The sequence below is a fragment of the Aeromonas sp. 603079 genome, assembly GCF_049172135.1.
Lineage (GTDB): Bacteria > Pseudomonadota > Gammaproteobacteria > Enterobacterales > Aeromonadaceae > Aeromonas > Aeromonas veronii.
Genome location: NZ_JAAKPX010000006.1, coordinates 115,344 through 173,014, shown reverse-complemented (window position 1 = coordinate 173,014; position 57,671 = coordinate 115,344). Strand labels below are relative to the sequence as shown.

Below are 57,671 nucleotides of genomic sequence, written 5' to 3'. Positions count from 1 at the left end.
CAAATCCAACCTGCATGAAAAAGATTTTCTGCTGACCTGGGAGCAAACGCCTCAGGAGCTGGAGCTGGTATTGAAACTGGCCGAATCCCTCAAGACCCTGCGCGCCGAAAATATCTGCACCAAACTGTTTAACAGCGGGCTCGGTATCTCGGTTTTCCGCGATAACTCCACCCGAACCCGCTTCTCTTACGCCTCTGCCCTGAACCTGCTCGGCCTGGCCCAGCAGGATCTGGATGAGGGCAAATCCCAGATCGCCCATGGCGAAACCGTCCGTGAAACCGCCAACATGATCTCGTTTTGCGCCGATGCCATCGGGATCCGTGACGACATGTTCCTCGGTGCCGGTAACGCCTATATGCGCGAAGTGGGCGCCGCACTGGATGAAGGGTTCGAGAAGGGAGTGCTGCCCCAGCGTCCGGCGCTGGTCAACCTGCAGTGCGACATTGATCACCCGACCCAGTCCATGGCTGATCTCGCCTGGTTGCAGGAGCACTTCGGCAGCCTGGAGAGCCTCAAGGGCAAGAAGATTGCGATGACCTGGGCCTACTCCCCCAGCTACGGCAAGCCGCTCTCCGTGCCCCAGGGCATCATTGGTCTGATGACCCGTTTCGGTATGGACGTGACCCTGGCCCACCCGGAAGGGTATGACCTGATCCCGGATGTGATCGAAGTGGCCAAAGAGAACGCCAAGGCCTCCGGCGGCAGCTTCCGTCAGGTCACCTCCATGGAAGAGGCTTTCAAGGATGCCGATATCGTCTATCCCAAGTCCTGGGCCCCCTACAAGGTGATGGAGCAGCGCACCGAGTTGCTGCGCGCCAATGATCACGCCGGCCTCAAAGAGCTGGAGAAACACTGCCTTGAGCAGAACGCCAAGCACAAGGATTGGCACTGCACTGAGGAGATGATGAAGCTCACCAAGGGGGGCGAGGCGCTCTATATGCACTGCCTACCGGCCGATATTTCCGGCGTCTCCTGCAAAGAGGGCGAAGTGACCGAAGGGGTATTCGAGAAATACCGTATCGACACTTACAAAGAGGCGAGCTGGAAGCCCTATATTATCGCCGCCATGATCATGGCCCGTAAATTTTCCGCCCCGGCAGAAACTCTGGAAAATCTGATTAAAGAGGCGCAAAAGCGGGTGAAATAAATAACGGCAGGGCAGGGTGAATATTCATCCTGCCCATACTGTCGAATTCATTATTTCGAGTTTTCTCCCCGTGGTATCTGAATAACGGATCTCCCGGCGAGGCAGCTCTTTGTCAGGTAACGCCTAGTGAGGTAAGCATGTCCCAATTTTCGCTGAAGATGGATATTGCCGATAACCGCTTTTTTACCGCCGAGCCATCTCCGCTGTTTTCTCGCGCCGAAGCACAAAAGGCTCGCGTTTTTCATAAAAAACTGGCCGGTTATGAACCGACCCCATTGTGCGACCTGAAAGATCTGGCCGCCTATATCGGGGTGAAAAATATATTGGTCAAGGACGAGTCAAAGCGCTTTGGCCTCAACGCCTTCAAGATGCTGGGTGGCGTTTATGCCATCGCCAACTTGCTCTGTGAAAAGTACGGGGTGGCCATCGAGGATTTCTCCTTCGATCTCATCAAACGCACCATCAAGGAGCCGATGACATTCGCCACCACCACAGATGGCAACCACGGTCGTGGCGTTGCCTGGGCCGCCAAACAGGTGGGTCAGCATGCGGTGGTCTACATGCCCAAGGGCTCGGCCCAGGAGCGGGTGGATCACATTCTCAATCTCGGTGCTGAGTGCATCGTCACCGACATGAACTATGACGACACCGTGCGCCTGACCATGAAGATGGCCGAAGAGCGCGGCTGGCACATAGTGCAGGACACCGCCTGGGAGGGCTACACCAAGATCCCGACCTGGATCATGCAGGGTTACTCCACCCTGGCCGACGAAGCGGTCGAGCAGATGCAGGCCATGGGCATCAAGCAGCCGACCCACGTGTTGCTGCAGGCTGGCGTTGGTGCGCTGGCGGGCGGTGTGCTCGGTTATCTGGTGGACTGCTTCGGGGCGAAAAACCTGCACAGTATCGTGGTCGAACCGGATCAGGCCGACTGCATCTACCGCTCCGGTGTGGCGGGGGAGATGGTCAACGTGGGGGGCGACATGCGCACCATCATGGCCGGTCTCGCCTGCGGTGAACCCAATCCGCTCGGCTGGCCGCTGCTCAGAAGCTGCACCACCCAGTTCATCTCCTGTCACGACAAGGTGTCGGCATTGGGCATGAGAGTGCTCGGCAACCCCCTTGGCAATGATCCGCGCATCATCTCCGGTGAGTCCGGCTCGGTCGGTACCGGCGTGCTGGCGGCAGTACGTCACCACCCGGATCGCGCGGCGCTGATGGCGCGCCTCGGGCTAAGTCGCGACTCCGTGGTGCTGATCATCAACACCGAAGGGGACACCGATGTGACCCACTACCGGGAAGTGGTGTGGGAAGGCAAACACCCTGCCAGCGAGTAAGCCACCACGAATTAAAGAACTGATCGCGCCTCGCCAACGGGGCGCGGTAACGGGCACAGGGCGCTGCCGACGAACAGGCCGCGCACTCTCAGTTGTTATGGAGAATCACAATGAGCAAGCAAATTCCGTTTGAAATGGTGTTGGAGAAGGCCTACCAGTACAAGGCCGAGATGAGTCAGTTCCTGCGCGACATGATCGCCATCCCGAGCGAGAGCTGCGATGAAGAGCGCGTTGTGCTGCGCATCAAGCAGGAGATGGAGAAGGTCGGTTTTGACAAGGTCGAGATCGATCCCATGGGCAACGTGCTGGGCTATATCGGCCACGGTCCGCACCTGATTGCCATGGATGCCCACATCGATACCGTCGGTATCGGCAACCGTGCCAACTGGACTTTCGACCCCTATGAGGGGATGGAAGATCACGAGATCATCGGTGGCCGCGGTGCGTCCGATCAGGAAGGGGGCATGGCCTCCATGGTTTATGCAGGCAAGATCATCAAGGATCTGGGTCTGGAAGACGAGTACACCCTGCTGGTGACCGGTACCGTACAGGAAGAGGACTGCGACGGTCTGTGCTGGCAGTACATCATCGAGCAGAGCAAGATCCGCCCCGAGTTCGTGGTCAGTACCGAGCCGACCGACTGCCAGATCTACCGTGGCCAGCGTGGTCGCATGGAGATCCGCGTTGAAGTTCAGGGTGTCAGCTGCCACGGCTCTGCGCCGGAGCGCGGTGACAACGCCATCTTCAAGATGGGCCCGATCCTCGGCGAATTGCAGGAACTCAGCCACAACCTCGGCAACGACGACTTCCTCGGCAAGGGCACCCTGACCGTCTCCGAGATCTTCTTCACTTCGCCAAGCCGCTGCGCCGTGGCGGACAGCTGCGCCGTCTCCATCGACCGTCGCCTCACCTGGGGCGAGACCTGGCAAGGTGCGCTCGACGAGATCCGCGCGCTGCCTGCGGTAAAAGCCGCCGGTGCCGAGGTCTCCATGTACCAGTACGATCGTCCGGCCTATACCGGTCTGGTCTACCCGACCGAGTGCTACTTCCCGACCTGGAAGGTGGAAGAGGATCACATCACCGTCAAAACCCTCTCCAAGGCTTATCGCGAGCTGTTCAACAAGGAGCCGGTGGTAGACAAATGGACCTTCTCTACCAACGGGGTCTCCATCATGGGCCGCCACGGTATTCCGGTCATCGGTTTTGGCCCGGGTAAAGAGCCGGAGGCCCACGCCCCGAACGAGAAGACTTGGAAAGAGCATCTGGTCAAGTGCGCCGCCATGTACGCCGTGATCCCCATGCTCTATCTGGCCGAGCTGGACAAGTAAGGGGTCTGCCGGGTGGTAACTCTCATCACCGCCCGGCTGTTGCAAGTGCCCCGTCTCCATTGAGGCGGGGCTTTGCTGTTTGAAGTGATGTTCGAGGTGGTGGGGATGAAACGGCTGATCAAAAACGGTGTGCTGGTCGATGCACAGGGTGAATATCGTCAGGATCTGCTGATCGATAACGGGGTGATCCGAGCGCGGGCCGCCGCTATCCAGCCCGATGGCGAGACCGACGTGATCGATGCCAGCGGCTGCTACGTGATGCCTGGCGGTATCGATGTCCACACCCACTTCAACATCGATGTTGGCATTGCTCGCAGTTGCGATGATTTTTTTAGCGGTACCCGTGCTGCCGCCTGTGGTGGCACCACCACCATCGTCGATCACATGGGATTTGGCCCGGCGGGGTGTAACCTGCATCACCAGCTGGCCCGCTATCACGACTATGCCGCCGATCAGGCGGTGGTCGATTACAGCTTTCACGGCGTTGTCCAGCATGTGGATGACGCTATCCTCCACGAAATGGCCGCCATGGTTCAGGAGGAGGGGATCAGCAGCTTCAAGCTCTATCTCACCTACCAGTACAAGTTGGGGGATCACGACGTGCTGCGCGCGCTGGCCCGCCTCAAGGAGGTGGGGGCGCTCGCCACCGTCCATCCCGAGAACGATGCCGCCATCGCGGCGCGCCGTGCGGCCCTGCTCGCCGCCGGTCACCATGAACCCTGGTATCACCCGCAAAGCCGCCCACTGGAGTGCGAGGCGGAGGCGATCGCCCGGATGATCAATCTGGCGGGGCTCGCGGGCAATGCGCCACTCTATATCGTCCATCTCTCCAATGGCTTGGGGCTGGAGTATCTGAAACTGGCGCGCCGTCAGGGCCAGCCGGTCTGGGTCGAGACCTGCCCGCAATATCTGCTGCTCGATGAGCAGTGTTATTACAAGGAGAACGGGGTCGACTATCTGCTGAGCCCGCCGCTGCGCTCGCGCCGCGAGCAGGACAAGCTGTGGGTCGGTATCGCTGCGGGTGACATCGACACGGTGGCGACCGATCACTGCAACTTCTCTCACGCCCAGCGCATGACCCTCTCAGGGGGCGATTTCAGCCGCTGCCCCAATGGTTTGCCTGGGGTCGAAAACCGGATGCTGCTGCTGTTTTCCCACGGGGTACTAGGCGGGCGCATCTCGCCGTCGCGCTTCGTGGCACTCACCAGCGCCAACCCGGCGCGCCTGTTTGGCCTCTGGCCGCGCAAGGGCAACCTGCAAGCGGGGTCTGATGCCGATCTGGTGATCATGGATCCCCGCGGTGACACCCTGATTTCTCACCCACTGCTGCATGACAACGGCGACTACAGCCCCTACGAGGGGATGCATTGCCCCGGCCGGATCAGGATGACCCTCAGTCGTGGCGAGATAGTCGCTCGCGACGGCGAGTTTCTGGGGCGGCGTGGTCATGGTCGGTTTTTGGCCAGAGCGCCCTTTGATCCGGCGTTGGCTCCGGATCTGCACTCGCCTTGCCCCGCGGTGTCAGGCTGACAATCCGTTCGAAATACGCAAATCAGCAAGCTTATGTGAACAACGAAAGGTGAGCCGGTATCGCGCCGGCTTGTCCCATCACTGGAGATAACAAGATGAAACAGAGAATCGTACTGGCCCTTGGTGGCAATGCGCTGGGCAACAACCTGCCCGAGCAGATGAAGGCGGTGCAGAGCACGGCGGGCACCATTGCCGACCTGATCGCCCAGGGGCACGAGGTGGTGGTGACCCACGGCAACGGCCCGCAGGTAGGGATGATCCAGCAGGCGTTCGAAGTGGCGGCCCGCCACGAGCCAAAATCCCCCCATCTGCCGATGTCGGTCTGCGTGGCCCTGAGTCAGGGTTATATCGGCTATGACCTGCAAAATGCCCTGCGCGAGGCCCTGCTTGAACGCGGCATCCACAAGCCGGTCGCCACTCTGGTGACCCAGGTTGAGGTAGATAAAAACGATCCCGCCTTCCTTGACCCGAGCAAACCCATCGGCGGTTTCTTCAGCAAGGAAGAGGCCGAGGCGCTGATGGCCAAGGGCGAGCGGCTCAAAGAGGATGCCGGTCGCGGCTATCGCCGGGTAGTGGCATCCCCCAAACCCGTCGATATCATCGAGAAAGAGACCGTCTCAGCGATGCTGGCCGCCGGTCAGGTGGTGATCACCGTCGGTGGCGGCGGCATTCCGGTGCTGCGGGAGGGCAATCACCTGCGCGGTGCCAGTGCGGTGATCGACAAGGATTGGGCCAGTGCCAAGCTGGCGGAGCTTATCGACGCCGACATGCTGATCATCCTTACCGCGGTAGAGAAGGTCGCCATCAACTTTGGCAAGCCGGATGTGCAGTGGCTCGATCAGCTGAGCGTGGCCGATGCCAACAGCTTTATTGCACAGGGGCAGTTTGCCAAGGGTTCCATGCTGCCCAAGGTGGAGGCGGCGCTCTCGTTCGCGACCTCCATGCCGGGGCGCAAGTCCCTGATCACCTTGCTGGAGAAGGCCGCCGACGGCATTGCCGGCAAGACGGGAACCCTTATCTGCCGCTAGGCGTTCCAGCTCGGGTTGAGTGTGATTGCGGGGGCCGTCGGCCCCCTTGTTCATTTCGGGGGCGACCATGGTCAGCGGAGGATGAGCGGCGTAAGATGGCCGCCTTCAAGCGCGGGCAAGACGTCGAGAGTTGAACCGGCGCAATGAGTGACAAGAGGTGAGTAACAAGCAAATGAGCGGAAAGATCAATATGGCGGCGTTGGTGGGATTGATCCTGCTCACCGCTATCTGGAGTTACAGCTGGATCGTGATGAAGCAGGTGATGCTCTACGCGGGGGCCTTCGAGTTCACCGCCCTGCGCTGTCTGTGCGGTTCATTGGTGTTGTTGCTGGTGCTGGCACTGCGCGGGCGCCGTTATCTCAAGCCCACCCCGTTTCGCTATACCCTGGCCATCGCCCTGTTCCAGACCTGCGGCATGGTGGGGTTGGCCCAGTGGGCGCTGATCAGCGGCGGGGCGGGCAAGGTGGCTATTCTGAGCTACACCATGCCGTTCTGGGTGGTGATCTTCGCGGCGCTCTTTCTCGGCGAGCGGATGCGCAAGCTGCACTATCTGGCGGTCGGGGTGGCGGCCTGCGGGTTGCTGTTGGTGATCCAGCCTTGGCTGCTGCATCTTGAGTCCCTCAAGAGTGCGCTCTTGGCAATCCTCTCCGGCATCTGCTGGGGGATCAGCGCCATCATCGCCAAGCGGATGTATGCCCGCCACCCTTCGGTGGATCTGATGTCCCTCACCACCTGGCAGATGATCTACGCCACCCTGGTGATGACGCTGGTGGCGGCGCTGGTGCCGGAGCGCCCCATCGACTGGCAACCCTACGTGATGGGGGCGCTGGCCTATAGCGCCATCTTCGCCACCGCCATCGCCTGGAGTCTCTGGCTGTTTGTGCTGAAAAAGCTGCCGGCGGGGATTGCCAGCCTCAGCACCCTGGCGGTGCCGGTGACCGGTGTGCTGCTCTCCTGGTGGCTGCTCGGCGAAAATCCGGGGCCGGTGGAGGGGAGCGGTATCGCCCTTATTGTGCTGGCATTGTTGGTGATTAGCCGCAAGGGCAAGCGCTCCGTGGTATCGGTGGCGGGGGAGACCCGCATCAAGCACGGTTGAGGGGGGACTGGGCTGCCAGTGGCACAATAAACAGCACTCAAAAGAGCCCGCGACAGGGGACCAGCCCCTAGTTACAATGGCGTGGTCTGACTGTGCTTGGAGCACAGGCATCTGATTTATTGTGATTATTTCAACGAACCTAACGGCAAGGATGAGACCGTATGATGACGCTGGTGTGGTTGGCTGTAGGCCTGGTGTGTCTGGTGGTGGGGGCCGAGTCTCTTGTGCGGGGCGCATCTCGCCTCGCCACCATGATGGGGATATCGCCACTGGTGGTGGGATTGACCATAGTGGCCTTTGGGACCAGTGCTCCCGAGCTGGCGGTGAGCATCCAGTCTGGCCTCGAGGGGCAGGCAGGGATAGCGGTGGGGAACGTGGTCGGCAGCAATATTTTCAACGTGCTGTTTATTTTAGGTATTTCGGCACTGATCGTACCGTTGACCGTCTCCCAGCAACTGGTACGTCTCGACGTTCCCTTGATGATAGTGGTCTCTTTTCTGGTGTTGTTGCTGGGCTACGATGGCCGTATTGCGCCACTGGAAGGGGTGCTGCTGTTTGCCGGCATCATCGCCTACACCGGGTTTCTCTTTGTCCAGAGTCGACGGGAAAACAAAGCGGTGCAGGCGGAGTACGAGCAGGAGTTTGGTACCCGTGAAGCGAGTACGGCGGGCAACTGGTTGCGCAATCTGCTCTTTATTGCCGCAGGTCTGGGTCTGCTGATCCTCGGCTCCCGCCTGCTGGTTGGCAGTGCAGTGGAGATTGCCCACTACTTCGGGGTGAGCGATCTGATCATCGGCTTGACCATAGTGGCTGCCGGTACCTCCTTGCCCGAAGTGGTGACCTCCATCGTCGCAGCCCTGCGCGGGGAGCGGGATATCGCGGTGGGCAACGTGGTCGGCAGCAATATCTTCAATATCCTCTGCGTGCTGGGACTCACCTCCATGGTGACGCCGGGAGGGCTTGAAGTGTCGGCCACCGCCCTTCAGTTCGATATTCCGGTAATGATTGCGGTGGCGCTTGCCTGCCTGCCCATCTTCTTTACCGGTTACACCATCGCCCGCTGGGAAGGGGCGCTGTTTCTGGCCTACTACATCGGCTACACCTGCTGGCTGATCCTCCACGCCACATCCAGTCCGCTGCAAGGTCAGTTCAGTGCAGCGCTAACCGGTTTTGTATTGCCGCTCACCGCCATCACTCTGGTTGTGCTGGCGGTGCGAGCCTGGCGATTGCAACGAACCCGGTCGTGATGCAGGTTCTCCTGATGTAAAGGAGCTGCATCAACCGACAGGCCGAAAAAAGCCCCACCATCATGGTGGGGCTTTTGCTTGGTGAGGGGGACGCGAAGAGCCGTTATCGGCGCTGGGCCAGATGCATCATGGCTTCCAATACGGCGCCGCCGATGGCGCGTGCCTTGTCAGAGACGGTGGTGGCATCGGCGCGCTCACCACGCGGGTCTATATCACCAATCTTGAAGCCGACCGGCACTTCGATGCCATCGCTGAGCAGCCCCCGCACCATGCCGGAGAGCGGCGCGATAATGGGGGCATCCCCCACATGGGCAATCACATCTCCCTCCTGCACCAGATCGCCGAGCTTGAGCAGGCTCTTCATCACCCCGGGGGCGGGGGCGCGCACCACTCGGCGGGCAGAGTATCCCTCGATCACCCCGGGAATACCGGTATTGGGCTGGGCGGGGCCCTGATAGATAACCCGCCCCAGATGGTGGCCACGGTTGGTCTCGATCACCGCATCGCAGTCGCGCCCCGCCTCAAAGCCCGGGCCGAGGGCTACCGTAATGGGGGCCATCTCCTTGTGGGTGCCGAGGTTCTGCTTGGCGAGGATGGCATCCACCAGATAGCGGGGCTTGAGCTCGGCGAGGGTGGCACAGTCGGGGTCAACCAGCAGCGGAATGATGCCCCGATCCAGCTGCTCGAACGCTTGCTCAACGCTCTCGACCCGCTTGGCGCGCACACCCTCGACGCTGGTTTCACCATCAAACATCCCTTGCGCGAAGGCGACGGTGCGGCGGATCACCGTGGGTTTGTCGAGATCCAGCATCACCACCTTGAAGCCGGCATTGTGCAGGCGCAGCGCCACCCCGGTAGCGATATCGCCGGAGCCGCGCATCACCACCAGTTGATCCCGCTTGAGGCGCACGTCATCCTGCATTAGCCCACCCGATTTGCCGTTTTTCACTTGAAGCAGCTCGGCGAGGATGCTGATGGCGATCTCCTCGGGGGTCTCGGCACCTATGTTGTAGCCGATGGGGGCGTGCAGCCGCTGCAACTGCTCCTGACTCACCCCTTGTTGGCGCAGCGCCTGGGTGAAGGTCTGTACCTTGCGCTTGCTGGCGAGCAGCCCCAGATAGGCGAGGGGGCGATTGATGAGCCGCTCCAGCGCCTCCTTGTCCTGATGGTTGGTGGCGATGATGACGAAGTTGGCGGGCTCGATGGCCAGCGCCTCGATCACCGCGCTGATGGTATCGGCCTGTTTGAGATGGGTGCCGGCCGGGAAGAGGTCAGGGTTGAGGCTTCCTTCAAAACAGTCGCCCACATGGATATCAAAACCCAGTGGCGCGGCGGCATGGGCCAGCGCCCGGTTGACGTGACCGGCGCCGATCAGTACCAGACGGGGGCGCAGGCCATAGACATCGATATAGACCGACATGGCGCCACCACAGTCCGACCCGACCGCATGTTCGCCGTTGCGCGCCATCCGGCCGTGGAAGATGCGCGGCTTGCGCTCGGCAATGGCGGCCATCGCTTCCTCGATCACCAGCCGCTCGATCATGCCGCCGCCTATGGTGCCGAGGATCCGGCCATCGGCCATCACCAGCATCTGGGCCTGATGGCGCGGGGTGGAGCCCCGGCTCTCGATGATCTGGGCCATGGCAAAGGGAGTGTTCTCCTGTTCCAGTCGGGCTGCGTGTGAAAACAGATTCATAAGGTACCTCTTCTTATCCTTAAACCATCATGGGCGAGGCGGCTGTGCCTCATCCTGAGCGAAGTAACCGAGTGCGAGGCGAATGGGCTGTGGTTCGTGAACCGCCCCCTGCCAGATGGCATGGAGCTCGGGGTGGCGGCTATGCAGCTTTATCAATTCAGCCAGCCACGACGCCTCATTTTGATAATCCCCATTGATAAACCAGATCCGGCGCGCCTTGGCCGGGGTGCCCTTGAACAGCCCCTCGGGGTGGGAGAGCAGTTGGTGAAACAGGGCCCAGTCGAGGGGGTCACCGGCCTCTATCCCGCACAGGGCCTGAAGCTCTGCCCAGCGGTGGATCTGCTGCGGGTCGGCCTTGGCCCCCACCATGGCGCCGCCCGTCAGGGCGATCACCCAATCACTGCTCTGGGGAATGCAAGGTTCGTGCAAAGCGGGCACTTTCAATAACTTGTGATGGGCGCCATCCGCTTCGACCAGGATGAGATCGAAGCGCCGCTGCCCCTTGATGAGATCAATCTGCTGGGGCGTGGGGCCCGCCACCTTTCCGGTGCGCTCGTCGAGATGGCTGAACAGGGCAACCAGCGCCGGGCCATCCGGTAGCGCCTGACAGCGGGTAAGTTGACGAACGGGATCCGTCTCGATAATCAATTCCCGATAGTGTGACGGGGCAGGCAGAAACATCCGGGTGGTGGTGGTAATTAGCACCCTTTTACCCTGTTGATAAAAATATTCCGCCAGCCAGAACAGGGTGCTGGTTTTTCCACCGGCGCCGCAGAGGCTAATTAAGGTGGTATGGCTATCAATATTTTTAGTGAGCGGGTTTAATAGCGGATCTATATCTGGAAATGCGACAGCAACAACGTGCGGGTGCGACATAATGACGACCAAAATAAATATCGAAGGGATTGGAAAACAACGTTGCCAGGAACAAGTGCAGTGTGACTGTATAATAACGGCGGCGGGTTTATCTTCCCGAATGGGTACCTGGAAAATGATGCTACCTTATTGCCAGGGGACAATGCTTGATGCAAGTCTCAAAAATGCCCTGGCCTTTTGTCAGCGGGTTATTCTGGTGGTGGGCCATCGTGGCGAGGAGCTTGAAGCGCGCTACGGATCACGGCCGGATATTGTTGTCGTCCACAATCCCGACTATCGGCAGGGACTGGGCAGCTCCATCCGCTGCGCCCTGGCGGCCAGCGATGCTGATTACCTCTTTATCAGCCACGGGGATCTCCCCTGTATCCCGCGCGAGGTCTATCAACAGCTCTGGCAGGCACGGGGTTGTGAGGCTCTTTTCCCCACCTGGCAGGGGGAGGCGGGCCATCCGGTGTTGCTGCCAAAATCCCTTGCCCGCGAGCTGGCTACCGCGCCGGCACAGCAGTCGGTGCGCCGCTGGTTGCAAGAGCATCCGCACCGTATGGTGCCGGTCGACAGCCCCGCCATCCTGTTTGATGTGGATACCCCGGAGCGCTATCAGGCGCTGCTGGGTGGCATTCTTGAAAATGAGAGTTAGCCCACGAAATAACCCAGTTTAAAAAGATAACGGGGAGATAAATGGCGTATCAAAGTGATATTTCTCGCACTTAATCTGATAGGGCGAGTTCTTTTTAATCAGCTTATTAAGTAAATTTCAGAGTGATTGATAACTACTCGCAATACCCATAATGGTGACATCGTAAATTCTCATCATTAATTGGAGCTGCCTCACGCTTTTACCCTAAAAAATAGTTTTGCCGATGGAGTGGCCTGATAGTTGCTCCTCTCCTTGCCAAGGGGTAATGCCCGTGCGGGATACCCCATTTATTCATGCTGCCAATGCGCAGAACAGCTGCAAGGAGATAGCCATGGGCGATATTATGCGACCCGTTCCCTTCAAGAACCTGCTGACCCGTATTTTTGCGGAATATAAAGAGAGTCAGAGCATTTTCGGTATTCCCGCCGCACAATTTTATCGCAAGCAGGACGAGCGCAAGATCAAGGTGTTCGGTGAAACCTGCGAGACCCCCATCGGCCCGGCAGCCGGCCCCCATACCCAGTTGGCCCAGAACATCGTCACCTCCTGGCTGACCGGCGGGCGCTTTATCGAGCTCAAGACGGTGCAGATCCTGGACCGTCTCGAACTGGAAAAGCCCTGCATCGATGCCGAAGACGAGTGCTTTAACACCGAGTGGTCTACCGAGTTCACCCTGCCCAAGGCGTTTGACGAGTATCTGAAGGCCTGGTTTGCCCTCTACCTGTTAGAAGAGGTGTTCGACCCGCGTCTTGAAGGGGAGGCCAAGTCCTTCATTTTCAACATGAGCGTGGGTTACAACCTCGATGGCATCAAACAGCCGCCGATGCAGCAGTTCATCCACAGTCTGATGGATGCAAGCCAAAGTCCGAAGTTTGCCGAGTACCAGCAGGTGCTGCGCGAGCTGGTGGTCGACGAGCAGTTTATCGCCGAGCTGGGACTGGGGGCGCGGCGCGATCGCCTGCAACAGCTGGTGGAGCGTATCCCGGCTGAGCTGGTGCACGGCGTTACCCTCTCCACCATGCATGGCTGCCCGCCCAACGAAATTGAGGCCATCTGCCGCTATATGCTGGAAGAGAAGGGGCTCAACACCTTCGTCAAACTCAACCCGACCCTGCTGGGTTACCCGCGGGTGCGCGAGATCCTCGATACCTGTGGCTTTGATTACATTGGTCTGAGCGAAGAGTCGTTCGATCACGACCTCAAGCTGGATCAGGCCAAGGCGATGCTGACCCGCTTGATGGCGCTGGGGGCCGAGAAGGGGCTCACCTTCGGGGTGAAACTCACCAATACCCTTGGCACCATCAACCGCAAAGGGGCACTGCCCGGCGATGAGATGTATATGTCCGGCCGTGCGCTGTTCCCGCTCTCCATCAACGTGGCCGCCGTGCTGTCCCGTGCCTTCGATGGCAAGCTGCCCATCTCCTACTCGGGCGGTGCCAGCAAGTTCAACATCGCCGAAATCTTCGAGACCGGTATCCGTCCCATCACCATGGCCACCGACCTGCTGAAACCGGGCGGCTACCTGCGCCAGATCGAGTGCCTCAAAGAGATCGACGCTTCTGACAGCTGGGGCATGAGTCAGGTGGACGTGGCCAAGCTGGAGGCGCTTGCCGCCAAGGCGCTCACCATGGATTACACCCAGAAGGAGTGGAAGTCCGAGGATCGGATCGAAGTGGGTGGTGGCCTGCCGCTGACCGACTGCTACGTGGCGCCCTGCGTCACCGCCTGCGCCGTGCATCAGGATATCCCCGAGTACATTCGTCTGATGGGCGAGGGAGAGTATGTGGCAGCCCTTGAACTGATTTATCAGCGCAACGCCTTGCCTGCCATCACCAGCCACATCTGCGATCACCAGTGCCAGTACAACTGCACCCGTCTCGACTACGACAGCGCGCTCAATATCCGCGAGCTGAAAAAAGTGGCGCTGGAGCGCGGCTGGGAAGGGTACAAGGCGCGCTGGCACAAACCGGCTGGCAGTGGTGACAAGCATCCGGTGGCGGTCATTGGCGCCGGCCCGGCCGGTCTCTCCGCCGGTTATTTCCTGGCCCGTGCCGGCCATCCGGTCACCGTGTTCGAGCGCGAAGCGGATGCCGGTGGTGTGGTCAAGCACATCATCCCCGAATTCCGCATTCCGGCCGAACTTATCCAGCATGACATCGACTTTGTTGCCGCCCACGGGGTCAAGTTCGAGTTTGGCTGCGATCCGGCGCTCACCGTCGATAAGCTGCACGCCCAGGGCTTTACCTATGTCTTCGTCGGCATCGGCGCCGACAAGAATGGCGGCATGCGTCTCGAAGGGGGACACGAGCGGATTTACAAATCCTTCCACTTCCTGCGCAGCTTCAATCAGGGCAAACCGCTGCCGCTCGGCCGCCATGTGGCGGTGATCGGCGCCGGTAACACCGCCATGGACTGCGCCCGCGCTGCCCTCAAGGTGCCGGGTGTCAGCGATGTGACCGTTATCTACCGTCGCAGCGAGAAAGAGATGCCCGCCTATCGCGAGGAGTATCTGGAAGCGGTGGAGGATGGGGTGCGTTTCTGCTTCCTCACCAATCCGGAGCGCTTTGACAAAGATGGCAAGCTCACCGTGCGGATGATGGCGTTGGGGGAACCTGACGAGCAGGGCCGCCGCCGTCCGGTGCCCACCGAGCAGACCGAAGTGATGCAGATGGATGCGCTGATCACCGCCATCGGCGAGCAGCCTGACGGCGAGGTGCTCAAAGCGATGGGCATTCCCTTGGGCAGCGATGGCTGGCCCGAGGTGGACAGCCAGACCGGCGAAACCAGCCGTCGCAACGTCTTCCTTATCGGTGACGTGCAGAGCGGCCCGTCCTCCATCGTCGGTGCCATCGGTGGTGCCCGCCGCGCCGCGGATCTGGTGCTCTCTCGCGAGCATATCGCCAGCCAGCAGAGTGAAGTGACCATCCAGCCGTCGGGCAAGGATGAGATCTACCGTCGCAAGGGGAGCATCGCCGTCACTATGGTCGACAAGAATGAGCGGGATGCCTTCGTGGCGCAAGAGGCGCACCGTTGCCTCGAGTGCAACTACCTCTGCAGCAAGTGCGTGGATGTCTGCCCCAACCGGGCCAACGTCGCCATTGCGGTGCCGGGCTTCAAGGATCAGTTCCAGACCCTGCACCTGGATGCCTACTGCAACGAATGTGGCAACTGCGCCCAGTTCTGCCCGTGGCAGGGCAAGCCCTATCAGGACAAGGTCACCATCTTCAGCCTGCCCGAGGACTTCGACAACAGCCGCAACCCCGGTTTCTATCTGGCGGATGGTGGCGAACTGCGGGTGCGTCAGGGTGGCGAGACCTATCGCCTGACCATAGACGCCCAGAGCCGGATCAAGGATGCGCCAGCGGCCCTTGGCGATATGTGCCGGATCATCAGCCATGTCCATGCTCATCACCACTACCTGCTGGGGGCCGTCGAGGCCTGAGCGAACCACGAATAAGCGAAGGAGCACACCATGTTTATTCTGAAAAACGTCACCGCTGTCCAGCTGGAGCCGACCCGGGTGCTGGAAGGGGTGGATATCGCCATCGAAGGCACCCTTATCAAAGCGGTGGGGCCCAATCTGCGGGCCCTCTACCCGGAGGCCAACTATCGGGAGATGGGCGGCAAGCTGGTGATGCCGGGCATCGTCTGTGCCCACAACCACTTCTACTCAGGCCTGTCGCGGGGGATCATGGCCAACATTGCCCCCTGCCCGGACTTTATCTCCACCCTGAAAAACCTCTGGTGGCGGCTCGATCGGGCGCTCGATGAGGAGTCCCTCTACTACAGCGGTCTCATCTGCTCGCTGGAGGCGATCAAGAGCGGTTGCAGCGCGGTGATCGACCACCACGCTTCGCCCAACTTCATCAAGGGCTCCCTGAATGTGCTGCGCAAAGGGTTTATGGAGGCGGGCCTGCGCGGCATGACCTGCTTCGAGACCACGGATCGCAACGGCGGCCTCGCCGAGCTGCAGGCTGGGGTGGAGGAGAACATCCTATTTGCGCAGGCCATTGATGCCGCCAAGGCCAAGGGGAACGAACCCTATCTGGTTGAAGCCCATATCGGCGCCCACGCCCCCTTCACCGTACCAGACGAAGGGCTAGCCATGTTGCGCGAAGCGGTGCAGGTTACCGGTCGCGGGCTGCATATCCATGTGGCGGAAGACCGCTACGACATGGCCCACGGCCACCACCACTATGGCAAGGAGCCCATCGCCCGGCTGGACGAGTTTGGCCTTATCGACAGCAAGTCACTTGTCGCCCACGGCATCTACCTGAGCCCGGCTGACATTGAGCTGCTCAACAGCCGCGATGCCTTTCTGGTGCACAACGCCCGCTCCAACATGAACAACCACGTGGGCTACAACATGCACCTGCCGGAGTATCGCAATCTGGCGCTCGGTACCGATGGCATCGGCTCCGACATGCTCGAAGAACTCAAGTTCGCCTACTTCAAGCACAAGGATGCCGGTGGCGCCCTGTGGCCCGACAGCTTTGCCCGCTTCCTCTGGAACGGCAACACCCTGCTGGAGCGCAACTTCGGTGCCAAATTTGGCAACCTGGAGCCGGGCTACAAGGCCGACCTCACCATTTGCGACTACGACGCACCGACCCCGCTGGCGCCGCGCAACCTCGGCGGCCATCTCGCCTTTGGTATGGGATCGAACAGCGTCAACAGCGTGATGGTGGAGGGGCGCATGGTCTATCAGGATCGCGAGTTCCCGTTCGATGTCGCGCCCATTTACGAGCAGGCCAGCAAGGTGGCGAGCCGCCTGTGGCAACGGATGGATCAGCTGGCCTAAGGCCACCTTCCACAGTTTTGGACCGGATTGCCCGCCCTGTTGATTTTCCCGGCGGCGGGCAGCAAGAGTAAGGACGACACATGATTGAGCAATTCTTCCGACCCGAGCAACTGGGTCAGGCTTTGGAACTCAAGGCCAGTTTCGGCAACGACGCCGTCTACATGGGAGGCGGCAGCAAGCTTAACGCCGCTCCGACTCGCACCGACAAGAAGGTCGCTATCTCGCTGGACAAGCTGGGACTGAACCAGATTGAGCAGCAGCACGGCCAGCTCCATATCGGCGCCACCGTCACCCTGCAGACCCTGAAAGAGGATCCCCGTACCCCGGCCGCCCTGTGCGATGCGCTGGGGTTTGTCTACTCCCGCCATCTGCGCAATCAGGCCACCATCGGCGGCGAACTTGCCTGCCAACAGCAGGACTCCCCCTTGCTGCCGGTGCTGCTGGTGCTCGAAGCGGTGGTGGTGCTGGAGAACAACCTGCTGCAACCCATCGACGCCTATCTGGCGGGTCAGCGCAATGCCCTGGTGCTGGGGGTTGTGCTGCCGGAGCCTGAACTGCGCTGCGCCACTCGCCGCATCAGCCGCAACGCCGATGGCTTGGCGGTGATGACCGCCGCCGTGGCCCTCGACAGCATTGGCGAAATGCGGGTGGCTGTCGCTGGCGTCACCCCGCAGCCGATGCGCCTGCGGGATCTGGAGCGCCGCGAACTGCACGATGCCGCGCTGGAGGCCGCCGTAAGCGAGCTGATTGCGCCCCGTGAAGATCTGGCGGGCAGCATAAGTTACAAGCGGTATATCACCGGCGTGGTAGTGGCGGATCTGCTGGTGGATTGCCAGCAGCAGGAGGTGCAAGCATGATGGAACTCAACTTTACCCTGAACGGTGCCCTGCGCACCGTCATCTGCAAGGCCGGTGACAATGCCCAGCGGGTGCTGTTCAACCAGTGCCGGATGCACTCGGTGCGCAACAGTGACGACGGCTTCGGCTTTGCCGGTTCTGACGCCATTCTCTTCAACGGCAAGGTGATCAACGCCTCTCTGCTGATCGCCGCCCAGCTGGATGGATCAGAGGTGCGCACCGCCGAGTCGCTCGGCAGCTGGAACCAGCTCAGCCTGGTACAGCAGGCGATGGTAGATGTGGGCGTGGTGCAGTCCGGCTACAACGATCCGGCTGCGGCACTCATCGTCACCGACCTGCTTGATCGCCACCCCGAGCCTACCCGTGATCAAATCGACGATGCCCTCTCGGGCCTCTTTCACCGGGACGGCGGTTATCAGCAGTTTTATCAGGCCATCGAGCTTGCCTGTTCACGGATGAAGGATCCCGATTACCTGTGCCAGATTGCTCCCGAGTTTCGTGACGACCTGCGCCATATCGGCAAGAGCTGTCCGAAAGTGGACGCCGCCAAGATGGTGCAGGCCAAGCCCTGTTATGTGGAGGATCGGGTTACTGAAGATGCGTTGATCATCAAGATGCTGCGCAGCCCCCATCCCCATGCGGTGATCACCAAACTCGATGTGAGCCGCGCCGAGGCGCTGCCGGGCGTCGTGCATGTCATTACCCACCTCAACTGCCCGGATGTGTTTTACACTCCGGGTGGTCAGAGTGCTCCCGAGCCGTCACCGCTTGATCGCCGTATGTTCAGCCGCAAGCTGCGCCACGTAGGTGACAGGGTCGCCGCCGTGGTGGCCGAGAGCGAAGCCATCGCATTGGCAGCCCTGAAACTCATCGAGGTCGAGTATCAGGTGCTGCCAGCGGTCATGAATATCGATGAGGCGATGGCCCCCAATGCACCCCTGGTACACGACGAGCCCATTGTCTACATGGCCGGTGCGCCTGCGGATCTCGAGCAGCAGAACGCCTGCTCGGTACGTCGCGGCGACGAGCACATGATCATCAACTTCCCCATCGGCTCCCGCCCGCACGAGAACCTGGCCGCAAGCGTCCATGGCCAGATCGGCGATGTGGCCAAGGGCTTTGCCGAGGCGGACGAGATAGTCGAACGTACTTACGAATCGACCCAGGCCCAGCAGTGCCCGACCGAGCCGCACATCTGCTTCACCTATATGGATGGGGAGCGTCTGGTCATTCACGCCTCTACTCAGGTGCCGTGGCACGTGCGCCGTCAGGTGGCGCGTATCGTCGGCCTCAAGCAACATCAGGTGCACGTGATCAAGGAGCGGGTAGGGGGCGGTTTTGGCTCCAAGCAGGACATCCTGCTGGAAGAGGTGTGCGCCTGGGCGACCAAGGTCACCGGCCGTCCGGTCACCTTCCGCTACACCCGTGAAGAGGAGTTCATCAGCAATACCTCGCGCCATGTGGCCAAGGTGAAGGTGAAAGTGGGGGCCAAGAAAGATGGCACCATCACCGCCATCGAGATGGATTTTCGCGCCAACACCGGCCCTTACGGCAACCACTCGTTGACGGTGCCGAGTAACGGCCCGGCGCTCTCCCTGCCGCTCTATCCGTGCGACAACGTGCGCTTTACCGTCAACACCTACTACAGCAACATCTGCCCGACCGGCGCCTATCAGGGCTACGGCGCGCCCAAGGGCAACTTCGCGCTGACCATGGCCATTGCCGAACTGGCCGAGAAACTGGGTATCGATCAGCTCGACATGGTGGAGCACAACCGGGTGCATGAAGGGGACATCCTCAAGGTGCTGGGGGCCATCGGCGAGGGCAAGATGCCGACTTCTGTGCCCCACGCGGCCAGTTGCGCCCTCGAGCCCATCCTCAAACAGGGTCGCGAACTGATTGCCTGGGATAGCCCCAAACCCGCCGATGGAGATTGGCGCATCGGTCGTGGCGTCGCCATCATCATGCAAAAATCGGGGATCCCGGATATCGATCAGGCCAACTGCATGGTCAAGCTGGAATCGGACGGCACCTTTATCGTCCACTCCGGTGGCGCCGATATCGGTACCGGCCTCGATACCGTGGTCGCCAAGCTGACCGCCGAGGTGCTCGGTTGCCCGCTCAGCGATGTGCATGTGATCTCTGGCGACACCGACCACGCCCTGTTCGACAAGGGGGCTTACGCTTCGTCAGGCACCTGCTTCTCCGGCAATGCGGCCAAGATGGCGGCCGAGAACCTCAAGGCGAAGATCCTGTTCCACGGCGCCGCCATGCTGGGCGAGCCGGTGGAGGATGTGGAGCTGGTTCATCCGGGTATAGTGCGCGGCAAGCAGGGGGAGGTGACCCTTGCCAAGCTGGCCCACAAGGCGGAGACCGGTACCGGCTTCGGTATCCTCGTGGGCACCGCCAGCTACATCACCTCTGAGCTTGCCTTCCCGTACGGGGCCAACTTCGCCGAGGTGGCGGTCAACGTCAGAACCGGCGAGATCCGGCTCGACAAGTTCTACGCCCTGCTCGACTGCGGCACCCCCATCAACCCGGAACTGGCGCTCGGTCAGATCTACGGGGCGACCATGCGGGCCATCGGCCACACCATGACCGAGGAGATCTGCTACGACAGCAAGGGCATCCCGCTGACCCGGGATCTGAAGAGCTATGGCGCGCCCAAGATTGGCGACATTCCCCGCGACTTCCGGGCCTTCCTGGTGCCGAGTGACGACAAGGTTGGCCCCTACGGCGCCAAGTCCATCTCGGAGATCGGGGTCAACGGCGCGGCGCCTGCCATCGCCACCGCCATCCACGACGCCTGTGGTGTCTGGTTGCGCAAGTGGCACTTCACGCCGGAGCAGATCCTGCGCGAACTGGGCAAGCTGGAGCAAAAAGTGTCGGCATAACAAAAGAAAAGGTGAGGGGCGGGCACCAGCTCGCCCCCAGCGCCTGACGGCGGAATGAGTACTCCGCCTACATTCTGTGTGATGGGACAAACACGATGTCTAAAACAACACGCAAGCACTCGGATCTCATTTACGAGCTGGAAGACAACCCCCCGTTTTATCAAACCCTGATGGGCGCAGTGACCCATCTGCTGGCGATTTTTGTCCCCATGGTGACCCCGGCGCTGATCGTCGGCGGCGCCCTGGGCCTCTCCACCGAGATCACCGCCTATCTGGTCTCCATGGCGATGATCGCTTCCGGTATCGGCACCTGGCTGCAGGTAAACCGTTATGGCCCCATCGGTTCGGGGCTGCTCTCCATCCAGTCGGTCAACTTCTCCTTCGTCACCGTGATGATCGCGCTCGGCGGCGCCATGAAAAAAGATGGCATCCATGAGGAGCTGATCGTCTCGACCCTGCTCGGGGTCTCCTTTGTCGGCGCCTTTCTGGTGATGGGCTCCTCCTTTGTGCTGCCCTACCTCAAGCGGGTGATCACCCCGACCGTGAGCGGTGTGGTGGTACTGATGATTGGCCTGAGCCTTATCAAGGTGGGGATCATCGATTTTGGCGGCGGCTTCTCCGCCATGAGCAGCGGCACCTTTGGCAAATACGAGCACATCGGGCTGGGGCTCTTGGTGCTCTGCGTCATCGTCGCCTTCAACTGCAGTCGAAGCCCGCTGCTGCGGATGAGCGGGATCGCCATCGGCCTGCTGGTGGGTTACGCAGTGGCTTTGATGCTCGGCATGGTGGATTTCTCCGCCCTTGAGAACCTGCCGCTTATCACTGTGCCGATCCCGTTCAAGTACGGTTTCTCCTTCGATTTTCACGCCTTTATGTTAGCGGGCACCATCTATCTGTTGAGCGTGCTGGAGGCGGTGGGGGACATCACCGCCACCGCCATGGTCTCCCACCGGGATATTCAGGGCCCCGAGTTTCAAAAACGGCTCTCCGGCGGTGTGCTGGCGGACGGGTTGGTCTCGGTCATTGCCTCGGCCCTCGGCTCTTTGCCACTCACCACCTTTGCCCAGAACAACGGAGTGATCCAGATGACCGGGGTGGCCTCACGCCATGTGGGCAAGTTTATTGCCGTCATTCTGGTGCTGCTGGGGCTCTTCCCGGTGGTGGGGCGCTTCTTTACCACCATACCGTCACCTGTGATGGGGGGAGCCATGGTCATCATGTTCTCCATGATCGCCATCGCTGGTGGTCGCATCATCATCAGCCACGGTTTCGATCGGCGGGAGACTCTGATTGTCGCCACCTCCCTGGGTCTTGGGCTCGGGGTTTCCTATGACCCGAACGTCTTCAAGGTGCTGCCGGCGGGTATTTACATGCTGGTGGAGAACCCCATCTGCGCCGGTGGTATCACCGCCATCATCATGAATCTGGTGCTGCCGCAAAGCCGCAAACGCAAGGCGGCCGTCAGGGATGCCGAGGCGGTGGAGGTGATCCAGTTGAGCGACAAGCCGGATGTGATCTTTACCGCCCGCAGCGCGGGCCTGTCATCGGCCAGCAAGGGGGAGGGGTCACCAGAGCCAGTGCCCGGGCAGGCGGTGGCGCCACAAGTGGAACGGATCTGACGGTTAAACCGGCAAAAAACGTCAACAGAACAAGAAAAACAGGGAAACGGTTATGAAAAACGACAACTCTGTCAAAGCGGTACGCGGCAGCTTCTTCGATATCACCCGGGTGGTGGATCAGCCCGAGGAGATTGAGTCCAACGCGCGCCTTATCGAGGATGGTCTGCTGATCATTCGCAACGGTTGCATCGACTGGTTCGGTGAGTGGGAGGAGGGCAAGGATCGCATTCCGGCCGAGGTGCGGGTGCGGGATTATCGCGGCAAGATGATAGTGCCTGGCTTTGTCGATACCCACATTCACTATCCCCAGAGCGAGATGGTGGGGGCCTATGGCGAGCAACTGCTGGAGTGGCTCAACCGCCACACCTTCCCGGCCGAACGGCGTTACAACGATCTCGAATATGCCCGCGAGATGTCCACCTTCTTTATCAAGCAGCTGCTGCGCAACGGCACCACCACGGCGCTGGTGTTCGGCACCGTTCACCCCGAGTCGGTGGATGCCCTGTTCGAGGCGGCCAGCCGCATCAACATGCGAATGATCGCGGGCAAGGTAATGATGGATCGCAATGCGCCCGATTATTTGCTCGATACCGCCGAGAGCAGCTATGTGCAGAGCAAGCAGCTCATTGAGCGCTGGCATGGTAACGGTCGGCTTCTATATGCCATCACACCAAGATTTGCACCCACTTCGACATGCGAGCAGCTGACGATGGCGCGGCGGCTGCGCGAAGAGTTTCCCACCACCTATCTACACACCCATTTATGCGAGAACAAGGATGAGATCGCCTGGGTAAAATCTCTCTTCCCGGCACACAAGGGTTATCTCGACGTCTATCACCAGCATGGGCTGACCGGCCACAACTGTGTGTTTGCCCACTGCGTCCATCTGGAAGAGCAGGAGTGGGATTGTCTGAATGAGACCAATTCCACCATCGCGTTTTGTCCCACCTCGAACCTTTATCTCGGCAGCGGTCTCTTCAAGCTGCACAAGGCGTGGCGCAAGCAGGTGAAAGTGGGGATGGGTACCGACATCGGCGCCGGTACCACCTTCAACATGCTGCAGACCCTCAACGAGGCCTACAAGGTGATGCAATTGCAGGGAGAGCGCCTTTCGGCCTATCAGGCCTTCTATCTGGCGACTCTGGGCGGTGCCCATTCGCTCGGGCTTGATGAGAAGATCGGCAGCTTTGCGGTGGGCAAGGAGGCGGATTTCGTGGTACTCGACCCCGTCGCCACCCCGCTGCAACAGCTGCGGTATGACAACTCCACCACCTTGCGCGACAAGCTCTTTGTGCTGCTGACGTTGGGTGATGACAGATCCATCTACCGCACCTATGTGGATGGCCAACTGGTGCATGAACGGGGGTAGGGGCTGGAGTGGGCTGCCGCGGCGCAGCCCCAACGAATACGGCGGCTGGCGTGCTCCACAGGGGCGCCAGTCTTGCCGCACGACAGGGGATCTCCCCGCATAGAACGTGAAATGGCCCGGTTTTTTTGACCAGCAAGGCAAACGTTTGAGTCAAGGCTGCCTGCCCTGGTCTGTCTGTCGCATCCTCTGCCACCATCGCCTGTTTCTCATCAGACTGGCGTTCGGCAGACCCGCAGATCCTGTCGCCATTTCGTCATGGAACATTCAGGCGCGTGTGAAGGAGTTGGGTATGACCCAAGCAAACAGCAGGACAAACAGCGTGGAACAGCTGGCCAATGATGACGCCAGCCAGAGCGCAGCAAAGCAACAGCCGCTCACGGCTCTTGATCGCTACTTTATGATCAGCGAGCGGGGCAGCAACGTCAGACAGGAGGTGCTGGCGGGCCTCACCACCTTCCTTGCCATGGTCTACTCGGTGATCGTGGTGCCGAGCATGCTCGGCAAGGCGGGCTTTCCTCCCGGCGCTGTGTTTGTCGCCACCTGCCTGGTGGCGGGGTTCGGTTCGCTCTTGATGGGGCTCTGGGCCAAGTTGCCGATGGCCATCGGCTGCGCTATTTCCCTCACGGCGTTTACCGCCTTCAGTCTGGTGCTGGGGCAGCAGATCCCCATTCCGGTGGCGCTGGGGGCCGTATTCCTGATGGGGGTGCTGTTTACCGCCATCTCGGTGACCGGGGTGCGTAGCTGGATCCTCGACAACCTGCCCATGGGGATTGCCCACGGTACCGGCATCGGTATCGGTCTCTTCCTGCTGCTTATTGCCGCCAACGGGGTGGGGCTGGTGATCAAGAACCCGCTGGAGGGGCTGCCGGTGGCGCTGGGGGCTTTTACCTCCATGCCGGTCATCATGTCCCTGATCGGCCTTGCGGTGATCTTCGGGCTGGAGAAGCTTCGAGTACCGGGGGGGATCTTGCTGGTGATTATCGCCATCTCAATCTTCGGCCTGATTTTCGATCCGGCGGTGAAGTATCAGGGGCTGTTCGCCCTGCCGAGCCTCTCGGACGATCAGGGCAAGTCCCTCATCTTCAGCCTGGATATCATGGGGGCCCTCTCGCCGCTGGTGCTGCCCAGCGTGCTGGCGCTGGTGATGACAGCGGTATTCGATGCCACCGGCACCATCCGCGCCGTGGCGGGGCAGGCCAACCTGCTCGATAAGGATGGTCACATCATCAACAGCGGCAAGGCACTCAGTGCCGACTCGGTCAGCAGCATCTTCTCCAGTCTGGTGGGGGCGGCCCCGGCTGCCGTCTATATCGAATCGGCCGCGGGCACGGCGGCGGGGGGCAAAACCGGCCTCACCGCGACCGTGGTCGGTGGCCTCTTCCTGCTGATGCTGTTCCTCTCGCCGCTCTCCTATCTGGTGCCCGCCTATGCCACCGCGCCAGCCCTGATGTATGTGGGGCTCTTGATGCTGAGCAACGTCACCAAACTCGATTTCGATGACTTTGTCGGGGCCATGTCCGGGCTGGTGTGCGCGGTATTTATTGTGCTCACCTGCAATATCGTCACCGGCATCATGCTCGGCTTCAGTGCGCTGGTGATCGGCCGCATCTGCTCGAAGGAGTGGCACCAGCTCAACGTCGGCACCGTGGTCATCGCCCTAGCGCTGGTGCTCTTTTATGCTGGGGGGTGGGCTATTTAGGGATAACCCGCCCGTTTGGGGTCGCACTGGCGGCCCCATTTTTATATCTGCGGCGCTCTGACCGTCAACGCTGGTTACCATGCCTCAGCCGCTGGTGCCATCGCGATACCATTTTGATAAATCCTCCTACCAGATTGATAGGCTCCCACCCTTGCTCTCCTCGCTCTGCCGCTTTTTTCACCGCTGATGTGCCCCGTTTGCTCAGGGGCTGCCCTTGGCTTGTCGCTTCGGGCCAACAAAAGCGGGCTAGATGGGATCCCCTTCACACTTCTTCCCATCGCCGGGGAGAGAGGGGGAAACAGGCGCATATCTTGCTGTTTTTTATCCCGGTTCTGGATTTTTCTTCCCTGAAAAAGGACTTGATCATGTCCATAGGATTACCGCTCAAGCGGGTGGATGCCGAGGCCAAGGTGACCGGCAGTGCCCGTTATACCGATGACAACATCATGCTCGGCATGCGCCACGCCAAGTACGTGCGCAGTAATATCGCTCATGGCAAGGTGCTTGCTATCGACGCCAGCGAGGCCCTGGCGCTGCACGGGGTCGAAGCCGTGTTCACCCATGAAGATGTGCCCACTACCTGTTTTCGCACTGCCGGCCACGCCTGGTCCCTCGATGAGGCCAAGCGGGATGTGAAAGACCGCCGTCTGCTCACCGACCATGTGCGCCACTTTGGCGATGGGGTCGCCATCGTGGTGGCCCGCGATCCGCTGGTGGCCGAGAAGGCTGCCGCCCTGGTCAAGGTGACCTACGAACCGCTGCCGGTGATGACGGATGCCCACAGTGCGCTGGCCGAGGATGCTTATCCCATCCATCCGAATGGCAACCTGCTGCGGCAAAGCCAGATCCGGGCGGGTGAGCCGGAACAGGCAATCGCAACAGCGGATCTGCAGTTCAAGGCGCACTATCAGACGCCGGTGGTACAGCATTGCCATCTGGAGACGGTGACCTGCTACGCCTATATGGATCAGCCGGACCACATCATCGTGGTCAGCAGCACCCAGATCCCGCAAATTGTGCGCAGCCGGGTGGCCAAATCCCTCGGTCTGCCCTGGTCGAGCGTGCGGGTGATCAAGCCCTATATGGGCGGCGGCTTTGGCAACAAGCAGGATGTGCTGGAAGAGCCGATGGCGGCGTTTCTGAGCTACAAGCTTGGCGGCGTGCCGGTCAAGGTGACCTTGAGCCGGGAGGAGTGCTTCTTTGCTTCCCGCACCCGCCACGGCTTTGCCATCGACGGCACCCTCGGTATCAACCGGGATGGCACCCTTAAGGGGTATCAGCTTGACGTGCTCTCCAACACCGGCGGCTATGCCTCCCACGGCCACTCCATCGCCAGCGCTGGGGCCAACAAGATCAGCTACCTCTATCCGCGTAGCGCCTTTGGCTACGACGCCCAAACCTTCTACAGCAACCTGCCCACCGCCGGTGCCATGCGCGGTTACGGCGCGCCGCAGGTGATTTTTGCCCTCGAATGCATGCTGGATGATGCCTGCGCCGAACTGGGGCTGGATCCGCTTGATGTGCGTATCGCCAACGTGGCGCGCGAAGGGGACGTCAATCAGGTCAACCAGAAGACCATCTACAGCGCCGGGTTGCCGGACTGCCTGCTGCGTGGCCGCGAGATGTTCGAGTGGGATCGACTCAAGGCCGAGTGCTTGGGGCAGGATCCTGCGAGTCGGGTGCGGCGTGGCATCGGGGTGGCCTGTTTCAGCTACGGCTCCAACACCTATCCGGTGGGGGTGGAGATCGCCGGTGCCCGCATGCTGCTCAATCAGGATGGCACCGTCAATCTGCAGATCGGCGCCACCGAGATAGGGCAGGGGTCGGATACCGTCTTTGCCCAGATGGCGGCCCAGACGTTGGGCATTCCGTTTGAGCAGATCCGGGTCATCTCGACTCAGGATACCGACATTACCGCCTACGATCCTGGCTCGTTCGCCTCGCGTCAGAGCTATGTGGCGGCCCCCGCCATCCATCAGGCGGCGCTGCAACTGCGGGCCCGCATCCTCTCGCTGGCAGCCCAGCTCTGCCATCAGGATGTGGGGTCCCTCACCCTGATCGACGGTTACGTGGTATTGGCCGGTGCGCCGGAGAAGGTGCTGATCAGCGTCGCCGAGGTGTCGGTCAACGCCTATTACCACCTCACCATCGGCGGCCAGATCGCCTCGGAAGTCTCCCACAAGACCACCACCAACCCGCCGAGCTTTGGTTGCACCTTTGTCGATCTCAGCGTCGATATCGATCTCTGCAAGGTAACCATCAATCGCATCATCAATCTGCACGATGCAGGCAAGATCCTCAATCCGCAGCTGGCGGAGGGACAGGTGCACGGCGGCATGGGGATGGGGATCGGCTGGTCCCTGTTCGAGGAGATGATCATCGACGCCAAGACTGGCGTGGTACGCAACCCCAACCTGCTCGACTACAAGTTCCCCACCATGCTGGATTTGCCCGAGCTGGAATGCGACTTCGTGCAGACCTACGAGCCTCAGTCGGTCTATGGCCACAAATCCCTGGGGGAACCGCCCATCATCTCGCCGGGCCCGGCGATCCGTAACGCCATTCGCATGGCGACCGGGGTGGCCATCAACGAGCTGCCCATCACCCCCAAGACCCTGTTCCGGGAGTTTGTCGCGGCGGGTTTGATTGGCGAGGGATCAGGGGAGGAGCAACACCATGTTTGATATTGTCCGTTACTACAAGGCGCACTGCGTGGCCGAGGCGGTTGCCCTGCGTCAGGCTGACCCCGAGGCGCGTCTCTTGGCTGGTGGCACCGATGTGATGATCCAGCTTCATCACCTCAACGCCGCCTATCGCCATATCGTTGATATTCACGACTTGCCCGAACTCAAAGGGGTGTGCGAGTTGCCTGATGGGTCGATCCGCATCGGCTCCGGCACCACCTTTACCGAGATCATCGAAAACGAGCTGGTGCAGCGTCGCCTGCCGATGCTGGCCGAGGCGGCCGCTACCATCGCCGGCCCGCAGATCCGCAACGTCGCCACCTATGGCGGCAATATCTGCAATGGCGCCACCAGTGCAGACTCGGCGGCGCCGACTGTCGCGCTGGAAGCAGAGCTGGAAATCGCCGGCCCCGATGGTACGCGCCGCATACCCATCGCCGGTTTTCACACCGGTCCCGGCAAGGTGGCGCTGCAACCGGCGGAAATTCTGGTGGCATTCCACTTTGCGCCGGATTCTCACCCCCATGTGGGCTCCCACTACTTCAAATACGCCATGCGCGATGCCATGGATATCGCCACCATCGGCTGCGCCGCCTACTGTCAGATTGAGAATGGTCACTTCAAGAGTCTGCGGCTGGCCTATGGGGTAGCGGCCCCGACACCGGTGCGCACCCCTCACGCGGAAGCTGCGGCCGAAGGGCAACCGCTGACTCGCGCCACACTGGCAGCGATTGCCGAGGCGGTGGTGGCCGATGTGGCGCCACGATCCTCCTGGCGGGCAGAGAAGGAGTTTCGCCTGCACCTTATCAAAACCCTGGCGCAGCGGGTGGTCGCCTGCGCAGTCGAACGTGCCGGAGGCAAGATCCTATGATGCAACCGCAAAGCTGTCCCGCAGTGGAGATCCAGTGCGAGATCAACGGCAAGCCTTACTCCTATGCAGTGCCGCCCACCATGTCGCTGCTCCACTTTCTGCGCGGGCAGGGGCTTATCAGCGTGAAAGAGGGGTGCAGTGTCGGTGAGTGCGGCGCCTGTACCGTGCGGGTGGATGGCACCGCTATCGACAGCTGCCTCTATCTGGCGGTCTGGGCCGATGGCAAATCCATTCGTACCGTGGAGGGGGAACGCAAAGGTAACGAGCTCTCTGATGTGCAGCAGGCCTTTATCGACGAGGGGGCGGTGCAGTGCGGTTTTTGCACCCCAGGCCTCGTGATGGCGAGCGCCGCCCTGCTCGACAAGACCGAGCGCCGTCCGCTGACCGATGCGGAGATCCGCCGCGGGCTATCGGGCAACCTCTGCCGCTGTACCGGTTATCAGAACGTGGTACGGGCGGTGAAGAAGTGCTGCAAAGGGTGATAGTTCGGGTGCCGTGAGTGGTGCGTGCTGTTGTGTGAGAAAGGAAATCAAGCCGCCCAAAAACACAGGCCCGCCTCGAAAGAGGCGGGCCTGCTGCTGAGTGGGGTCAGGATAAATCACACTTTTGGCTGGTCGATCACCAATTTGCCATCTTTGACCGGAATGGTGGCGCCCGGGGCTTGCTTCATGCGGATCACCCCCTCCTGACCGGCGAGGCGATAGGTCACGTCATAACCAATGGTGTTGACGCTCGTATCCTGTACGGTTTTGCAGCGCTGCTCGGTGGTGGTGTAGGTATCGCCCGCCTGCATATTGCCCTGCACCTGATTACCGGCATAACCCCCCGCGACGGCCCCGGCTGCGGTGGCCACCTTCTTGCCGCTGCCGCCGCCAAACTGGTGGCCAACCACGCCACCCAGCGCCGCACCCACCACTGTGCCGAGGATCTTGTGCTCATCCTGTACCGGCTTGCGGTGGGTCACGGTGACGTTGCGACACTCCTGGCGGGGGGTCTTGATGGTCTCGGTGATCGGCTTGCTGGCGATCACCTCGGCAAAGGTGGGCTGGGGTGTAAAGAGGGAGCCGCTGGCCGCCGCCGAGAGTGCCAGGGCCGAGGCGATGCCAATACCGATACCTGCCATCATGGATCTGTTCATCTTATGGTTCTCCTGCATACCCATCCGGGCTGTTCCAATCTGGCGCCATCTTGTCATAACCGGTTGGCCGGACAAGGCGCGGGGGATGGGCCTGCGACAGGCGCTGGCAAGGTCAAAAAACAGCCACCATGAAAAACTGTCTGGCTTTGGCGACAACGGACTAAAAGTGACCAGTTTCCGGCGCATGGCGGGCTTTGCCAGTGTGATAAGGAGCAATTCGAGTCGCAATTTGCAAGGCGGGCGGTGAGCAGAATGCCAGAGTGCTGACGGGTGCAGGTCAAGGGAGGTCTTGAACAAGGGCTCTGTTCGTTGAGATGGCCACGCAAGTGGTTGATAAATGGCTCCAGCCCCATCGGATGTTGGCCGATAAGAGATCACGGCAAGCATTTTGCCTTGATTGGGTGAAGCAGAGGGTGAACGGGTCGGCAGACAACTGCGTAAGACCTGATATGAAGATGTTCACCCGAGATCACCGGATCAACGAGGTGGAGATATGTCAATGTTACCCAGCTGGATCACCCCGGCCATCCAGGCCAACATCATTACGGTGCAGCAGGCCGAACGTCTGCTCTCATCCCTCTACCGGCCCTTGGCCGAGCAGGGAGAGGAGCTTCCCGCCGATATCGCCGACATCAGCCTAAAGCTCTACTGCTTCCGCCAGCAGGGGCGGGTGCGCCACTAAGGCTGACAAAAGAACACCCCGCGCCAGGCACGGGGTGTTGTCACTCATGTATCACAGGCCCATCAGGCCAACATCACTTGCGTCACCAGCATCAGGGCGCCAAATCCCAGCACAAAGCCCACCATGGGCAGCACGAACTTGACCCACTTGTTGAACTGGATGCCGAGCATCTGCAGAGTGACCAGCACCAGTCCGGTGGGGGCCAGGAACAGCATGGCGTATTGGCCCCAGTTGTAGGCCGACACCACGATATAGCGGGGGATCATCACAGTATCCGCCAGCGGCGCCATGATGGGCATGGAGAGCACCGCGAGCCCCGAGGAGGAGGGCACCACCAGCCCCAGCAGGGTGAACACCAGCATCTGCGCCACTGCGAACACGGCGCCGTGCATGCCGGAGACCAGATCGGAGGCGTAGGCCAGAATAGTGTCCGAGATCATCCCCTGATCCAGCACCAGATTGACCCCCCGTGCCAGCCCGATGATGAGCGAAACGGCCACCAGCTCCGACGCCCCCTGAGTAAAGGCCTCGACAGCCTCTTTCTCTTTGAGACCCGAGATAAAAATGATGATGATGGCGATGGTCAGGAAGGAGGCCGCCATCTGCGGGAACCACCAACCGGCCATGGAGACGCCCCACACCATCAGCGGGAAGGCGAGGATAAACAGGGTCAGAATAATCTTGCGGCGCAGGGTGAAGGGCACCCCTTCGTCCATAGAGCCCTCTTTGAGAAAACGGGCGCGAAAACTCTCTCTGTCCTCATAGGTGTAGGAGAAGGCTGGATTGGCCTTGATCTTCTTGCAGTACCAGTAGAGATAACCGATCACCACCAAGGTGCCCACCAGACAGCCAATGGCGCGAAAGATCAGCCCCTCGGTAAAGGGAATGCCGGCGGCATTGGAGGCGATCACCACCGAGAAGGGATTGATGGTGGAGAAGGTGGTTCCCATGGAGGCGGCGAGGAAGATGGCCCCTACGCAGACGATGGAGTCATAGCCGAGCGCCAGAAAGATGGGTACCAGTATGGGGTAGAAGGCGACCGCTTCTTCCTCCAGTCCGCAGGTGGTGCCTCCCAGCGCCATCACGAAGCAGACCAGCGCCACAAACAGGAACTCGTTGCCCCGGGTCTTGTGTGAGAGGGCGACCAGCCCCGCACTGAATGCGCCTGTCTTGTTGATGACGCCGATCAGCCCCCCGAGCACCAGAATAAAGACGATGATATCCGCCCCCTCGATGGTGCCCTTGACCATGCTGACTGCCACGTCACTGAGCCCCTTGGGTGCTTGCTCCAGCCGTGCATAGGTGCCGGGAATGGCGATGGGCTTGCGGATGGTGCCGTTGGTAAATTGCTCCACCGCAATATTGATATTGAGTTTTGCCAAGGCATCCTGGGTTGCGGGAAGTCGGCTTATTTCCCCCTGTGGGCTATTGACCATCAGGCTTTCACTGGCTGTATTATAAGAGAGCTTGGCATAGGCGCCCGCCGGAATTATCCAGGTCAGTGCAATGGCCAGTAACATAATAAGAAACAGAATGGTAAATGCAGTAGGGAATTGTCTGCGTGGTGTGGTATTCGGCACGGCACACATAAAATGCTCCTTGATAAAGCAGGTTTGGGCTCGGCGGAATATCGGGTCGATAGGGTTTCTGCGTCATACATCCAAGGTACGCAAAATCACTGTAGATTGCGTAGTGATTGGCGAGAAATCTGGCCTGATATTGAACATCCGGTGGATTGTTTCACGTTGTAACCGTAACCCGTGTGCGGCTGGATGAACATGGTGCCATGCTCGCTTTATGGGATGGCTCACAGAATTTATTTGTCATGGATTTAATGACTGGGGTGAAATAAATGGCGTTATGCAATAACTATTTCAGCTTTCATTTAACGTGCTTTGCCTTAAATAAACGGCATGAAAATAGTGCGTGCCGAGATGAATGAAATGACACATAAAGCAGCTTTGACGGAATAATATTCCACTATCGTCATTTTTTGTTTTTCGCCAAAAACAGCCTGTGAAAAAAATGGCACGCTTTCCAGTAACGAAATATTTTTTGCAACGAAAACAGGGGTCCCCTATTGGCAGCAGGCTGCCCCTGTCTAAGACGTTTTGCTAATACCTGCCGCCACAGGCTCACTGTTAGGCTGTCATCCCCATAAGAGACCAGTGACGGGCAGGATGCCCATGTCGCTTGCTGATCTCTGAATCATCCCGAAACTGCCCGTTTTGTGCCACTTGTGAGGAAGGAATCCGATGACAGTGCAGAACATCTATGAGCGCAACCTTGCCAAAACCGCCGCCAATTTTGAGGCCCTGACCCCCATCAGCTTTTTGGGGCGGGCGGAGCGGGTCTATCCCGACTATCCGGCGCTGATCCACGGCTCGCTACGCCAGAGCTGGGGCGATACCGCCCGCCGTTGCCGCCAGCTGGCCTCGGCCCTGCGGCTTAGCGGTATCGGGGAGGGGGATACCGTCTCCATCGTTGCGCCCAATATCCCGGCGATGTTTGAAGCGCACTTCGGGGTGCCCATGAGCGGCGCTGTGCTCAACACCATCAATACCCGGCTCGATGCCGAGTCGATGGCTTTTATCTTTCAGCATGCCCAGAGCAAGGTGGTGCTGGTGGACAGGGAGTTTGGCGCCGTGGTGCGCAAGGCGCTGGATCTGCTGGAGCGCCAACCGCTGGTCATCGCCATCGACGATCCCCTCTACCGGGAAGGGGCGCTTGTCAGTGACCTCGACTATGAGACCTTTATTGCCACTGGTAACGGCGATGAACCCGGCTGGTTGCCAGAGGATGAGTGGCAGGCCATCTCCCTTAACTACACCTCCGGCACTACCGGCAACCCCAAGGGGGTGGTCTATCACCATCGCGGCGCCCACCTCAACGCCATCAATAACGTACTCTCCTGGGAGCTACCCAAACATCCCGTCTACCTCTGGACCTTGCCGATGTTTCACTGTAACGGCTGGTGCTTCCCCTGGACGCTGGCTGCGACCGCCGGGGTGAGCGTCTGCTTGCGCCATGTGCAGGCCGCCGCCATTTATGAGGCGCTGCACGAGCACAAGGTGAGCCACTTCTGCGCGGCGCCCATCGTGCTCAATATGCTCAACAATGCCGATCAGGCGCTCAAGCGGGGGCTGGATCACCCCATCAAGGTGATGACCGCTGGCGCTGCGCCCCCCGCCACCGTGATCGCTGGGATGGAGGCGATGGGGATTGCCGTGACCCACGTCTATGGCCTCACCGAAACCTATGGCCCCTGCGTGTTGTGCGAGCCGCAAAGAAGCTGGCAAGGTCAGGATGCCACTGCGCTCTCCCGCCTCAAGGCGCGGCAGGGGGTTGCGTCGCCTCTGCAGGGGGAGATGCGGGTCATCAATCCGGTCAGTGGCGAGCCGGTGGCCAAAGATGGCAAAACCATGGGGGAGATAGTGCTGCGGGGCAATGTGGTGATGAAAGGCTATCTCAAGAACCCGGCGGCCAGCGCCGAGGCGATGGCGGACGGCTGGTTTCGCAGTGGGGATCTGGCGGTGTGGCACCCGGACGGTTATGTGGAGATCAAGGACAGATCCAAGGACATCATCATCTCGGGCGGGGAGAACATCTCCAGTCTGGAGGTGGAAGATGTGCTCTATCGCCATCCGGATGTGGACGAAGCGGCGGTGATCGCCATGCCCGATGAGAAGTGGGGGGAGGTGCCCTGCGCCTTCGTCAAACTGAAAGAGGGGCGAGAGACTACCCAGGCGGAGCTGATCGCCTTTTGCCGTGAGCAGATGGCCCACTTCAAGGCGCCCAAGCGGATCATCTTTACCCCGCTGCCGAAGACCTCGACCGGCAAGGTGCAAAAGTTTGTGCTGCGCAAACAGCTGGGTTAGGTGCTAATCGAGCGTGAGTGAAAGCAGCGTGCAATAGGATGACTAAGCTGTCGGGATAAATGCAGCAAGGGAAGTGGGAGTGCCTGACTGGCCAGCCAGCTATCGTGCCTTGCACGCGACGCAGTTGCGGCCGCTCTGTTTGGCCTGATAGAGCATCTGATCGGCGCGCGCGTAGAGGCTCTCCATCTGCTCCCCCTTGCTATTTTCCACCAGCCCGGCGCTGATGGTGATGACCAGCTCATCCCCATCGGCAAGGGGTAACGGGCTTTGCATCACCTGCTTGCGCAGCCGTTCGGCCAGTGATGCGGCGGCTGAGAGGGTGGTGTTGGGCAGCAAGATGGCAAACTCGTCACCGCCGATGCGGGCCAGCACATCTTCGCTGCGCAGCACCGATTGCATCACCCTGCCCAGATGGATCAGCGCCTGATCGCCCAGCGGGTGACCGTAGCGATCGTTGATGCATTTGAACTGATCCACATCCAGCACTATCAGCACCGAGGTGAGCTGGTGGCGCATGTTCATACTCAGGTTCTTTTCGCACACCTCGAAGAAGAAACGGCGGTTATAAAGTCCGGAGAGGCTGTCACGAACCGATTGATATTGCAGTTGTTCCTTGAGCTGGTGCAGCTCGGTGATATCGGAGGAGATACCGATCAGGGTGGGGGTACCATCAGCCAGCTTGAAGGGGACTTTGACAGACCAGTAGTAATGTTGCTTGCCTTCGGTATCGGTCAGTGACTCTTCACCGGCTTGCAGCTCACCCGTTTCGAACACCCGGTTGTCCAGCTGCCACAGCTGGTTGGCTCCGTGTGGGGAGAACAGCTCATTATCGCTGCGGTTGATGATCTGTTCGGCGGGTAAACCGAGCAGGGCACACACCTTCTGATTGACGTAGAGAAAGCGGTGCTGGCTGTCCTTCATATAGATATGGGCATCCACGTTGGCCAGGATGATCTCCAGCAACTGATGCTGCTCGGCCATACGGGCCTCAATCAGCTTGTGTTCCGTGATATCGGTGGAGATGCCGCACAGACCGATCAGCGTGCCATCCCGGTCGTACATCGGCTTTTTCACGCTCCAGTAGACCCGTTTCTCTCCCGTGGGTTTGAGGTAGTTGATCTCCTCCCGGGCGATGGCGACCTGCTGCTCCAGCACCTGACGATCATTTCGTCTCAGATCTTCCGAGAAGTCGAGGTCAAAAAAGGCGCGATCATCCTTGCCTTGCAGTTCGGCCAGGGTACAACCAAAGAGATCCAGCACAGCCTGATTGGCATAGATATAACGGCCATCCAGATCCTTGGTAAAGAGGTAAGCCCCCATCTCGTTAAAGATGGATCTGAGGTGATCCAGCTCGTGCTGCAATCGGGTGGAGAAGGGTTCATCCTTCATGAAGTTGGCCATCCTTGGGTCGCTGTGATGGGTTGGCTGAACACGAGGCCAACGTGCATCAACTGCTTTAAATTAAGCACTCTTCACGGCATATTTCTCATTTATTTCCGCAGGTTCTGCGTTATGTCACATGGTTGTAACCTCTTAGCAAATCAAAGGAAATCAGTTGAGTCCATGGTTGTTGAGATAGCTTGCCACCATGTATCGACCCCGTATCATCGGCTCTCGACAGAGAAGTTGAACAACAGCTAAATAAACCTCCCCGAGTGGCAAAAAGGGTAACGAACAGGTCTTTAGTCAAACTATTTCCTCGGTGTCCCTGATATCATCTCCAGCAACGCAATATGGAGAGATACGAGATGGTAGTGGCACCGTTTAATTGGAATGACACAGTTCAGTGGGACGGGCCGGGGGCCATTGCGGGTAGCGAAGAGAGTTTGAGCGCAGATCGGCTGGATCGCGCCCGCTATGCAGAATTTCTGACCAACTACCTCGCCGCCGAAGGCAAGCAGCGCAACTATGTGCTCAACCTCAATGCCGAGTGGGGGGCGGGTAAAACCTGGTTTATCAAGCGCTGGTATATGGAGCTGAAAGCGCACTATCCCACTGTCTATATCGACGCCTGGCAGCAGGACTTTTCCGATGATCCCTTATTGACGGTGATTTCGTCGATTATCGATCAATTGAAAGATGCAACAGGAAATAAGGTTTCCATACCTGATGGCATCAAGCCCAAGCTATTGGGTTTGCTCAAGCTGGGCGGAAAATTGGTGCTCAAGTCTGCTATTAAAAAAGCTGGACTTGAAGATGGTGATTTTTCTGTGGAAGGCGAAGACGCAGATAAGCTGGTTGATACACTTTGCAGCAATCACAAAGAGCGTTATGAATCTATCCAGTATCTTAAACAAGAGATCCGTCAATGGGTGGAAGGGGCTGTTGGTTTAAGTGAAGGAGAACTGGATTATCCCGCATTTATTTTGATAGATGAGCTTGATCGTTGTCGTCCCTCTTATGCTGTAGAAATGCTGGAGACCATCAAACATATTTTTGATATTCCCGGGGTGGTGTTTGTACTGGCAACAGATACTGAGCAGTTGCAGCATGCTATCAAGGTCATTTATGGCGATGGTTTTGATGCAGAAAGCTATCTTGGCCGATTTTTTCATAGACGATTTACGTTAGGCAGTATCTCTCGGCGAGAGTTTATTCAGCAGGCAGTTGTAGATAAAAAATTGCATTTTGAGCATATCAATGCATGGCCGAAAATAACTGATAGTCAAGTGTTGGTAAATGTATTAACAGCTGTCTGTGATCATTTTTCATTGAGCTTAAGAAGAACAGAGCAAGTGTTGGACCGAATGATTGCTTCCATCGTCAATTACCAAGGTTGCACAATAAATCTGATTTTTCTTGTTTATCTGTTTTCTCTGTGCGAGAAAAACAATGAAGATTATCGAGCTGTAGTGGATGGAAAAATGCCTACTACAGATAATCACCCTAAGCTAAAAGGCTTTAACGCTCTAATCAATGAATATGTAGAACAAAATTTTTCTTGTTTTATAAAGGCAGAAAGCTCCATGGGTACTCATATAGAGTTTATGGGTGATGGTAAATATCGAAACCCCTTCGAAGACAAGGAGTATAATGTTTCTTTAAAGGAACTGTTGGTGGCGTCATATAAAAGTATGCTAAATCCAGCACTAGATTATAGTTATTCGAATCGACTTCTAGATTTAGTAAAAGAATATTCAAGTCAATGTCGTAAGTTAACAGTAAAAGAGAGTTCTACTTTGGCAGAAAAAGAGCTGTCACAGTTGGAACGACGTTTAACAACGTATAAGAATTTAGTTGAGTTGGCCGTGCATCTTGACTAAATAAAGCCGGGATAACCCGGCTTTATTATCAGTTTATTTATTGTGCCGCTCATTAAGCCGCTGTACCACATCCTGTAATCCCAACCCTTCGTTTTGCAGCAGCACGGTCAGGTGGTAGAGCAGATCGGCGGATTCGTTAATGAGCTCCTCCCGATCCTTGGCCATGGCGGCCAGCGCCACCTCAACTCCTTCTTCACCGACCTTCTGGGCGATGCGCTTGGTGCCTTTGCCGTAGAGGCTGGCGGTGTAGCTGGTGGCCGGATCGGCCCCTTTGCGGGCAGCCAGTACCTGCTCCAGCTCTGCCAAAAAACCGAGCGGTGGCAGCGGGTGGCCATTAAAGCAGGAGGTTGTCCCTTTGTGGCAGGTGGGGCCGACGGGGTTGGCGGCAATCAGCAGGGAGTCCTGATCGCAATCGGTGCTGATGGCCACGAGTTGGAGCACATTGCCCGAGCTTTCACCCTTGGTCCAGAGCCGCTGTTTGCTGCGGCTAAAGAAGGTGACCTGACCTGTGGTCTGGGTCTTTTCCAACGCTTCGCGGGTCATAAAGCCCTGCATCAGCACCTCGCCGCTGGCGGCGTGCTGGACGATGGCAGGGATCATGCCATCACATTTAGCCCAGTCGAGTTGCTCGGCAAGGGGGCGCGCGCTGGCGGTTGTTTGCGTGTTATCAGAGAAGTTATTCACGGATGGCGACTCCTTCGGTTTTCAGCCAGCGTTTCAATTCGGGAATGGGGATAAGGCCCTTGTGGAACACAGAGGCGGCCAGCGCCCCGTCCACATCGGCGAGGGTGAAGGCATCGCGAAAGTGCACCATGGCACCGGCGCCGCCGGAGGCGATCAGCGGCACCTTGCAGACGCCGCGAACCAGCTTGAGCTGCTCGAGATCATAACCTTGGCGCATGCCGTCCTGATTCATCACGTTCAGCACGATTTCGCCCGCGCCGCGCTTTTGCACCTCCTGCACCCAATCGAGGGTGTGCCAGGCGGTAGTGCGGGTGCGACTCTCGTCGCCGGTAAACTGTTTGACCTGATAGTGGCCCGTGTCGGCGTCGAAGTAGGAGTCAATGCCCACCACCACGCACTGTACGCCAAAGCGCTCGGCCAGTCGGCTGATGAGGGTCGGGTCGGCAAGGGCCGGGGAGTTGATGGAGACCTTGTCGGCGCCAAATTCTAGGATCTGGCGGGCATCTTCGACGCTTTTGATGCCACCGGCGACACAGAAGGGGATATCGATCACCTCCGCTACCCGGCTCACCCAGCTCTTGTCCACTACCCGCGCATCGCTGGAGGCGGTGATGTCATAGAACACCAGCTCGTCAGCACCCTCTTCGGCGTAGCGGCGCGCCAGCTCGACAATGCCGCCCATCACCTCGTGGTTGCGAAATTGCACCCCTTTGACCACCATGCCATCTTTCACGTCGAGGCAGGGGATAATGCGTCTTGCCAGCATCAGTTGCCTCCTGTGGTATCAGATGCGGGGGCTTGCCAGCAGGCGATGGCGTCACCCACCGAGAACTTGCCCTCCAGCAGGGCGCGGCCAAGGATGATCCCCTTGACGCCGGAGCCCTTGAGCGCCTCGATATCCGCGATGCCGCCAATGCCGCCGGAGGCCTGAAAGGCGACGCTCGGGTAGCGGGCGCAGAGATCCCGATAGAGCTCGACGTTGGTACCAGCCAGGGTGCCGTCACGGCTGATGTCGGTGCAGAGCACATGCTTGAGCCCGGCGGGGAGGAAGCGCTCGATCAGCGCTTCGATGGTCACCCCGCTGTTCTCCTGCCAGCCTGCCACCGCGATATGGCGATTGCCCTCCCCATCGATATTGACGTCCAGCGCCAGCACGATCTGCTCGGGGCCATATTTCTCCATCCAGCTCGTCACCAGATCCGGGGATTTGACAGCGGTGGAGCCAATCACCACCCGGCTGGCACCGGCGGCCAGCAGATCTGCCACATCCTGCTCGGTACGCACGCCTCCGCCGACCTGCACTGGTGCTTCGGTGGCTGACAGCAGTTGGGTCAGCAGGGGCAACTGGCGCGCCTTGGCATCCTTGGCACCGTCCAGATCCACCAGATGGAGCTGCACCGCCCCCTGGGAGACATATTCATCGAAGCGGGCCTGCGGGCTGCTGCTGTATTCGGTCTTCTGGTCGTAGTCCCCCTGATAGAGGCGAACTACCTGACCGTTGATAAGGTCAATTGCGGGAATGATCATGCTAGTCACAGCTCCAGAAAATTTTGCAGCAAACGGGCACCGGCTGCGCCTGAGCGCTCCGGGTGGAATTGGGCGCCGAAGAAGTTGCTGTGCTCTGCAACCCCACCGACGATGGCGGTAAACGGCTGGCCGTAGTCGCAGGTGGCGATGGTTGCATCGGTCACCTCCAGCGCATAGGAGTGGACGAAGTAGAAGTAGCTGCCGCTCGGGATCCCCTTGAGCAGAGGATGGGTCTCGTCATGCTCAATCTGGTTCCAGCCCATATGGGGCAGGCGCAGATTGTCCACCTCCATCAGCCGGATCTTGCCCGGCACTATGCCAAGGCAGTCGATAAGGCGCTCTGACGAGTCATCCGTACCCATGCTCTCTTCGGAAGCCTCCGCCAGCATCTGCATGCCGAGGCAAAAGCCCAGCAGCGGCTGCTTGGCGGCGCGAATAAGGGGCACCAGCCCCCGTTCGTTGAGGTTCTTCATGGCGGCCACCGCGGTGCCGACACCGGGCAGGATCAGCTTGTCCGCCTGCTCGATATCGGCCGCCACGCTTGAGACCAGCGGCTGCACGCCGAGGCGCTCGAACGCCATCCTGACCGAGGCCAGATTGGCGCAGCCGGTGTCGATAATGACCAGCTTCTGCTTGCTCACATCCATCACAGCACTCCCTTGCTGGAGGGAAGCTCGCTCCCTTCCACCCGAATGGCCTGACGCAGGGCGCGGCCAAAGCCTTTGAACAGCGCTTCCACCTGATGGTGGGTGTTGCCGCTGCCCACCTTCATCTGCAATGTGATGGCCATGGCATCGGAGAGGGAGCGGAAGAAGTGGGGCACCATCTCGGTGGCCATCTCGCCCACCTTGTCACGGCCAAAGCCGCTCGGGCAGTCAAACACGAAGTAGGGGCGACCGCTGAGATCCAGCGCGGTACTCACCTCCTGCTCGGTCAGCGGGCGCGCATCGATCACCGCCTGCACCTCGTCCATTGCCAGCACGAAGCCGAAGCGACCGATGCCGCGCTTGTTGCCAAGGGCCTGACGCAGCGCCTGGCCGAGGGCCAGCCCGACATCTTCCACCGTGTGGTGATCGTCGATGTGCAGATCGCCGCTCACTTTGAGCTTGAGCCTGAAACCGGCGTGGGTCGCTATCTGATCCAGCATGTGATCAAAGAAACCGATGCCGGTGGCGATCTGGTTACCGCCGCTCTTGTCGAGATCCACCGCAACCTGAATGCGGGTCTCCTTGGTGTAACGCTCCACCTCGGCCACACGCCCCTTGGACAGCAGTTGATCACGGATGGCGAGCCAGTCGTGATCCTGCGGGTGGTAGCGAATACCGCGAATGCCCATGTTGTCGGCCAGTTGCAAATCGGTCTGGCGATCGCCAATCACGAAAGAGTTGGCAAAGTCGATGCGACCGGAGGCGAGATACTCCTTCACCAGCCCGAGGTGGGGTTTGCGGCAGCTGCAGCCATCGGTGGGGAAGTGCGGGCAGATCAGTACCTGCTCCCAGTTCACCCCTTGTGATTCGAACAGGTGCATCATCAGGTCGTGGGGCGGCTGGAAGTTCTCCAGCGGCAGGCTGGCAGTGCCCAGCCCGTCCTGGTTGGTCACCATCACCAGCACGTAGCCGGCGGCCTGCAATTCGCGCAGCACCGGGATCACCATGGGCTCGAAGCGAAGCTTGGCAAGGCTGTCCACCTGCTTGTCGGTCACCGGCTCTTCAATCAGGGTGCCGTCGCGGTCGATAAACAAAAACGGGGTCTTCATCGCTACATCCTTGTCTTAAAAAGAGGGAGAGGGCAGGTCACGCAATACCGCCAGCACGGCGTCCATCTCGCCCTGATAGCCGATGGTGACGCGAATGCTGTTGTCCAGGCCCGGCTTGCTGGAGAAATCCCGCAGTATGATGCCGGCGGCCTTCATGGCGGCAAAGACGGCGGCACCATCCACAAAGCGCACCAGCACGAAGTTGCCCTTGTCCTCGAACACCTCTTTCACGCAGGGCAGGGTTGCCAGTGCGGCCTTGAAGGCGGCTTTCTGCTTGTTGAGCTCCACCACTCGCTCCTGCATCAGTTCCAGTCCCATGGGGGAGAGGGCCTGCGCGGCTATCTGGGCGATGGGTTCGGGAATGGGATAGGGGGCGATCACCTTGGCCAGCATGGCGATCACCTCCGGGTTTGCCAGCGTAAAGCCGCAGCGGATCCCCGCCAGGGCAAAGGCCTTGGAGAGGGTGCGGGTCACCACCAGATTGGGGAAGCGGGCCAGCAGGTCCACTACGGACGCTTCTGGGCAGAACTCGATATAGGCCTCGTCTACCACCACGATGGCGCGATCCCGCGCTTTCTCCAGCAGGGCGATGAGACCGTCGCGACCCACCAGATCCCCGGTGGGATTGTTGGGGGAGCAGAGGAACACCAGCTTCACGTCGGACAGGCGATCGGCGATGGCGGGCCAGTCGGGCTGGCGGCTGGCGGTGAGCGGCTGCTCGACGATGCCGACGCCGCAGGTTTCGGCGCTGATGGCGTACATGCCGTAAGTGGGCGGGCAGATGAGGATCTGATCTTCACCCGCTTCGCAGAAGGTGCGGATCAGCAGCTCGATAGCCTCGTCGGCGCCGCGGCTCACCAGCACCTGATCGGGGTTGACCCCGGCGTAAGCGGCATAGCCATTCACCACCTCGGCCGGTTGGCACTCGGGGTAGCGGTTGAGACGGCCGCCCTCGATGGTGAAGGGATAGGCCAGCGGCGCCTCGTTGGCGTTGAGCCAGACGTGGCCCTTGCCGCCGATGCGGCGAGCGGATTGATAGGGGGTGAGGGCCCGCACCACGCGGCGCGCCAGGTTGGCAATGCTCATGACAAATCCTTCTGCTGTGCTGTTTGTTGGGGCGCGGCGGACAGGGCGTTCAACCTGAGGGTGACGGCATTCTTGTGGCCATCAAGCCCCTCGGCCTGGGCGATGCGCTCGACGATGGGACCAAGGCCCTGAATGCCGCGCTCGCTCAGCTCCTGCACCGTGTAGCGGCGCTGATAATCGGCGAGGCCCAGGCTGGAACAGGTGCGGGCATAGCCATAGGTGGGCAGGGTGTGATTGGTGCCGCTGGCGTAATCGCCGACCGATTCAGGTGTCCATGCTCCCAGAAAGATGGAACCGGCATTTTCAAGCAGGTCCAGCAGATCGCGCGGGGCGCGGGTCTGCACAATCAGGTGCTCCGGCGCGTAGGCGTTGGAGATGGTGCAGGCTTCTGCCAGATCGTCGCAGAGGATCACCAGACTGCTGCCGAGCGCCTGCGCGGCGATATCGCGGCGGCTCAGCTTGGCCAGCTGGCTTTTTATTTCCCCTGCGATGGCATCGGCCAGCAGGGGGGAGGTGGTCACCAGCACCACCTGGCTGTCGGGGCCATGCTCGGCCTGGGAGAGCAGATCCGCCGCCACGAAGGCGGGGTTGGCGCTCTCGTCGGCGATCACCAGCACCTCGGAGGGGCCAGCGGGCATGTCGATGGCGGCGCCGCGCCAGTCGCGGGATACCTGCCCCTTGGCTTCGGTCACATAGGCGTTGCCCGGGCCGAAGATCTTGTCCACTTTGGGAATGCTCTCGGTGCCGTAAGCCATGGCGGCGATGGCCTGGGCGCCGCCAATGGCGAACACCTTCTCGACGCCGCAGGCGCGGGCGGCAAACAGGATCTCGTCGCTGGCGGGGGACGGGGTGCAGAGCACCACTTCACGGCAACCGGCTAAGCGTGCCGGAATGGCCAGCATCATCACGGTGGAGGGGAGCGGCGCGCTGCCCCCCGGCACATAGAGACCGACCCGACTGATGGGCTGGGTGCGCAGCTCGCATACCACCCCGGGCTGGGTTTCTACCCGTACCAATGGCTGCACTTGCGCGGCGTGGAAGGTGCGAATGTTGGCAATGGCCGCTTCGATGGCATGTTTGATGTCGTCATCCAGCCGCGCGCAGGCAGCTTCAATCTCATCTTCGCTGACGCGCAGCTGCTCACGGGGGGCGCGCTCGAAGCGCAGGCTCAGCTCGCGCAGGGCCTCATCGCCACGGCTACGCACTGCAGCGATGATATCCCGCACCACGGCGCCGATATCGGCCTCGTCATTGAGGGCCGGTCGGGTCAGCACGTCGGCCTGCTGGGCAGGAGATAGGGTCTTCCAGATCAGGGTCTGCATGATGTCCCTTCCTTATTCCATCATTTTTTCGATGGGCAGCACCAGAATGGAGCTGGCACCGAGGGCCTTGAGCTGCTCCATGGTCTCCCAGAACAGGGTCTCGCTGGAGACGACGTGCAGCGCAACCTGATTGGTGTCACCGGCCAGCTGCATGATGGTGGGACGCTCGGCACCCGGCAGCAGATCGGTGATGGCATCGAGCTTGTCTTTGGGGGCGTGCAGCATGATGTACTTGCTCTCGCGGGCCTGCTGCATCCCCTGAATGCGGGGTAGCAGTTTGTCGATGAGCTGCTGCTTGGCATCGGACAAGGGGTTGGGGGCCTGTACCAGCACCGCCTTGGAGCGGTAGATCACCTCCACCTCTTTCAGACCGTTAGCCTCCAGGGTCGCGCCGGTGGAGACCAGATCGCAGATGGCATCGGCCAGGCCCGCGCGGGGTGCCACTTCCACCGAGCCGCCCAGCATCACGCTCTTGAAGCCGAGCCCCTTTTCGTCAAAGAAGCGCTTGAGCAGCCCGGGGTAGGAGGTCGCGATGCGCTTGCCGGCAAGGCTCTCTGGCCCTGTGTAGGTCACATCTTCCGGCACCGCCAGCGAGAGGCGGCAGCCACCAAAGTCCAGCTGCTTGAGGGTTTTGACCTCGAAGGGGAGGCCTTGGGAGGCGCGAATAAGCTGCACCTCTTCCAGCACGTTCTCGCCGATGATGCCAAGGTCGACCACCCCTTCCATCACCAGACCCGGGATGTCGTCATCACGCACCCGCAGGATATCGATGGGCATGTTCTCGACATGGGCGATAAGGCGCTGCTCGCGCAGGTTGATTTTCAGGCCACAGCTCTTGAACAGGGCTTGGGAGTCCTGGCTCAGACGACCGGACTTTTGCATGGCGATACGCAGACGTTGTGTTTCCATTGCTCGATTTCCTTCTAGTCAAAAACGAAAAAACCCTCGGAAGTGGGTGCTTCCGAGGGTTTATGAATCTTGCGGTCCTTTTGGAAGTCACCAGTTAAGTGTCTTCCAGCAGTCAACCTCCTGAAAGACTAGTCGGGATGATGATGGTGGTGATGAGTCTTCAGGGTGGTGAACTTCATGTAATCAATCCTTTACAAAATAAGATGTCGTAATTGACGCCTGATTTAAACTACCTGCCTTGACAGAAAATGCAACCCGAAATTGTGATTTGATCGATTAAAGTGGCGAAAACGGTTTTCTGGTCGATAACTAGACAATAACCCTTTGCAGGAGTCGCCATCATGCCCAGCCAGGACCTGTTGTTCCCCATTTTGCCTCGGGCCCCCGCCGCGCCCGGCAGCGAAGAGATCAAGCGGGAAGTGAACCAGATCAGCAAAAAGCACCAGCTGCGCAAGACCAGCACTGACAACAGTGACTCCCAGCAGCGTCAGCAGGCGTATAGCACCCCCGCCAAGCGTGATCAGCCCAAGGTGGAAGAGGATGATCACAAGCCGGATCCCGAGCATCAGATCGATCTGTTCGTCTAGGCAGATTATCTGTCCCGCTTTTGCCGCGCTTTTGGCATAATGGCCGCTTTTGCTGCGGGACGCCCTTTTGACCATCCAGACCCTGTTCAAGCCAGATGGCCCTCTGGCCAGCCATATCGACGGTTTCAAAGCCCGCGCTCCCCAATTGGAGATGGCCGAAGCGGTCGCGCGCGCCATCAAAAGTGGTGGCCGTCTGCTGGTGGAGGCGGGGACCGGTACCGGCAAGACCTACGCCTATCTGGTGCCTGCGCTGGAATCCGGCAAGCGGGTGGTGATCAGCACCGGCTCCAAGAACCTGCAGGAGCAGCTCTTCTATCGGGATCTCCCGACCATCACAGGAGCGCTCTCCTACACCCCGCCGGTGGCCTTGCTCAAGGGGCGCAGCAACTATCTCTGCATCGAGCGGATGAACCGGCTCTTGAGCGAATCCCATCTGCAAAAGCCTGAGATCCTGAACGATCTGGTGAAGGTCAAATCCTGGTCTACCGCCACCGATAACGGCGATGTGGGGGATATTCCGGGATTGCAGGAGAACGCCGAGATCCTCGCCCACGTCACCAGCACCAACGACAACTGCCTCGGTCGCGACTGCCCCTATTACGACGACTGCCATCTGGTGGTGGCCCGACGCCGAGCCATGGACGCCCAGGTGGTGGTGATCAACCACCACCTCTTCTTCGCCGATATGGCGGTGAAAGACACCGGATTTGGCGAGTTGGTGCCGGAGGCGCAAGTCTATGTGTTTGACGAGGCACACCAGCTGCCGGAGATCGCCACCAACTACTTCGGCAAGTCGGTGGGCAGCCGAACGATTCAGGATTTGGCGCAGGATATCCAGCTTGCCTATCGGGCCGAGGCCCGCGACATGGCCCAGCTTGGCAAGGCGGCAGACCGGCTCGCTATCGCCAGTCAGGATTTACGGCTAGCCTTCGGAGTGGATGGCGGTCGCGGCAATACCCGCGACATGCTGCGCCAGCCGCTCTGGGGTCAGGCCTTGGCTCGTCTCAACGATGCTATCGGGCTCTGCTACGAGGTGCTGAAACTGGCTCTCGGCCGGGGCGAGCAGCTGGATCACGCCTTCGAGCGCATCAGTGAATTGCGCACCCGCTTGGGTGAAGTGCTGGCGGTCAACCAGACCGGTTTCTCCTACTGGTACGACTGCTCGCGGCTTCATTTCACCCTCAATCTGACGCCGCTATCGGTGGCCGAGCGATTCAGTGCCGAGGTGCAAAGACCGGAAGTGGCCTGGGTCTTCACCTCCGCTACCCTGACGGTGGATATGCGGTTTGATCACTTCAAGGCCGAGCTGGGGCTGGCGGGCAGCGCCGAGCTGATCCTCGACAGTCCGTTCGACTATGGCGAGCAGGCGCGGCTCTGTGTGCCCCGCTATCTGCCGGAGCCCAACGCCTTTGGCCGTGGCGAGCAGCTGGCCAATCTGATGATCCCGCTGATCAACAAGACACCGGGCGGCTGCTTCTTCCTCTGCACCAGCCATCAGGTGATGCGTCAGGTGGCCGAGGTGCTGCGCCGGGAAATTGGTCGCACCGTCTTGCTGCAGGGGGAGGATAACAAGCAGCGGTTGCTCAAGGAGTTTGTCGAGAATGGCCGCGCCGTGCTGGTGGCGACCAGCAGTTTCTGGGAGGGGATCGACGTGAGAGGGGCGGCGTTGTCGTGTGTTATCATCGACAAACTGCCGTTTGCCAGCCCTGATGATCCGCTGCTCAAGGCGCGGGTGGATGATTGCAAACTCAAGGGGGGGGATCCCTTCGCCGAGCTGCAGTTGCCCAAGGCGGTGATTGCCCTCAAACAGGGGGTGGGACGGCTTATTCGTGATCGCAGTGATCACGGGGTGCTGGTGATCTGTGATCCACGAATGGTCAACAAACCTTACGGCGCCACCTTTATCAAGAGTCTGCCCGCCATCCCCCGTACCCGGGAGTTGGGAACGCTGGGGCGTTTTTTCGATCGCACTGAACGCGGTGAATAAGTGTGCCGCCAGCTAACAGATTTGAACAACGGGTGAGCGTATCTCGCTTGCCGGTTATGTAATTGACTGATTTTATAGAGATTGGAAAGCATGAACGAGTTGAAGATCCTGGCCGTTGATACCGCCACCGAAGCCTGCTCCGCCGCCTTGCTGGTGGGTGACAAGCTGTTCTCCCGCTGGGAGGAGGCGCCACGGGATCACACCCGAAAAATCCTGCCCATGGTTCAGGCTGTGTTAGAGGATGCCGGGATAAGTTTGAGTGACCTTGATGCCATTGCGTTCGGTCGCGGCCCGGGCTCCTTTACTGGCGTGCGGATCGGCATCAGTGTGGCGCAAGGTCTGGCGTTTGGTGCGGGTGTGCCGCTGATTGGCATCTCGACCTTGGCCGCTATGGCGCAAGGCGCCTATCGACTGGATGGCGCCGAGCAGGTGCTGACCGCCATCGATGCGCGGATGAACGAGGTATATTTCGGCCGCTATGAGCTCATTGATGGCCGCATGCAGCTGGTGGGGGACGAGGTGGTGAGTGAGCCCGCGGCGCTGGTTGATGCCCGTGGCAAGCTGACGGGCCCTGTGACCTGCGTCGGCACCGGTTTTGAAACCTATGGCGAGACCCTGAGTGGTCTGGCCGATGAGCTGGCGGTGAGCCAGGTGCGCTTCCCGGCGGCAGAGGACATGCTGCCGCTGGCCCGCGCCGCCTGGCTGGCGGGGGAGGCGGTGCCTGTGGAGCAGGCGACGCCGGTCTATTTGCGTGACAAGGTGACCTGGAAAAAACTGCCGGGTCGCGAATAAGGGCAGGAGCGCTGACGTCATGTCGCTCTTGCCGCTCATCAGCTGCAACACAATCGGGTGGCCCGACGGGCCACGCCGGCAACGGGAGAGTGACATGATGTGTAAGTCCAGAAGCGACATGATGAAACGCACTATGGTGGTCGGGGCGCTGGCCCTGCTGCTCGGGGCCTGCAGCTCGGTCCCCAAGGAGCTGGCCTATGAGCCAGAGAACCAGCTGGTGGCCTATCAACCCGCCCTTGGCGGAATGGAGGGCAAACCGGCCCGCTGGAGCGGCGTTATCTCTGCGGTGCACAACAAGGCGGATCAGAGCGTTATTGAAGTGGTCTATCTGCCGCTCAAGTCCAACGGTGTGCCGGAGCAGACCGAGCAGAGCCCGGGCCGTTTTCTGGCCATCATGAAGGGTTTTGTCGATCCGACCCTCTACGCCAAGGGGCGCAGTCTGACGGTGCTTGGCACCATAGGCCAACCGGTGGATAGCCAGATTGGCGAGCACAAGTACCGCTTCTCGGTGCTCAATGTGACGGGCAGCAAGCTATGGCCGCCAGTCAAGGAGGTAGAGGTTCGCTATATGGACCCCTACTTCTACGACCCCTTCTATGATCCCTTCTGGCCGAGACGGCCGCTGCGTCGCTAAGGCTTGCCATGATTAACGTTATGATGAGCTCCATGCACGAGAGGCTGCTGACCCTGGCAGATGGGCGGCGGGTAGCCCTGCTGGATAACCAGTCTGCGGAGCATGATCAGCAGGACAAACCCCTGTTGATCGCCTTGCATGGCTGGCTCGACAACAGTGCCAGCTTCTTGCCGCTGGCGCCGCATCTGGGTGATTTTCACCTCATCTGTGTCGATCTGCCGGGGCACGGTCACTCCGATCACAAAACCACCCCTTATGTCTTTGTCGACTGGCTGGACGATCTCTACCAGATCGTCCAGGCCGCAGGGTGGTCGCGCTTCACTCTGCTCGGCCACTCCCTCGGGGCGTTGATCGCCTCGGCCTATGCCGGGGTGTTTCCCGAACAGGTGGATCGGTTGATCATGCTGGAGGGGTTGGGCCCGCTGAGCCAGCCCGATGAGGAGGTACCTGCCCAGCTGCGACGTGCGATTTTAAACCGCAGTCGCACCCGGGAGCGCAGTGTCAACGGCTTTGCCTCTATCGATGAGGCTGTCGCCGCTCGTTGCAAAGTGGCGGATATCACGCCGCAGACGGCGCGCCTGATCTGTGAGCGGCAGCTTGAAGAGCGGGCAGGGCGCTGGCACTGGCGCAGCGACCCCCGCTTGCGGGATCTGTCACCCCTGAGAATGAGCGAAGGGCAGGCTCGTGCATTGATGGCGGCTATCCGCTGTCCGGTGCTGTTGATTCAGGGGGAGCAGGGCTTTGCTGCGCTTGAAGCCCAATGGCAGGCCCGTCAGGATGCCTTCCAGCAGATCGAGCGGGTCATATTGGGTGGAAACCACCATTTTCATATGGAAAATTCGGTTGATACGGCCGTTTGTATCGTAAAGTTTTGTCAAGTTCGGTAGAATCGCCAGCTTTCAATAATTCCAGGTTTGTTTTCTCCCTCACATTTTTCCGTTGTTAATTAGCTGTTAATTGATGTTGCGCTGTGTAAATATGTGCGGCATTAGAGCATCAGCTTAAAACAACCGATTAAAATGGATGTGAACCGGGACGGAGGCAACACAGTGAGCGCACAGGTGCTAGTTATGCAGGAGAAGTTTGTGGAAAAAGTCTGGCTGAAACGTTATCCGGAAGGGGTCCCTGCCGAGATCAATCCAGACCAATACAGCTCCCTGGTCGAGATGTTCGAGTCCTCGGTAACCCAGTTTGCCGATCAGCCCGCCTTCGTCAACATGGGCCAAACCATCACCTACCGCCGACTGGAAGAGCAGTCCCGCGCCTTTGCTGCCTACCTGCAAAACGAGCTGAAGCTGGAGAAGGGGGATCGGGTCGCGGTGATGATGCCGAACCTGCTGCAATACCCCATCGCCGTGTTCGGCATCCTGCGTGCCGGCATGATAGTGGTCAACGTCAACCCGCTCTATACCCCGCGCGAGCTGGAGCACCAGCTCAAGGACTCCGGTGCCAAGGCCATCGTTATCGTCTCCAACTTCGCCCATACCCTGGAAAAAGTGGTCTACGACACCCCGGTCAAGCACGTCATCCTGACCCGCATGGGTGACAACCTGGGGCTGGCCAAGGGCACTCTGGTCAACTTCGTGGTCAAGTACGTCAAGAAGCTGGTGCCGAAATACAATCTGCCCCACGCCACCACCATGCGTCAGGCCCTCTCCAAGGGGCGTTTCCTGCAGTACATCAAGCCGGAGATCACCAACGACGATCTCGCCTTCCTGCAGTACACCGGTGGCACCACCGGCCTCTCCAAAGGGGCCATGCTGACCCATCGCAACATGATTGCCAACGTCGAGCAGTGCCTCGGCGTCTACGGCCCCATGCTGGAGCGTGGCAAGGAGTTCGTGGTCACCGCATTGCCCCTCTATCACGTCTTTGCCCTGACCGTGAACTGCCTGCTCTTTATGCGTATCGGCGGTTACAACCTGCTGATCAGCAACCCGCGCGACATTCCGGGTTTTGTCAAAGAGATCAAGAAGTATCCTTTCACCTGCATTACCGGGGTCAACACCCTGTTCAATGCGCTGGTCAACAACGAAGAGTTTCAGGGGATCGCCTTTGACAAGCTCAAGCTGACCATCGGCGGCGGCATGGCAGTGCAGCGCGCGGTTGCGGAGAAGTGGAAGACGCTGACCGATACCCCGTTGCTGGAAGGCTATGGCCTGACCGAGTGTTCGCCACTGGTGAGCGTCTGTCCCTACGACCTCACTGATTACAACGGCTCTATCGGTTTGCCGGTCTGCTCTACCGAGATCCGTCTGGTGGATGACAACGGTCAGGTGATCCACGCCCTCGGCACCCCGGGCGAAATGCAGGTACGTGGCCCGCAGGTGATGGTCGGCTACTGGCAGCGCCCCGAGGCCACTGCCGAAGTGATGCAGGATGGCTGGCTCTGTACCGGTGATATCGCCGTGTGCGACGAGCAGGGCTTCTTCAAGATCGTCGATCGCAAGAAGGACATGATCCTGGTCTCCGGTTTCAACGTCTATCCCAACGAGATCGAAGATGTGGTGGCGCTCCATCCGAAAGTGCTGGAAGTAGCCGCAGTCGGCGTGCCGCACAAGGTCTCCGGCGAGCTGGTGAAGATCTTTGTGGTCAAGAAAGATCCAAAGCTGCAGGAGGACGAGATTATTGCCCACTGCCGCAAACATCTGACTGCCTATAAGGTGCCGAAACTGGTAGAATTTCGTGACGAACTTCCCAAGACCAATGTGGGCAAGATCCTGCGCCGCGTACTGCGTGACGAGGAGATTGCCAAGCAGTAAGGCGCTGCACCGGCTTTCTGGTGTGTCGCAGTGATGCAAAACCGTGGGTCATCCCACGGTTTTTTCTTTTTGGCCCTGATCAACCGCGCAGGCACAGATGCAATATCAACTTATCACTCAGCAAGCCGAACTTGAGCAGTATCTCGCTTCTCTGGCCGACGTTCCCCTGGCTATCGATACTGAATTCGTTCGCACCCGCACCTATTATCCCCAGCTTGGCCTGTTCCAGATCTATGACGGCCAGCAACTGGCGCTGCTCGACCCGCTTACTCTCGATCTGGCACCGCTCTGGCAGCGGCTTGGCCGGGCAGGGCAGATCGCCATTTTGCACGCCTCCGGTGAAGATCTGGAGCTGATCCAGCATCAGGCGGGCCACCTGCCCAATCAGATGCACGACACCCAGCTTGCTACCGCCTTTCTCGGTTACGGCGTCTCGGTCGGCTTTGGTGCGCTGGTGAATGAATTCCTCGGGGTCGAGCTGGAAAAAGATCAGGCGCGCACCGACTGGCTGGCACGCCCGCTTACACCGCGTCAGCTCGAATACGCGGCAGCGGATGTCTTCTACCTGATGCCGCTCTACGAGAAAGTGATGGCCAAACTGCGGGAAAGCGGCAAGTTTGCCTGGTTCGAGCAGGAGTGTCAGAACCACTCCGCCCGCAAGACCCAGGGTAGCGATCCCCGTCAGGCATATCTTGACATCGTCAACGCCTGGCAGCTGGGGCGTCGTGAGCTGGCCATCCTGCGTGAACTGGCCGCCTGGCGCCAGCAGGAGGCGGTGCGCCGCGATCTGGCTCTGAACTTTGTGGTCAAAGAGCTACACCTGTTCAAGGTAGCGGAGCGCCGCGCCGCTTCCCTGCGCGATCTCAACGAGCTCGGCCTCTCGCCTATCGAGATCAAGATCCACGGCAAGCGGATGCTCGATATCGTTGCCAGGGCGCAGCAGAGCGATCCCGACAGCTGGCCCGAGCCCATTCGCCGGCTGGTGGACTATCCCCAGTACAAGGGCGAGCTCAAGCGGATCAAGGCGCTGGTGGAGGAGAAGGCCAAAGCGAGCAACATTCCGCCCGAGCTGATTGCCAGCAAGAAGATCATCCACCAGTACTTCACCTGGAGCTGGCGGATGGGAGATGCGGAGCGTGCCCGTGCCGACAAACCCATGCTGCTGCAAGGGTGGCGCCATGAGCTGGTCGGTCACCTTTTGGAACAATAAGTGCACTGATTGTTGCACCTATGAATCAATCCTCACCCTCGGGTGGGGATTTTTTATTGGACGACATTCAGAGAGAGGCAATGATGGGGTGGCCGATCTGGCCATGCGATCAATTTGGCTGGTGCTAGAGATGGGAAGAGTGAAAAAGGCAGCGGAACACCGCTGCCTTTTTTGATCACCAGAGAGGCTGGGTCAGGTAGGGGTTGCTCGCCTTCTCGCGGCCGAAGGTGGAGCTGGGGCCGTGGCCCGGGATAAAGACGATCTCGTCACCCAGCGGCAGCAGGGTTTCGGTGATCGACTTTATCAGCGTCCCGTGATCGCCACGGGGGAAGTCGGTGCGGCCGATGCTGCCGGCAAACAGCACGTCGCCAACCCAGGCGAGCTGCTCGGCTTGAGAGAGCAGCACGATATGGCCCGGGGTGTGGCCGGGGCAGAAGTAGACATCCAGCTCGCACTGGCCAAGCTGCACCTTGTCACCCTGCTCAAGCCAGCGATCCGGCGTGAAGGCGGCGGTATGGGCGAAGCCGAACATCTGGCTCTGCTGGGGCAGCATGTCGAGCCAGAAGGCGTCCTCCTTGTGGGGGCCGGTAATGGCGACGCCGGTTTTTTCCCGCAGCTCGGCGGCGGCACCCACATGATCCAGATGACCGTGGGTCAGCAGGATGTGGGTCAGGGTCAGGCCGCGCTTGGCGATGGCCGCCAGCAGTTTGTCCGCTTCGCCGCCCGGATCGATCAGGGCCGCCTGATGGGTCTCGTCACACCAGATGAGGGAGCAGTTCTGGGCGAACTGGGTGACCGGGATCACCTCGAATTTCAACATAGAGTTCCTCGCTTGGGATGGGTCAGCCGCGCAGCGCGCTGGCATGCTGCTCGGCGAAATAGTCGAGGCAGGCCTGCTTGTCACCGCGAAACACGATGCGCTCCTGCTTGTTGCCAAGCTGATAGAGATACATGGGGTCGTAGTAGCGGGTCAGCAGCAACGTGATCCAGGCCAGATGCAGCGCGGTATCGCCGCTCTTTTCCTGCTCGGTGAGGGCGGTTTGCATCAGGGCATCCAGCTCACGGTGGGCCTGATCGCCGAGACGGCGCTTGAGGCGGGCCAGCGCATCGGTGAGGTAGGCGGCAAACAGCGGCCAACCGGCTTCCTGACCATACATGGCTTGATAGCGCAGCCAGAGATCGTGCACGTAATCTTCACGGATCTGCTCGGCCCGATCGATTTGCGGAACATCCACCACCACCAGCGGTGCCTGACTCATGGCCTCATGGAGGGAGAGGGGCAGGCAGCAGCGGCCAATCAGGCGGCTTTCATCCTCGACCACGAAGGTCTGCTCGCCGCGATGGCGGCGCTTGAGCAGCTCGATGGCGAGGTTGTTTTCAAAGTTGATGTTGCTGGGTTGGCCGCCGGGCAGCTGACCGAAGGAGGAGCCCCTGTGATGGGCATGCCCCTCCAGATCCACCGCCTGGGTCACCTGATCGAGCATATGGGTCTTGCCGGAGCCGGTCATGCCGGTCAGCACACTCCAGTGACACTCGGCAGAGGCCTTGTCCTGGGTGTCGATCAGAAAACGGCGCAGCTCCTTATAGCCACCGGCGACGCGGGGGCGAGTCACCCCCTCTTCAGCCAGCCACTGTTGTACTGTTTGCGAGCGCAGGCCGCCGCGAAAGCAGTAGAGCACGGCATCGGGCTGCTGGCGCAACTGCGCCAGCCAGCCTTCGAGTCGCTCGGCACGTACTGCGCCCCCCACCAGCTTGTGTCCAAGCTCAATGGCGGCGGCCTGACCCTGCTTCTTGAAGCAGGTCCCCACCTGCGCGCGCTCATCGTCTGTCATCAAGGGCAGATTGGTCGAGCAGGGGAAGGCCCCCTCCTTGAACTCGATGGGGGCGCGCACATCAATTAACGGCACATCGTCCAAAAAGAGTTGGGCGTAGTCCGTGGCCAGTGGCAATTCACTCATTGGACAATCTCGATAAAGCGGTAGCCCTCAAGGGGCTTGATCTGGCCGATGGGCGAGAGCGCAAGGCCAGCTTCGCGCGCGATGGCGAGCAGCTCGGCTTCGCTCTCTTTCCCCACGGCGACCAGCAGGCCGCCACTGGTTTGCGGGTCGCACATGATGTTGCGGGTGCGATCGTCCATGGCATCGAGCTTGTGGCCGTAGGAGTCGTGGTTGCGCAGGGTCCCGCCCGGGACGCAGCCCTCGGCGAGGTAGTAATCCACCTCGTCCAGCAGCGGCAGCGCCTTGAAGTCGAGGCGGGCGCTGACGCCAGAGCCTTCACACATCTCCAGCAGATGGCCCGCCAGACCAAAGCCGGTGACGTCGGTCATGGCGTGGACACCCGGCAGCTCGGCAAAGCGCTGGCCAATCTTGTTGAGGGTGCACATGGCGTTGGGGGCCAGTTGCTCGTGTTCAGGCTTGAGCTTGCCCTTCTTCTGGGCGGTGGTGAGGATGCCGATACCGAGGGGCTTGGTCAGATAGAGGGTGTCACCCACCTCGGCGGTATCGTTCTGCTTGATGGCATCCAGAGGCACGATACCGGTAACCGCGAGGCCGAAGATGGGCTCGGGGGCATCGATACTGTGACCACCGGCCAGCGAAATGCCCGCTTCATGGCATACCTGACGGCCACCGTCGATCACCTGCTGGGCCACTTCCGGCGCCAGGGTATTGATGGGCCAGCCGAGGATGGCGATTGCAACGATAGGCTTGCCGCCCATGGCGTAGATATCGCTGATGGCATTGGTGGCGGCGATACGGCCAAAGGTGAAGGGGTCATCGACGATGGGCATGAAGAAGTCGGTGGTGGAGACAATGCCCTGACCGTTGCCGATATCGACCACGGCCGCGTCATCCTTGCTGCTGTTGCCAACGATCAGGGTCGGGTCGTTGAAGCCCGGGATCTGGCTCTTGAGAATGGTGTCGAGCACCTTGGGAGAGATTTTGCAGCCACAGCCAGCGCCGTGGCTGTATTGGGTCAGACGAATGGAAGACATACTTACCCCTTGTTTGTGCACCGTGTGCAGAGGCTCTGCGGGAGCCATCTTGGTCAATGCGCGGCCATCTACCGTCATGTAAAGAGCCGCAAAAATAGGTGGCCTTGGCTGCTTCTGGAAGCAGTGATGTCAGGCAGTCACGCAGGGCTGCCGGGTAGGACGGGGAAGAAGAGGCGACAGATGCGCCAACACAGCCCCGCCAAGGGCCACAGGACAGGGCATTATGCCACAAATGCCCCCTCCGGTTCGAACAGGAATTCACACAAAGCGAAGGGGATTGGCGGGTGAAAGGTAAGGGACGAGGGCGCTGCCATGAACCGCTCAGCTATCGGCAGGGGAGAGCACTCGCAGATTTGCCCGCAGAGGTTGGCTTGACCTCTGCGGGGCAATCAGCTGACAAAAACAGATTAGCCGGCTTGCTCCAGCACCGGTTGGCGAGCCTTGCCCCAGCGGCGCAGGCGCCGTTGCAGTGGCCGCTCCAGCAGGTTGTAGCTCAGCGCCGAGAGCCCGATCAGCACCGCCAGCATCAGCAAGGTTGCCACTACCCCCAGCAGCGGGTTGGTCTGGCCATACCACCACTCGGTGATCCCCGGCGCCAGATAGTGGATGAGCTCGCAGCCGGTGAGTAGCACCAGCGCATGGAGCAGGTAGATGGAGTAGGAGAGATCCCCCAGCCAGTTGGTGAAGCGGTTATCCAGGAGGCGCAGCAGCGGGCTTTGGCGATCGCCCTGGCAGGCGGCAATCCAGATCAGCAGCACGTAGGAGGCGATCAGCAGCAGTGTCAGCTGCGGCGTCATGGTGAACTGCATCAGCGCAAAGGGCAGCACAAAGGCGACCAGCAGCGGCAGATCTCGCTTCATCATGGGGAAGTTTTCCGCGGCCTTGACCCTCGGCAGCAGCCACAGGCCGAGCACAAATTCGCTCACTCCGCGCCCCACCGCCAGCACGCCGCTGGTGACATCCAGGGTGCCGCGACTGTGCACGATAAAGGCCAGCACCGTCAGCACCAGCAGGGGGGCGAGATGGCTCCAGCGACTGCGGGTGACCGCCAGCGGAATCAGCAGCGGGAACAGCAGGTAGCTGATCCACTCCACGCTGAGCGACCAGGCGGCGAAGTTCCAGGTCAATCCGTGATCGGTCACCACCTGCAGCAGCAGGAAGGCGCTCGGCAGCGCCTCGGCCGGGGTGAAGGGGGAGCCGAAGGGGGGCATCCCTTCCCACTCCCACATCTTGAACAAGGGGCCGGCGTAGAAGCCCACCCCGTGCTGCGCCTTGTAAAGCTCCCAGCCGACCAGCAGTAGCAGGGTGACGAGGTAGAGGGGATAGACGCGGGTCAGCCGCAGCCAGAGAAAACGGCCATAGCTCACGGTGCGGGGTGTGCGGGTGAAGGCCTCCCCATAGACATGGGCCAGCACCACGCCGCTCAAAATAAAGAACAGGTCGACCCAGAGGTAGCCATTCTCGATGAGTTGGGTGTGGCCTGCTATCGACTCCATCCACTGGGGAAAGAGCAATAATCGGGCATGGAACAGCACCACCATCAGGGCAGCGATGCCCCGCAGCGGCGTTAACAGCGGCAATGATTGATTCATAACGGGATCCCTTGTGATGTTCAGCTTGGCCTGACATCGATCTTTGTTGTTGTACCGCCCATCAATCCTGACGGGACGGTTGCCCCGGCTTGGCTGCCGCAGGCGGGATCACACTACGGAAAAGAGAGTCATACGGATGTGATTTGAATCATAA

The 57,671-nt window shown here is 60.0% G+C and carries 46 protein-coding genes and 1 other annotated feature (1 of these 47 only partly in view); of the genes, 29 read left to right on the top strand and 17 right to left on the bottom strand.

The features are described 5' to 3' along the window. The 7 genes from ygeW to G5287_RS06140 form a co-directional block, all read left to right on the top strand. Window positions 1-1,147, top strand: the 3' portion of a protein-coding gene (ygeW, locus tag G5287_RS06170) for a knotted carbamoyltransferase YgeW (protein WP_204479374.1). The gene continues 41 nt to the left of window position 1, outside the view; the window shows 1,147 of its 1,188 coding nt (coding positions 42-1,188); the start codon falls outside the window, past its left edge; it ends in the stop codon at window positions 1,145-1,147. 137 nt (window positions 1,148-1,284) lie between these two features. Further along, window positions 1,285-2,484, top strand: coding sequence for a diaminopropionate ammonia-lyase (gene dpaL / locus G5287_RS06165; protein ID WP_421231033.1), 1,200 nt, complete (start codon window positions 1,285-1,287; stop codon window positions 2,482-2,484). Between the two features lie 110 nt (window positions 2,485-2,594). Beyond that, the gene (locus G5287_RS06160) at window positions 2,595-3,812 is read left to right on the top strand and encodes a YgeY family selenium metabolism-linked hydrolase (protein WP_421231032.1); all 1,218 of its coding nucleotides are present in this window, start codon (window positions 2,595-2,597) and stop codon (window positions 3,810-3,812) included. A gap of 105 nt (window positions 3,813-3,917) precedes the next feature. Then, a complete protein-coding gene (gene hydA, locus G5287_RS06155) occupies window positions 3,918-5,342 on the top strand; it encodes a dihydropyrimidinase (protein WP_421231046.1) in 1,425 nt (474 codons plus the stop codon). Between the two features lie 95 nt (window positions 5,343-5,437). Further along, window positions 5,438-6,370 carry a carbamate kinase gene (gene arcC, locus G5287_RS06150; protein ID WP_421231031.1) on the top strand — a complete coding sequence of 311 codons (933 nt, stop codon included), beginning with the start codon at window positions 5,438-5,440 and terminating at the stop codon, window positions 6,368-6,370. A 172-nt stretch (window positions 6,371-6,542) separates the two neighbouring features. Continuing rightward, window positions 6,543-7,466, top strand: coding sequence for a DMT family transporter (locus tag G5287_RS06145; RefSeq protein ID WP_158112542.1), 924 nt, complete (start codon window positions 6,543-6,545; stop codon window positions 7,464-7,466). A 161-nt stretch (window positions 7,467-7,627) separates the two neighbouring features. After that, window positions 7,628-8,713 carry a calcium/sodium antiporter gene (locus tag G5287_RS06140; RefSeq protein ID WP_421172343.1) on the top strand — a complete coding sequence of 362 codons (1,086 nt, stop codon included), beginning with the start codon at window positions 7,628-7,630 and terminating at the stop codon, window positions 8,711-8,713. 103 nt (window positions 8,714-8,816) lie between these two features. Here the strand turns inward: G5287_RS06140 and yqeB are convergent, their stop codons facing one another. Together yqeB and yqeC are read right to left on the bottom strand one after the other, a co-directional pair. Further along, a complete protein-coding gene (gene yqeB / locus G5287_RS06135) occupies window positions 8,817-10,409 on the bottom strand; it encodes a selenium-dependent molybdenum cofactor biosynthesis protein YqeB (protein ID WP_421231030.1) in 1,593 nt (530 codons plus the stop codon). Window positions 10,410-10,436: 27 nt separating this feature from the next. Continuing rightward, window positions 10,437-11,285 carry a selenium cofactor biosynthesis protein YqeC gene (yqeC, locus tag G5287_RS06130; protein ID WP_421231029.1) on the bottom strand — a complete coding sequence of 283 codons (849 nt, stop codon included), beginning with the start codon at window positions 11,283-11,285 and terminating at the stop codon, window positions 10,437-10,439. Between the two features lies 1 nt (window position 11,286). Between yqeC and mocA the strand changes: the two genes are divergently transcribed. The 11 genes from mocA (at window position 11,287) to xdhC (ending at window position 29,198) form a co-directional block, all read left to right on the top strand. After that, window positions 11,287-11,922: a molybdenum cofactor cytidylyltransferase gene (gene mocA, locus G5287_RS06125; protein WP_421231028.1), complete on the top strand. Its 636-nt coding sequence runs from the start codon at window positions 11,287-11,289 to the stop codon at window positions 11,920-11,922. A gap of 331 nt (window positions 11,923-12,253) precedes the next feature. After that, window positions 12,254-15,364, top strand: a complete 3,111-nt coding sequence (gene ygfK, locus G5287_RS06120; RefSeq protein WP_421231027.1) for a putative selenate reductase subunit YgfK — start codon at window positions 12,254-12,256, stop codon at window positions 15,362-15,364. 30 nt (window positions 15,365-15,394) lie between these two features. Next, a complete protein-coding gene (ssnA, locus tag G5287_RS06115; RefSeq protein WP_421231026.1) occupies window positions 15,395-16,723 on the top strand; it encodes a putative aminohydrolase SsnA in 1,329 nt (442 codons plus the stop codon). Window positions 16,724-16,803: 80 nt separating this feature from the next. Further along, window positions 16,804-17,580, top strand: a complete 777-nt coding sequence (gene ygfM, locus G5287_RS06110; protein ID WP_421231025.1) for a molybdopterin-dependent oxidoreductase FAD-binding subunit — start codon at window positions 16,804-16,806, stop codon at window positions 17,578-17,580. Further along, window positions 17,577-20,474, top strand: a complete 2,898-nt coding sequence (locus G5287_RS06105) for a molybdopterin-dependent oxidoreductase Mo/Fe-S-binding subunit (protein ID WP_421231024.1) — start codon at window positions 17,577-17,579, stop codon at window positions 20,472-20,474. The genes ygfM and G5287_RS06105 overlap by 4 nt, the downstream gene beginning before the upstream one ends. Window positions 20,475-20,569: 95 nt before the next feature. Continuing rightward, on the top strand, window positions 20,570-22,093 hold the full coding sequence (locus G5287_RS06100) for a nucleobase:cation symporter-2 family protein (protein ID WP_421231023.1): 1,524 nt from the start codon (window positions 20,570-20,572) through the stop codon (window positions 22,091-22,093). A gap of 52 nt (window positions 22,094-22,145) precedes the next feature. Next, window positions 22,146-23,462 (top strand): guanine deaminase, encoded by a 1,317-nt coding sequence (guaD, locus tag G5287_RS06095; RefSeq protein ID WP_421231022.1) that lies wholly within the window; start codon window positions 22,146-22,148, stop codon window positions 23,460-23,462. Window positions 23,463-23,859: 397 nt separating this feature from the next. Then, a complete protein-coding gene (locus G5287_RS06090; RefSeq protein ID WP_421231045.1) occupies window positions 23,860-25,161 on the top strand; it encodes an NCS2 family permease in 1,302 nt (433 codons plus the stop codon). Between the two features lie 365 nt (window positions 25,162-25,526). After that, window positions 25,527-27,845 (top strand): xanthine dehydrogenase molybdenum-binding subunit XdhA, encoded by a 2,319-nt coding sequence (gene xdhA, locus G5287_RS06085; RefSeq protein ID WP_421231021.1) that lies wholly within the window; start codon window positions 25,527-25,529, stop codon window positions 27,843-27,845. After that, entirely contained in the window at window positions 27,838-28,716 is an 879-nt protein-coding gene (gene xdhB, locus G5287_RS06080; protein WP_421231020.1) for a xanthine dehydrogenase FAD-binding subunit XdhB, read from the top strand. Before xdhA ends, xdhB begins: the two co-directional genes overlap by 8 nt. After that, complete coding sequence (gene xdhC, locus G5287_RS06075; protein WP_005336775.1) at window positions 28,713-29,198, top strand: xanthine dehydrogenase iron sulfur-binding subunit XdhC; 486 nt, start codon at window positions 28,713-28,715, stop codon at window positions 29,196-29,198. The genes xdhB and xdhC overlap by 4 nt, the downstream gene beginning before the upstream one ends. A gap of 116 nt (window positions 29,199-29,314) precedes the next feature. On the opposite strand, the gene G5287_RS06070 is transcribed toward xdhC, so the two are convergent. Next, window positions 29,315-29,854, bottom strand: a complete 540-nt coding sequence (locus G5287_RS06070; protein ID WP_026035120.1) for a glycine zipper 2TM domain-containing protein — start codon at window positions 29,852-29,854, stop codon at window positions 29,315-29,317. Here G5287_RS06070 and G5287_RS06065 point away from each other — a divergent pair. Next, window positions 29,841-30,101: a hypothetical protein gene (locus tag G5287_RS06065; protein WP_227340605.1), complete on the top strand. Its 261-nt coding sequence runs from the start codon at window positions 29,841-29,843 to the stop codon at window positions 30,099-30,101. The genes G5287_RS06070 and G5287_RS06065 overlap by 14 nt on opposite strands. A 246-nt stretch (window positions 30,102-30,347) precedes the next feature. Further along, the gene (locus G5287_RS06060; RefSeq protein WP_005345660.1) at window positions 30,348-30,536 is read left to right on the top strand and encodes a hypothetical protein; all 189 of its coding nucleotides are present in this window, start codon (window positions 30,348-30,350) and stop codon (window positions 30,534-30,536) included. A gap of 62 nt (window positions 30,537-30,598) precedes the next feature. On the opposite strand, the gene G5287_RS06055 is transcribed toward G5287_RS06060, so the two are convergent. Further along, the gene (locus tag G5287_RS06055; protein ID WP_227340604.1) at window positions 30,599-32,125 is read right to left on the bottom strand and encodes a YfcC family protein; all 1,527 of its coding nucleotides are present in this window, start codon (window positions 32,123-32,125) and stop codon (window positions 30,599-30,601) included. A gap of 666 nt (window positions 32,126-32,791) precedes the next feature. Here G5287_RS06055 and G5287_RS06050 point away from each other — a divergent pair. Beyond that, window positions 32,792-34,414: an acyl-CoA synthetase gene (locus tag G5287_RS06050; RefSeq protein WP_227340603.1), complete on the top strand. Its 1,623-nt coding sequence runs from the start codon at window positions 32,792-32,794 to the stop codon at window positions 34,412-34,414. A gap of 99 nt (window positions 34,415-34,513) precedes the next feature. Here the strand turns inward: G5287_RS06050 and G5287_RS06045 are convergent, their stop codons facing one another. Beyond that, a complete protein-coding gene (locus tag G5287_RS06045) occupies window positions 34,514-35,803 on the bottom strand; it encodes a GGDEF domain-containing protein (RefSeq protein ID WP_337072267.1) in 1,290 nt (429 codons plus the stop codon). Window positions 35,804-36,162: 359 nt separating this feature from the next. Here G5287_RS06045 and G5287_RS06040 point away from each other — a divergent pair, with 359 nt between their 5' ends. After that, window positions 36,163-37,677, top strand: a complete 1,515-nt coding sequence (locus tag G5287_RS06040) for a KAP family P-loop NTPase fold protein (RefSeq protein ID WP_421231019.1) — start codon at window positions 36,163-36,165, stop codon at window positions 37,675-37,677. Window positions 37,678-37,710: 33 nt separating this feature from the next. Here the strand turns inward: G5287_RS06040 and hisIE are convergent, their stop codons facing one another. The 8 genes from hisIE to hisG are packed head-to-tail and all read right to left on the bottom strand — an operon-like array spanning window position 37,711 to window position 44,961. Beyond that, window positions 37,711-38,361: a bifunctional phosphoribosyl-AMP cyclohydrolase/phosphoribosyl-ATP diphosphatase HisIE gene (gene hisIE, locus G5287_RS06035; RefSeq protein WP_421231018.1), complete on the bottom strand. Its 651-nt coding sequence runs from the start codon at window positions 38,359-38,361 to the stop codon at window positions 37,711-37,713. Next, window positions 38,354-39,127, bottom strand: a complete 774-nt coding sequence (gene hisF / locus G5287_RS06030; RefSeq protein WP_421231017.1) for an imidazole glycerol phosphate synthase subunit HisF — start codon at window positions 39,125-39,127, stop codon at window positions 38,354-38,356. Before hisF ends, hisIE begins: the two co-directional genes overlap by 8 nt. Continuing rightward, window positions 39,127-39,888, bottom strand: a complete 762-nt coding sequence (hisA, locus tag G5287_RS06025; protein ID WP_421231016.1) for a 1-(5-phosphoribosyl)-5-[(5-phosphoribosylamino)methylideneamino]imidazole-4-carboxamide isomerase — start codon at window positions 39,886-39,888, stop codon at window positions 39,127-39,129. The genes hisF and hisA overlap by 1 nt, the downstream gene beginning before the upstream one ends. Window positions 39,889-39,893: 5 nt before the next feature. Continuing rightward, entirely contained in the window at window positions 39,894-40,535 is a 642-nt protein-coding gene (gene hisH, locus G5287_RS06020; protein WP_335834359.1) for an imidazole glycerol phosphate synthase subunit HisH, read from the bottom strand. Continuing rightward, the gene (hisB, locus tag G5287_RS06015) at window positions 40,535-41,644 is read right to left on the bottom strand and encodes a bifunctional histidinol-phosphatase/imidazoleglycerol-phosphate dehydratase HisB (RefSeq protein ID WP_421231015.1); all 1,110 of its coding nucleotides are present in this window, start codon (window positions 41,642-41,644) and stop codon (window positions 40,535-40,537) included. Before hisB ends, hisH begins: the two co-directional genes overlap by 1 nt. A gap of 15 nt (window positions 41,645-41,659) precedes the next feature. Beyond that, window positions 41,660-42,730 (bottom strand): histidinol-phosphate transaminase, encoded by a 1,071-nt coding sequence (gene hisC, locus G5287_RS06010; protein WP_421231014.1) that lies wholly within the window; start codon window positions 42,728-42,730, stop codon window positions 41,660-41,662. Continuing rightward, window positions 42,727-44,052 (bottom strand): histidinol dehydrogenase, encoded by a 1,326-nt coding sequence (gene hisD / locus G5287_RS06005; RefSeq protein ID WP_421231013.1) that lies wholly within the window; start codon window positions 44,050-44,052, stop codon window positions 42,727-42,729. The genes hisC and hisD overlap by 4 nt, the downstream gene beginning before the upstream one ends. Before the next feature lie 12 nt (window positions 44,053-44,064). Continuing rightward, window positions 44,065-44,961 carry an ATP phosphoribosyltransferase gene (gene hisG / locus G5287_RS06000; protein WP_005336757.1) on the bottom strand — a complete coding sequence of 299 codons (897 nt, stop codon included), beginning with the start codon at window positions 44,959-44,961 and terminating at the stop codon, window positions 44,065-44,067. A 28-nt stretch (window positions 44,962-44,989) separates the two neighbouring features. Continuing rightward, window positions 44,990-45,114, bottom strand: a sequence feature (His leader region). A gap of 188 nt (window positions 45,115-45,302) precedes the next feature. On the opposite strand from hisG, the gene G5287_RS05995 reads away from it, so the two are divergent. From G5287_RS05995 to rnd, 7 genes are all read left to right on the top strand, one after another. Beyond that, window positions 45,303-45,548: a hypothetical protein gene (locus G5287_RS05995; RefSeq protein ID WP_179903859.1), complete on the top strand. Its 246-nt coding sequence runs from the start codon at window positions 45,303-45,305 to the stop codon at window positions 45,546-45,548. 67 nt (window positions 45,549-45,615) lie between these two features. Further along, complete coding sequence (locus tag G5287_RS05990; RefSeq protein WP_421172361.1) at window positions 45,616-47,535, top strand: ATP-dependent DNA helicase; 1,920 nt, start codon at window positions 45,616-45,618, stop codon at window positions 47,533-47,535. A 90-nt stretch (window positions 47,536-47,625) separates the two neighbouring features. Further along, on the top strand, window positions 47,626-48,327 hold the full coding sequence (gene tsaB, locus G5287_RS05985; RefSeq protein WP_202003965.1) for a tRNA (adenosine(37)-N6)-threonylcarbamoyltransferase complex dimerization subunit type 1 TsaB: 702 nt from the start codon (window positions 47,626-47,628) through the stop codon (window positions 48,325-48,327). 118 nt (window positions 48,328-48,445) lie between these two features. Next, window positions 48,446-48,961, top strand: coding sequence for a Slp family lipoprotein (locus G5287_RS05980; protein ID WP_019446435.1), 516 nt, complete (start codon window positions 48,446-48,448; stop codon window positions 48,959-48,961). Between the two features lie 8 nt (window positions 48,962-48,969). After that, window positions 48,970-49,848 (top strand): alpha/beta fold hydrolase, encoded by an 879-nt coding sequence (locus tag G5287_RS05975; protein WP_421231012.1) that lies wholly within the window; start codon window positions 48,970-48,972, stop codon window positions 49,846-49,848. 198 nt (window positions 49,849-50,046) lie between these two features. Continuing rightward, complete coding sequence (fadD, locus tag G5287_RS05970; RefSeq protein ID WP_321537294.1) at window positions 50,047-51,723, top strand: long-chain-fatty-acid--CoA ligase FadD; 1,677 nt, start codon at window positions 50,047-50,049, stop codon at window positions 51,721-51,723. A gap of 97 nt (window positions 51,724-51,820) precedes the next feature. Next, window positions 51,821-52,933: a ribonuclease D gene (gene rnd, locus G5287_RS05965; protein ID WP_421231011.1), complete on the top strand. Its 1,113-nt coding sequence runs from the start codon at window positions 51,821-51,823 to the stop codon at window positions 52,931-52,933. Between the two features lie 175 nt (window positions 52,934-53,108). Here rnd and G5287_RS05960 read toward each other — a convergent pair whose 3' ends face one another. The 4 genes from G5287_RS05960 to G5287_RS05945 form a co-directional block, all read right to left on the bottom strand. Beyond that, a complete protein-coding gene (locus G5287_RS05960; RefSeq protein WP_421172364.1) occupies window positions 53,109-53,753 on the bottom strand; it encodes an MBL fold metallo-hydrolase in 645 nt (214 codons plus the stop codon). Window positions 53,754-53,775: 22 nt separating this feature from the next. Further along, the gene (gene mnmH, locus G5287_RS05955) at window positions 53,776-54,891 is read right to left on the bottom strand and encodes a tRNA 2-selenouridine(34) synthase MnmH (RefSeq protein ID WP_421172365.1); all 1,116 of its coding nucleotides are present in this window, start codon (window positions 54,889-54,891) and stop codon (window positions 53,776-53,778) included. Further along, window positions 54,888-55,925 (bottom strand): selenide, water dikinase SelD, encoded by a 1,038-nt coding sequence (gene selD / locus G5287_RS05950; RefSeq protein WP_421172366.1) that lies wholly within the window; start codon window positions 55,923-55,925, stop codon window positions 54,888-54,890. The genes mnmH and selD overlap by 4 nt, the downstream gene beginning before the upstream one ends. A 407-nt stretch (window positions 55,926-56,332) precedes the next feature. Continuing rightward, window positions 56,333-57,517 carry an acyltransferase family protein gene (locus tag G5287_RS05945; protein WP_421231010.1) on the bottom strand — a complete coding sequence of 395 codons (1,185 nt, stop codon included), beginning with the start codon at window positions 57,515-57,517 and terminating at the stop codon, window positions 56,333-56,335. Between the last annotated feature and the right edge of the window lie 154 nt (window positions 57,518-57,671).

Bases quoted from the DNA above. Each gene is read 5' to 3' on its own strand.
- selD (WP_421172366.1), bottom strand. From the start codon at position 55,925: ATGTCTTCCATTCGTCTGACCCAATACAGCCACGGCGCTGGCTGTGGC.
- yqeB (WP_421231030.1), bottom strand. From the start codon at position 10,409: ATGAATCTGTTTTCACACGCAGCCCGACTGGAACAGGAGAACACTCCC.
- G5287_RS06065 (WP_227340605.1), top strand. From the start codon at position 29,841: ATGGATCTGTTCATCTTATGGTTCTCCTGCATACCCATCCGGGCTGTT.
- hisG (WP_005336757.1), bottom strand. From the start codon at position 44,961: ATGGAAACACAACGTCTGCGTATCGCCATGCAAAAGTCCGGTCGTCTG.
- G5287_RS06040 (WP_421231019.1), top strand. From the start codon at position 36,163: ATGGTAGTGGCACCGTTTAATTGGAATGACACAGTTCAGTGGGACGGG.
- hydA (WP_421231046.1), top strand. From the start codon at position 3,918: ATGAAACGGCTGATCAAAAACGGTGTGCTGGTCGATGCACAGGGTGAA.
- xdhB (WP_421231020.1), top strand. From the start codon at position 27,838: ATGTTTGATATTGTCCGTTACTACAAGGCGCACTGCGTGGCCGAGGCG.
- hisF (WP_421231017.1), bottom strand. From the start codon at position 39,127: ATGCTGGCAAGACGCATTATCCCCTGCCTCGACGTGAAAGATGGCATG.
- yqeC (WP_421231029.1), bottom strand. From the start codon at position 11,285: ATGTCGCACCCGCACGTTGTTGCTGTCGCATTTCCAGATATAGATCCG.
- arcC (WP_421231031.1), top strand. From the start codon at position 5,438: ATGAAACAGAGAATCGTACTGGCCCTTGGTGGCAATGCGCTGGGCAAC.
- G5287_RS06090 (WP_421231045.1), top strand. From the start codon at position 23,860: ATGATCAGCGAGCGGGGCAGCAACGTCAGACAGGAGGTGCTGGCGGGC.
- G5287_RS06070 (WP_026035120.1), bottom strand. From the start codon at position 29,854: ATGAACAGATCCATGATGGCAGGTATCGGTATTGGCATCGCCTCGGCC.
- G5287_RS06055 (WP_227340604.1), bottom strand. From the start codon at position 32,125: ATGTGTGCCGTGCCGAATACCACACCACGCAGACAATTCCCTACTGCA.
- G5287_RS05960 (WP_421172364.1), bottom strand. From the start codon at position 53,753: ATGTTGAAATTCGAGGTGATCCCGGTCACCCAGTTCGCCCAGAACTGC.
- G5287_RS06045 (WP_337072267.1), bottom strand. From the start codon at position 35,803: ATGAAGGATGAACCCTTCTCCACCCGATTGCAGCACGAGCTGGATCAC.
- xdhC (WP_005336775.1), top strand. From the start codon at position 28,713: ATGATGCAACCGCAAAGCTGTCCCGCAGTGGAGATCCAGTGCGAGATC.
- G5287_RS06140 (WP_421172343.1), top strand. From the start codon at position 7,628: ATGATGACGCTGGTGTGGTTGGCTGTAGGCCTGGTGTGTCTGGTGGTG.
- hisB (WP_421231015.1), bottom strand. From the start codon at position 41,644: ATGAAGACCCCGTTTTTGTTTATCGACCGCGACGGCACCCTGATTGAA.
- hisD (WP_421231013.1), bottom strand. From the start codon at position 44,052: ATGCAGACCCTGATCTGGAAGACCCTATCTCCTGCCCAGCAGGCCGAC.
- rnd (WP_421231011.1), top strand. From the start codon at position 51,821: ATGCAATATCAACTTATCACTCAGCAAGCCGAACTTGAGCAGTATCTC.
- G5287_RS06100 (WP_421231023.1), top strand. From the start codon at position 20,570: ATGTCTAAAACAACACGCAAGCACTCGGATCTCATTTACGAGCTGGAA.
- G5287_RS06060 (WP_005345660.1), top strand. From the start codon at position 30,348: ATGTCAATGTTACCCAGCTGGATCACCCCGGCCATCCAGGCCAACATC.
- guaD (WP_421231022.1), top strand. From the start codon at position 22,146: ATGAAAAACGACAACTCTGTCAAAGCGGTACGCGGCAGCTTCTTCGAT.
- G5287_RS05975 (WP_421231012.1), top strand. From the start codon at position 48,970: ATGATTAACGTTATGATGAGCTCCATGCACGAGAGGCTGCTGACCCTG.
- G5287_RS05995 (WP_179903859.1), top strand. From the start codon at position 45,303: ATGCCCAGCCAGGACCTGTTGTTCCCCATTTTGCCTCGGGCCCCCGCC.
- mnmH (WP_421172365.1), bottom strand. From the start codon at position 54,891: ATGAGTGAATTGCCACTGGCCACGGACTACGCCCAACTCTTTTTGGAC.
- mocA (WP_421231028.1), top strand. From the start codon at position 11,287: ATGACGACCAAAATAAATATCGAAGGGATTGGAAAACAACGTTGCCAG.
- hisH (WP_335834359.1), bottom strand. From the start codon at position 40,535: ATGGATGTGAGCAAGCAGAAGCTGGTCATTATCGACACCGGCTGCGCC.
- G5287_RS06050 (WP_227340603.1), top strand. From the start codon at position 32,792: ATGACAGTGCAGAACATCTATGAGCGCAACCTTGCCAAAACCGCCGCC.
- G5287_RS05980 (WP_019446435.1), top strand. From the start codon at position 48,446: ATGATGAAACGCACTATGGTGGTCGGGGCGCTGGCCCTGCTGCTCGGG.
- G5287_RS05945 (WP_421231010.1), bottom strand. From the start codon at position 57,517: ATGAATCAATCATTGCCGCTGTTAACGCCGCTGCGGGGCATCGCTGCC.
- G5287_RS06160 (WP_421231032.1), top strand. From the start codon at position 2,595: ATGAGCAAGCAAATTCCGTTTGAAATGGTGTTGGAGAAGGCCTACCAG.
- G5287_RS06145 (WP_158112542.1), top strand. From the start codon at position 6,543: ATGAGCGGAAAGATCAATATGGCGGCGTTGGTGGGATTGATCCTGCTC.
- hisC (WP_421231014.1), bottom strand. From the start codon at position 42,730: ATGAGCATTGCCAACCTGGCGCGCCGCGTGGTGCGGGCCCTCACCCCC.
- dpaL (WP_421231033.1), top strand. From the start codon at position 1,285: ATGTCCCAATTTTCGCTGAAGATGGATATTGCCGATAACCGCTTTTTT.
- hisA (WP_421231016.1), bottom strand. From the start codon at position 39,888: ATGATCATTCCCGCAATTGACCTTATCAACGGTCAGGTAGTTCGCCTC.
- ygfM (WP_421231025.1), top strand. From the start codon at position 16,804: ATGATTGAGCAATTCTTCCGACCCGAGCAACTGGGTCAGGCTTTGGAA.
- tsaB (WP_202003965.1), top strand. From the start codon at position 47,626: ATGAACGAGTTGAAGATCCTGGCCGTTGATACCGCCACCGAAGCCTGC.
- G5287_RS06105 (WP_421231024.1), top strand. From the start codon at position 17,577: ATGATGGAACTCAACTTTACCCTGAACGGTGCCCTGCGCACCGTCATC.
- ygfK (WP_421231027.1), top strand. From the start codon at position 12,254: ATGGGCGATATTATGCGACCCGTTCCCTTCAAGAACCTGCTGACCCGT.
- xdhA (WP_421231021.1), top strand. From the start codon at position 25,527: ATGTCCATAGGATTACCGCTCAAGCGGGTGGATGCCGAGGCCAAGGTG.
- ssnA (WP_421231026.1), top strand. From the start codon at position 15,395: ATGTTTATTCTGAAAAACGTCACCGCTGTCCAGCTGGAGCCGACCCGG.